Origin of the sequence: Carnimonas nigrificans ATCC BAA-78 (genome assembly GCF_000526695.1) — a bacterium.
Classification (GTDB): Bacteria; Pseudomonadota; Gammaproteobacteria; order Pseudomonadales; family Halomonadaceae; genus Carnimonas; species Carnimonas nigrificans.
Genome location: NZ_JAGO01000011.1, coordinates 57,672 through 115,342, shown reverse-complemented (window position 1 = coordinate 115,342; position 57,671 = coordinate 57,672). Strand labels below are relative to the sequence as shown.

Here is a 57,671-nt window from a genome sequence, read left to right as displayed (position 1 = left end):
GAAGCGTGCCGCGGCGCAGCCCTGGAAGCACTTACCGATTTGCAAAAACGCGCCAACGATATCGGTGCCAATGCGGTTACCCACATTTCAAGCTACTACAGCAAACAGCTACGCAGCGATGACAGTCTTGATTGCCATGTAGGCATGTTCACCGTTGAGGTGACGTTGAAAGGCAAACTTGCCATCATCAGCGGTTAATCCCCCTTCCTGCCTTGGAGCCATAATGAGTACACGCTGGAGCCTGATCTTTGACGCCGACGGCACGCTGGTCGATAGCGAGCCGCTTCTAGCCAAAGAGATTGCCATCACCCTGAATAAACTGGGGCTTCCATTCGAGCCAGAAGATTACATGACCCGTTTTCGCGGAGTTGCGTTTCCGTTTGTACTCGAAGCGCTGGAATCCGAGCATGGTCGCAAGGTAGATGACGACGACACACGCAAGCAGCTCGAACAGGAGATGCGCAGCAACCTGGAAAAGCGCATGGAACAGGAACTTGGCCCGATTGATGGCATCAAAGAAGCATTGGATGCGCTGGCTGACTATCCTCGCTGTGTTGCCTCCAATGGCCCATTGCGGAAAATCAGACTGTCGATGCGGCTCAGCGGGTTAGCTCCCTATTTCGGAGAACATCTTTATTCCGCTTATGAAATTGGGGTGTGGAAACCGGACCCGGGGCTATTTCTGCATGCGGCGAAGGCACTTGATACCGCGCCCGAGCACTGCATCGTCATCGACGACGCCTCGGTGGGGCTATCCTCAGGGTTGACAGCAGGAATGCATGTGATTCACATCAACCGCTTCAGTGAACGCGAGCACTCCCCTGATGGCGCCTACGAAATTCACACGATGGCCGAGTTGCCGGCAGTGGTTGAAAAAATCATCGCCGCCCATAGCTAGACTACTTTCACCGCCCAGATGTCGGCTGTTGCCGCTCCAGCGGTTCCCGTATGGTTCTTTCAAGAGGTCACGCCCATGTCTTCCACAGATGACTCTCAGTTGATCAATGGCCTTTTCGATCGCTTGCAGCAGGCTGAGCAGCAAAGCGGCGAGCGCGATCAAGGCGCCGCGCAGCGTATTGAGGAGCGCGTTAAGCAACAGCCTGCGGCTCCCTACTACATGGCGCAGACCATTCTGATCCAGGAGGCTGCCCTCAAACGGCTGAACGAGCGCGTCGAGCGTTTGGAAAAGCAGCTCTCGGAAGCGCAGCAGCAGCGCTCTAGCGGTGGTTTCCTGTCGGGTCTGTTTGGCGGCAACAGTGGTTCGGCAGGTGCGCCGACTCGCCCGGCTCCCCGCAACGCACAGCCGCAAAGCGCGCCCTCTGCGCCACAGCCCGGCTGGGGGGCCAATAATGCGCAGCCTCAGGCCAGTGGCGGCGGTCGCAGCTTTTTGTCAGGTGCCCTGCAAACGGCTACTGGCGTGGCTGGCGGGGTAATGCTTGGCAATATGCTGACCCATATGTTCTCAGGTCACAGCGGTGAAGAGATCGTCAACGACGATGCCAGCAACTTCTCGGAGCAGAGCTACGACGAAGGCTATGACCAGGCCATGCAGGATGGCGCAGGCTATGATGATATGGCCTATCAGGATCAGCCCCCGGCCGATGGCGACCAGGGTTTCGACTCACAAAACGGCTTTGATGATGGCGGAAGCTTCGACGATTTCGGCAGCGATGATTTTGTCTAACCGCTAGCGCTCTCGTCCGCTGCGCCGTCTTCCTTCACAAGGGAAGGCGGCGCTTTTTCACTTCTTTCAATCGACGAACGATAGCTGACACCGTGGCGTACCCGAGGCGGCTTGTCACCACTGTGCTGAGTCATCAGCGCATCGAGAATCGCCTTGTCACCAATGGTCATGCGATCCTGCATACGCAGGTACTGTAGCCAGTTCCCCACCGCAAATACTTCCTGCCACAGCTCCGGCTCCTGGGTATCGCGATACAGCGACCAGCGCTCGGCCCCGTTACGCATTCTCAGCTTGCGCACCCGCCGCGCCGCCCGTACAAAGTCTCGCGTGCGCTCCAGCGGAATGTGGTAGTCGATACTGACCTGCACCGAACCTCGCTTGGGATTGAATTCAAACAGCGGCGAGTCCATTGGCGTGGAAGGAATCTGAGCGCTTCCCTCACTGTTCAGCTCCGGCAAGCGTGATACCCAGAAGATGCCCACCGATACCAGCAGCAACAATCCTGCGCCGATCAGCGCGCCACCTACTCCCAGCGTCTCAGCAAGGTGCCCCCACAGAAAGGAGCCTAGTGCCAGCCCTGCATATAGCGCCGTTTGATACAGCGCCAACGCGCGAGCTTTTACCCAATCGGGCACCAATAGCTGTACCGAGGTGTTATAGGTCGCCAGCGCAGCGATCCAACAGCTTCCAATCAGCATGAGCGCTACAAACAGCACCCAAAGCGTTGAAAGCGTGCCTACGACCATCATCATCAGCGCCAGCAATGCCGCCGCCAGGCTAATCGAACGACTGCTTCCGAAACGCTTTCTAAAGCGGCCTACCTGGGTACTGCCCACAATCGCCCCCACTCCCAGCGCCCCCAGCAGCAGGCCATAAAGAGAGGCGCTACCGCGAGGGTTCTGATGAGCCACCAGGGGCAAGAGTGCCCATACCGCACTGGCTGAAATGCCAAACGCAAACGAGCGGGCCATCACCAGCCGCGTAACGCTTGAGTATTGGGTGAAGTGCAGCGCTGCCACGACACCCTCAAACAACCGCTCGGGTGGCAACTGACGCTTCGGTCTATCGCGCCGCCAGCGCCAAATGGCCCAGATCAGCAGGCAGTAGCAGGCACAGTTGAAGAGGAATACCCATGAAGGCCCGACCAGCCCCAGCAGCAAGCCCCCCAGTGCTGGCCCTAAAGCACGCGCCACGTTGAAGTTAACGCTATTGAGCAGCACCGCACTGCCCACCATGCGTTTCGGCACCTGTTCATTGACCGCCGCCTGCCAGGCCGGAATCGTAATGGCCGCCCCGATGGATATCCACAGAATGGAGAGAATCAGTACCGCAGGGGTTAGGTAACCGGCAAAACCGCACAGCGTAACGAAAAAGCCCCCGGACGTTTCCAACGATATGCCCACCAGCATGATGCGCCGACGGTCGTAGTTATCCGCGACCACTCCAGACACTATCGACAGCACCACCAACGGGGCCGCTGCCGCCACCTGAATCATCGCCACCATCAGCGGGCTTGCCTGCGCCGAGGTAACTACCCAGGCAGCCGCTACCGATTGCGCCCATACCCCAAGGTTCGCGAACAGGTTAGCGATCCAGATAATACGGAATGCCGGTATCGACAGTGGAGCCAGCGTACCGTGACGCTGCTTGCTGTCAGCGGCTTGTGCGCCGTCAGGATCAAGGGGTAAATCATTACGAGGAGAAACCGGCTGAAGCATAATGCCCTCAATATTTTCCGTTGCATTCAACAGATAATGCTTAAAACCACTGTCAATAATCACCGCATAATGACATCGCGACAATACTCCCTTTTACGCAATAAACTGTGGCAAATGAATACTCCCATCGTTATCTGCGATATAAATTATCTCGCTATGCCTTGAGGCATTCCCCCCTATTCTCTATTCTTCGCTCTTCCCATACACCTTCATTTATAAAAAAGGACCCACAGTGAAGCCTATTAGCTTCAGAACGCCATCGCTATTTGCCCTGGGATTTTCCATGGCTACCGCCGCTACTCCTGCGCTGGCCGATATCACCGATTTCACCGTGCTGGACAACCCCTCCAGTGCTCAAACGCCCTTCAAGGGGCAGGCAGAAGCAGGTTATACCGGTCACTCAGGCAATAGTGATGATTCGAGCCTGAATGCTGCACTGACGGGCACCTGGTTCAACGATCCCTGGTCGTATAGCCTGTGGGGAAATGCCAACAACGCCTCGTCGAATGGCGATCAGACCGCAGAGAAATATAGCGTTGGGGGAAGGAACCGCTACAACCTGAACGAAGATGACTACCTGTTTGGGCAGTTGTCGTGGGAAAACAACCGCTATGCCGGTTATGACAGCCGCGTCAACTTCAACCTCGGTTATGGTCGTCAGCTACTTGATACCGAGCATCAGTCGCTCATGCTCGAAGCGGGTCCTGGCTTCCGCTACGACAAGTTCCACGACGGCGGCAGCTCCAGCAAACTGGTGGGTTATGCGTCGGCTACCTATAATTACAAGATTTCGGACACCGCTTCGTTCTCGCAAAAACTGGCAACGCTAGCCGCCTCTGACAACACCACCAGCACCTCGATTACGTCACTTAACGTCGCGATTAACTCTCACTTTACGCTGGCGCTTTCCTACGCGATCGAAAACAACAGTAATCCGCCGAACTCGGTTGACCACAAAACCGACACCACCACTAATGTGTCGCTGGTCTACGGTTTCTAGGCAATTTCGCACGTTTCTACCTAGCACCTCTACTCAGCGAAATATTCCGCCAGGCATGGCTTCCACAGCCATTTCTGGCGGAAAGCGCCTTTCTTTCAAGCGCCTTGTCCAGTAACCAGCTCCGCACGCCTCCTCTGATTGAAAGCACCCTCCGATTAAAAGCGCCTTCCCGTTGATTTCTCTCAATGATGAAGTACGCGCCATGCCGGTCACCACGACCATTACCATTACTGCTCCCTTTCAACATCGACTTGGCCGCTTTCCTCCTCAGGGCTATCGCGATATCACTTCCAGACGACACGAAAGCGTGCATTTACAGCGCAGAATGGCTCCAGGCATTGGCTGATGCCTGCGACAAGCGGTATGATGATTTTCTATCGCGTTACGACCCACAAGGTCCGTCGCCCCTTTTGGGCTCACCACCCCAGCATTACAAGGGCAAGTGCCGCCCGTCGTTGATGGCATCATGCGTCGACCCGCCTTTTGTACCCCCCCTCAAGGCCCCCTCGACCCATCGCTACCGCCAGGCGTAAGTGCACCCCTTGCGATGGGACGTCGCTATCTAGCGATTGGCAACGTTTACCTGCAGCAACAGGACTCCTCAGCCACTCTGGCAAGAGCCGTCAGCAAGTACGTTATTTTTTCATTTAGCTTTTAGCCAACTGGATATCACGAATGAGCAGTGCAACTATTGATTGGAACACGCTGGGCTTCAATTACATCAAGACAGACCTGCGCTATATCTCCCATTGGGAGAATGGCGAGTGGGACAATGGCACCCTCACAGAAGACAATGTGCTGCACATCAGCGAAGGTTCCACCGCTCTCCACTATGGTCAGCAGTGTTTTGAAGGGCTCAAGGCGTACCGTTGCAAGGATGGCACTATCAACCTGTTTCGCCCTGACCAGAACGCGGCACGCATGCAGCGCAGCTGCGCACGTCTGATGATGCCTGCCATTTCCAATGAAAAGTTCATCGACGCCTGCAAGCAGGTGGTCAAGGCCAACGAACATTTCATTCCGCCTTACGGCAGCGGCGGTTCACTCTACCTGCGTCCCTTTATTATCGGTGTTGGCGACAACATCGGCGTTCACCCCGCGCCCGAGTTCATCTTTTCGGTCTTCTGCACGCCGGTCGGCCCCTACTTCAAAGGCGGCATGAAGCCGGTCAACTTCATGGTTTCCAGCTATGACCGCGCCGCGCCCCATGGCACTGGCGCAGCCAAGGTCGGTGGCAACTATGCTGCCAGCCTGCTGCCAGGACGCGAAGCCAATGATCGCAACTTTGCTGACTGCATCTATCTTGATCCGGAAACTCACACCAAGATCGAAGAAGCAGGCGGTTCCAACTTCTTCGGTATCACCCGCGACAACCGCTTTATTACGCCCAAGTCGCCCTCTATTCTGCCCAGCATCACCAAATATTCGCTGCTGGAGCTAGCAAAACGTCAAGGTCTTGAGGTCGAAGAAGGCGACATCTTCATCGACAAGCTCGATGGTTTCGCCGAAGCCGGTGCCTGCGGCACTGCTGCGGTTATCACCCCGATCGGTGGCATTCAAAACGGCGACCACTTCCATACCTTCTACAGTGAAAGCGATGTTGGCCCCGTTACCAAGGCACTTTACGACGAACTGGTCGGCATTCAGTACGGTGATCGTGAAGGCCCCGAAGGCTGGGTGGTTAAAGTAGAAGAGTAACCAGTGAGCGCCTGAACAGCGCTATATACAAATAGCTTCACGTCAACGGCCCCCGAACGTCGGATACCTATCCAATGTTCGGGGGCCGTTTGCGATGCCATGATGCCTTTATCGGTCGCTATTGCCCTGCACGTTTACGTCTTTCAGTGAGCGCAGCGTGCCCAGGTGGCTTCCAGAGAGTGGTCAGGCATTGCCTGTGCCCGCAGTGCCGATAGGGTATTGTGCAAATAGTCGCGGCTGCTTCCGCAGCGTCCGCTCGCCTGGCGAATGACCTGCCGCACCACCGAATCAGGCTGGGTTCCTGCGTAGTTGGGACGTTCTGCTTCCAGCACAAAAGCCAGCGCTTCAATATGGCGGCCATCAGCCAGTTGGCACTCAAGCCACTCGGGGCGATAGGAGTCATCAGGCATTTCACGCTGCCACAGCGCCTTGAGGTGTTGTTCAAGATTGTGATCAGGAAGACGATGCACTACCCCTTGGCAGCTCCCGCCTTGGTCAAGCCCCAGCACCAGGCCGGGGCGCTCTGGCGTACCACGGTGAATACGTGACCATAGATTGAGGCCGCGGTGATAGCCCTGAATGCGGGCATTCGCACGCTCCGCCGAGGGGCCTTCCGGTTTCCAGATCAGCGAGCCATAGGCAAACAGCCAGATATCCTTCTCCTTGCGACGTGCCAGCGTCTGCGCAATCGAGGCTTCCAACTGCTCATCGCTATTGAGGCATGCCTGCTCCAGTCTAGGTGGGTAGCACGCCATCAGCCCCGCTGACTCATCCAGGGATAAGTTTGAATCAAGGGTATAGGCGTTGAGATTGTCCATTAGCGCATCCATCTAGAAAGCTGGCGAGGAGAGAGTGATCATAGGCGCCCGCAGAGATCTTAAAAAGAAATTTAAAATGATTTTTTTATAGCTTTTTGTCATTAAAGCGCCTGGAGATGCCCGCCATCGCTCTCATAGCCTTGCCAAATCACATGTATTCAACCAATCAATTATACTGATAACGCAAGGTTTTATACTGTTTACTCACAGTCACTCTCAAGCACGAGGTAGCACGTTATATGTCTCTTCTGAATACTGAAATCAAACCATTTACTGCAACCGCGTACCACCAGGGCGAATTCGTTGAAGTCAGCGAAGAAACACTGAAAGGCAAATGGGCGGTAGTTTTCTTCTATCCCGCTGATTTCACCTTCGTGTGCCCGACCGAGCTGGAAGATCTGGCTGACATCTATGACCAGTTCCAGGCGCTGGACGTTGAAATCTACGGTGTTTCTACCGACAAGCATTTCACGCACAAGGCATGGCACGACACTTCTGCGGCCATCAGCAAAATCAACTATCCGATGATTGGCGATCCGACTGCGCAGATTTCTCGCAACTTCGACGTTTACATCGAAGAAGCTGGCGTGGCCGAGCGTGGCACCTTCCTGATCAACCCGGAAGGCGTTATCAAGGCTGTTGAGATCAGCGATGAAGGCGTTGGCCGTAAAGCTGCCGAGCTGCTCAAGAAAGTCAAAGGTGCTCAGTACATCGCTGCTCACCCCGGTGAAGTATGCCCAGCCAAATGGGAAGAAGGCGCAGAAACCCTGTCTCCTTCACTTGACCTGGTTGGCAAAATCTAACAAGCCCTGCCCTTGCGGCACCGCTTGCTAGACCCTCGGCGCCCGCGTGAATCATTGCGCGGGCGTTGTCGTCACAGCGGCTCTGCCTTCTTTCTCTTCCCCCTTTCCCTTTCATCTGACCGAGGTTTCATCAATGTTGGACGACAATCTTAAGACACAGCTGAAGGCCTATCTGGCCAAAGCGACCCGCCCCATCGAGATCGTGGCATCGCTGGATGATGGTGATAAATCGCGTGAAATGCGCAACCTTCTGACAGATATCGAAAGCCTGTCAGACAAGGTCACCCTGAGCACCGAAGGCACCAATGAGCGTCGCCCTTCGTTTTCTCTGGGAACACCGGGAGAAGAGATCGGCATTACCTTTGCAGGGCTGCCGATGGGACACGAATTTACCTCGCTGGTACTAGCGCTGCTTCAGGTAGGCGGCCATCCTTCCAAAGCCAGTCAGGAAGTCATTGATCAGGTCAAATCCCTTGACGGTGAATTCAACTTCGAAACCTACATCTCGCTGTCGTGCCAGAACTGCCCTGACATCGTGCAGGCGCTCAACCTGATGTCGGTGCTGAATCCCAATATTCGCCACACCATGATTGAAGGCGGCGCATTCCGCGAAGAGGTCGAACGCAAGGAGATCCTCTCGGTTCCCACCATCTATCTGAACGGCGAGCACTTCGGCCAGGGCCGCATGACGCTGGAAGAGATCGTGGGCAAGATCGACACTGGCTCGGCGCAGCGTGAAGCTGACAAGCTCAACGCCAAGGAGCCTTTCGATGTGCTGATCATTGGCGGTGGCCCTGCTGGTGCAGCCGCAGCCATTTACGCCGCACGTAAAGGCGTGCGCACTGGGCTTGTCGCTGATCGTTTTGGCGGTCAGGTTCAGGATACGGCTGCGATTGAAAACTTCATTTCAGTCACCGCTCATGAAGGCCCGCGTTTGGTGAGCGAGCTTGAGGAGCACGTCAAGGATTACGATATTGACGTAATGAAGCTGCAGCGTGCTTCCCGATTGATTCCTGCGGCCCAGGAAGGCGATGATCATCAGGTAGAGTTTGAAAGCGGTGCGATCCTGAAAGCCAAGTCCATCATCGTGGCAACCGGTGCCAACTGGCGCAAGATGGGTGTGCCTGGTGAAGCCGAGTACAACACCCGTGGCGTGGCCTATTGCCCGCACTGCGATGGCCCGCTGTTCAAAGGCAAGCCCGTTGCGGTAATTGGTGGCGGCAACTCTGGCGTCGAAGCGGCCATCGACCTGGCCGGTATCGTCAAGAATGTCACCCTGCTGGAGTTCCAGGATACCCTGCGTGCCGATGCGGTATTGCAGCGCAAGCTCGAGAGCCTGCCCAATGTCAACGTGATCAAGAGCGCCCAGACCACTGAAGTGCAAGGTGATGGCAAGAAAGTGACTGCGCTTGCCTACAAGGATCGCACCACCGACACTGAGCATACTCTCGACCTTGACGGCGTATTCGTGCAGATCGGTCTGGTTCCGAATGCCAGCTGGCTGAAAGGTACTGTTGAACTCACGCCTCATGGCGAGATCAAGATTGACGAGCGCGGCGCGACTTCGATTCCGGGCATCTTTGCTGCCGGCGATGTGACCACCGTTCCCTACAAGCAGATCGTGATTGCCGTCGGTGAAGGTGCCAAGGCATCGCTGTCGGCTTTCGATCACCTGATCCGCGTTACTGCGCCGAAAGAGTCAGCGGTTGAAGAAGCTGTTGTGTAGCAGCTCACTCATGCTGCTCTCACCGTATTGACGGCTCTTAAAGGAACGCCGCCCGAAGAGATTCGAGCGGCGGTTTTTATCTTTCAGCGTATTCATCAGCACATCAACGAGAAGAGCGATCGCCTTCACGCTGCCCCAGTGAGCCGATGCCCTGTATCAGATCCTGCCCCGCTGGTGTCTGGAAGATGCGAATCCTGAAATGTGACGCCACGGCATACACATATTCGGTCACCTTTGCCTGCACCCGCTCGTAATCGGCGAAATTGGGATAGATCGAGAAACAGTAAAGCTCCATCGGCACCCCTTCCGAGGTGGGTTCAAGATAGCGCACCACCACAAACATATCGTGATGAATATCCTGATTGGAGCGCAAATAGTGCAGGATATGAGCGCGCAGCAGCCCCATATTGGTGATTGCCGCCTCACGCAACTGCTGGCTATTCATGGCAAACAGCTCCGCCGGTGAGATGTCATCCCCGGTTTCAATTTCCTTATAATGAATAAAGGTATCGCGCAGGTGGGCGAGCAGCTCTTCATCCGCAAATTCAATGCTGTTTTGATCAATATGAAAGCTGCGCTTGATGCGCCTGCCGCGCCCATCATTGAACACCGGCTGCCAATTGATCCATGGCTCGGTGATGAAATTACGGATGGGTACGCGCGCCATGGTGTTATCCCAGTTACGCACCCTGACCGTATGCAGCGCGATATCCATCACCTCCCCATCGACCATCCCCCCTGGCATCTTGATCCAGTCCTGGATATTGATAGCCCGCGCCGCCGAAATCTGGATATTGGCGATAAACGATAGCAGCGTGTGCTGAAAAACAAATATCAGCACAGCAGCAGCAGCACCAAAACTCGAAATAATGATTGCCGGAGGCCGCCCTGTCAGCGACGCAATAATCAGGATCAGCGCCAGGGCACTCACGACCAGCTTACTGATCTGAAGGTAGCCTTTGATCGACTGCGACGTGGCTTTGCTCTTTTTCAGCCAAAACATGTTGACCGTATCGAGCATTTCCATCAGTAGTAGTGCCACGCTGACAATCCACAGAATCGAGCTGATAATCGTCAGGGCTTTATCCAGCGATTGAGGCAGGCCGTTGATAACGCCCAGGATACTGGAAAAGGCCAGCACAGCGAGCACCAGCGCCACTCGGCGCGTTACCATGATGTCTTTCGACAGCACATTTTTATGGCGAAGAATAAAGCGCCTGACGCTGGTGCGCAGGAAGATGCACGCCAGCCAATAAACCAGTAAAGGAATAACCAAAAGCACCGCAACAGCCACAACGGGATAGACAATTTCTTGCTGCTGTAACCAATGTCCCAGCTGATGAAGGTAATGCATCAAGAGTCACGTTCTCAAAGTAGTTGAAAATCAATAATAAGCGCGCAACGCTGCCTTATTGGGCAGAAAGCGGCCAGCAGCAGACTAGCGTAACGTCAGTTTCTTGCAAGTTATCGCACGCATTTTCTGCATAAAAATATAGGCCGCAGTTACTTGATTACCGTTATCTTCAGCACATTTAGCTACCTTTGGCCGCATTTTAGGCAGATACCGAGTAGTGAATTCACTTGGTCTCTCTCGTATCTTGACCACATGAAAAATTCAGCGCATGCAACAGGCTTATTCCTGTAGGGTGTAGGGGGAGACGGTATCAAGCCCCTCAGCGCCACTTATTAAAATCCGGCATAAAGTGAAGGGGCGTAACGAGGTAACATAAGAAGTATCAGATTCAGGCGGGCTGTTGCAGCGCAGACTTACGATGAGAACCAAAAAAAAGCGCCCGCCGGAAAGCGAGCGCTCAGCCTCCTCACAACGGAAGCACTTACTCTTTCACATCCATGTATTCACGCGCCCAGATACGATACTCCTCAAGGGTGGAATACTTGGAGGACAGTTCGGAAGCCGACAGATCAGACGCCTTGATACCGCGCTGTTCCCGAAGCATATCGTAGGTCGCCTTGATCGAGGCGAAGTAAGCCGCGTGACCATTCACGACAATACGCACACCCAGCGACGCGAGAAGTTCAAGATCACGCAATTTCGGATTGCCATAGGCGATCAGCATGATCGGCAGTTTTACTTCAGCCGTCACACGCTCAAGATGCTCAACATCGCGAATACCGACGATGCAAATGCCATCGGCTCCTGCTGCCTGATAGTGCTTGATGCGCTCGATAAGCTGTTCGTCATTCAGCACATTCGCATTGGTACGCGCAAAGATGGAGAACGCAGGATCAATGCGCGCTTCAATGGCCGCTCGCAGCTTGCCAACCATTTCATCAGTGCCGATCAGGTCGGTTGACTTGTGGCTATACTGCGCAGGAAGCAGCGTATCTTCCAGCGTCATCATGGAGATACCGGAGCGCTCAAGCTCGGTCACCGTGCGCATAACGTTGAGCGCATTACCATAGCCATGATCGGCATCGGCAATAACCGGCAGCTGCGCCACGCGACCAATACGTGTTGCCTGCTCGACAAATTCGCTCATGGTCACCAGCGCAAAGTCAGGTGCCGCAAGCACTTGCAGCGCCGCAACGGAGCCACCCAGGATGCCCACTTCAAACCCCAGGTCGCCAGCGATGCGCGCCGACATGGGATCAAATACCGAACCTGCATCGAAGCAGGTAGTGCCTTTCATCAAATCACGAAACTGAACTCGCAGCTGATGCTGAGATTGAATGCTCATGGAGCAACTCCTGGTGGTTGTGTGAGCCCACGCCCTGGCACCTCATCAGCCAGAGCGGGCCGCCTGTTCCTATACATCACCGCTACGCGGAGAGCATTCACGCTATGGTGTGTCTGCGGAAGCAGCGGGGTTAACGGATACCCCATTGGCGGCCAATCGTAAAACGGCGGCGCCAGATGAATGATGTGTGGCGGGCCCTGGTGAGGGTGTCGTCAATAATGGCGGCGAGTATAATACTAAAGCCAGAAGAGGTAAATAAATCACTTGCTAACACATGTTTGATGTTCAGCCTCATGCTGTTTTTATTATTTATGAACATTAATAGCCATGTTTTTCCTGAATTTATTCACGGTAATAACATGGTTCGCTTTACTCAAAAGGGAGACAAGTAAACGCTATTGCACGTTCCCCATGTCTCCCCTTGCACGTCTTTCCACTCAGTTGATTATCAACCTTTTTTCCAGTCCGGCTGCGACAGGTACGCATTGGTTTCACGCGCGACCAGCCCCGTGAGCACCAATAGCCCTACCAGGTTAGGCAGCGCCATCAGACCATTGGCAATATCCGAAAATGTCCATACAGCTTCCAGCTGGGTAATAGAGCCGATAAATACAATAAATGAAAACACGATCCGGTAAGACAACGACAAACGCGTGCTATTGGATAACTGCTGTAGCGAACGCTCGCCGTAATAACTCCAGCCGAGGATGGTGGTCAGTGCAAAAAACAGCGCAGCCACCGCCAGCGTACCCCCCGCCACAGGACCGAAGACTGTTTCCAGTGCAAATCCGGTAATGCTGGCGCCTTCAAGCCCCTCTACCTTGTACGCCCCAGTAACCACAATCATCAGGGCGGTGAGTGACACCATGATGATGGTATCAATAAAGGTTTGGGTCATCGACACCATCGCCTGCCGCACCGGGTGAGAGGATTGTGCCGCCGCAGCAGCAAAGGCACCTGAGCCAAGTCCCGATTCATTCGAGAAGATACCGCGCGCTACCCCATACTGAATGGCCATCATCACCGTTGCGCCGGTGAAGCCGCCAGCCGCCGCCGAGCCGCTAAAGGCATCCTCGATAATCGTATGAAAGGCACCGCCCAGCTCCTGCCAGTAATATCCCAGCACCACAAGATTCGACAGCATATAAAGAAGTACCATGATCGGCACCACCAGAGATGCAAAGGAGGCAATCTTCTTGATACCGCCAATGATCACGAACATGACCACCAGCGCCATCACGATTCCGGAGAGCCACAGCGGAATACTGAACTGCTCCTCCAGAGAATGGCTTACGGTATGCGCCTGGGTCATGTTGCCAATGCCGAAACTCGCCACTACCGCAAAGAGACAGAAGGCAACCGAGAGAATAGCGCCCAGTTTGCCGCCTACCCCATCACGCAAATAATAGGCAGCACTTCCCGAGTATTCACCATTTTGGTCCTGACGGCGGAAATGGTTGCCAAGAAAGGCTTCGGCATACTTTGTTGCCATCCCCAACAGGCCCATCACCCACATCCAGAAGATGGCCCCCGGCCCACCCATCGAGATGGCAGTGGCAACGCCTGTGATATTACCGATACCGATCGTGGCCGCCATGGCGGTCATCAGCGCACCGAAGTGACTGACATCGCCCGCTTCCTTGCCGGTACCGTCACGCCGTTTGATTAATGCCAGCCACAGCGCATGTCCCAACAGCCGAAACTGCACGCCTCCCAGCCGGATAGTCAAATAAACGCCGGTCGCCATCAGCAGCGGAATCAGCAGGAAAGGACCCCAAATAACGCCACTGATGGCGTTGAGAATGTCGTTGATTTCAGGCATCGGATATTTTCCCATAAGTGATTTTATTAAACTTATAAGCAGTCATATTGCTATAACTGCCCACACAGGTTCCACCAGCTCAGATGCCATAACGGCTCTATTTCCGATTTAACCTTTATCCCACTTCCTTTGTTACGCCTCTGACGCATCTCGCAGCAGCGGTTCCCAGCGTTGCGGAAGCGGTTCACGGGTGAAGCGCTTGGCCAGCCAACCAGCAGCAGGCCCCAGTCCACGCTGACGATGCCAGCCAATTTCCAGCTCAACGTGATGCTCTATGCCCGGCGCCTCCGGCGTTACCAGCCATGGCCGCGCTGGCGATGAGGCAATAACGTGATCGGACATCAGCGCCCAGCCCACCCCATGCTTGACCAGTTCGAGCATGGCGTAATGACTCTCGACCCACCAGGCATCCGCGGATACCCGCATGCTCTGACGGGAAATGCGCCGGCCACGCGTCGCGACAATCAACTGCCGATAATGCACCAGACGCTGATACGTGATCGGCTGCTGTGCCAGCGGATGATTCCTGGCGCAGACCAGACGCAGAGGCACGCGCCCTACTGGCCGTGCTTCTATTTCACTATCGGGCGCCAGAGTACGACACAGAATGCCAAGATCCGCCTCATTTTGCTCGATCATCTGGCTCACGTCGTCCAGCAGCGGGAAGTGCAGCTCCACTTCAACACTGGGAAATTGTTCGGCAAAATCGCTCAGCACACCACCAATCAACCGCTCAGGGTAAAACTCATCCAGTGCGAGCCGAATCCGCGCTTCTACCCCTTCATCCAGACGCTGCGCCACCCCCATCAGATGCGCGCTTTGCGCCAGCAGCTGCCGTGCTTCTATCAAGACGCGCCTGCCATTGTCAGTCAACTGCGGCATCCGCTCGCTGCGATCAAACAAGGGAAAGCCCAGCGTGATCTCCAGATGGGCAATTTGCGTGCTGACATGGGACTGTGCCCGCGAGAGCTGACGCGCTGCCGCTGAAAACGAGCCGCAATCGGCTGCCGTCACAAAGGCATTGAGCTGTTCGAGTGTCGGCATCATAGCGCGCTCACCTATCTTGATTAGCGATGGATTCCAACTTTTATTATCACTCAAAAAAAGAGAAGGTACGCCCACATTATTCTCGCCTGCTGTATCGGGCGGTCTATCGCGGAACGCGAGGCACCTTCATCGCCTCGCTTGAGCAGTAAATGGGAGAAAGCACATGCGTACCTTCTGGGATCGCGTTCGTCATACGCTCGCCTTCGAGATTATCGGGCTACTGATTGTGCTGCCGCTGGGCAGCTGGCTGTTTGGAATATCCCTTGAACACATGGGTGGCGTTGCCGTCATCAGCGCTGTCGTCGCTACCCTCTGGAATTATCTTTATAACCTCGGTTTTGATATCACCTTGAAGCGCCTTTACGGGCAGGTCGCCAAGACAGTACCGCAGCGCTTCCTCCATGCATTTTTGTTCGAAGCGGGCCTGCTGTTGATATTGCAGCCACTTATCATGCTCTATCTGGGCAGCGGTGCGCTGGATACTCTTGGCATGACGGTAACATTGGCGATCTTTTATATGTGCTATGCCTTCGTCTATAACCTGGCCTATGACTGGCTGTTCCCTCTGCCGGAATCGCCCGTTTCCTGGCAACCGACGCACCAGGAATGAAGGTTGTTATCGCACAACGCCACTCGCCGGAGGAAATCTGCTCCGGCGCGGGTGATGCTCCTTAACTGACACGCGCCCCAAATGTGCTTTCTCTCCTTCCGGCACCTTCGCCAGAAAACGGCACTTCCATGGGAGCAACCAGAGCGCGGTGCCCTTCTGCCCAGCGTCATCGGCCAGCCATGAAAAAGGACGCCGAAGCGCCCTCTCTGCATGAAACCAGGTTATGCGATTACCGAGACAGGCTGGCCTGTTAGCACGCCAGCCTCCTCGCGAACATGGCTAAACGTCCAGATAATCCAGAATGCCTTCGGCGGCCTTGCGACCTTCATAAACAGCCGTTACCACCAGATCGGAACCGCGCACCATATCGCCACCGGCAAAGATCTTCTCGTTGCTGGTCTGGAAGGCGAAATGCAATTCGCGTTTCAAATCCTGCTCGGCGGCTACTACTCGCCCGCGTCCGTCGATTTCCACGCTGTGATCGTTAAACCAGTCGATTTCACTTGGTTCAAAACCAAAGGCCACTACCACTGCATCGGCGTCAATGACCTCTTCTGAGCCGGGCACTACTTCAGCACGACGACGCCCGTTGCTATCCGGCTCGCCCATTTGGGTAGCTGCCAGTTTCACACCACGTACCCGCCCCTGCTCATCGCCAATCACTTCGATAGGCTGACGGTTAAACAGGAACTCAACGCCTTCCTCACGCGCGTTTTTCACTTCGCGCCGCGAGCCGGGCATATTGGCTTCATCACGCCGATAGGCACACATGACGCTACGCGCGCCCTGACGAATGGCGGTGCGGTTGCAATCCATCGCTGTATCACCGCCTCCCAGCACCACCACTCGCTTACCCTGCATCGAGATATAGCCCTCTTCCGCTGTCTCGAACTCAAGGTTGTGGTTGATATTGGAGATCAGATAATCGAGCGCTTTATGCACGCCGTGAAGCTGCTCACCGGGGAAGCCACCTTCCATATACTTGTAGGTGCCCATACCCATGAAGACCGCATCGTATTCAGCGAGCAGCTCGCTCATTTGGATATCGCGGCCAATCTCGGTATTGAGGCGAAATTCAACGCCCATCTCTTCGAGCACCTTGCGACGCCGACGAATCACCTGCTTTTCAAGCTTGAATTCAGGAATACCGAAGGTCAGCAGGCCGCCAATTTCCGGATAGCGATCAAACACTACCGGCGATACGCCGTTGCGCACCAGCACATCAGCACACCCGATACCCGCCGGGCCTGCGCCAATTACCGCTACTCGCTTACCGGTCGGTACTACCTTCGACATATCAGGGCGCCAGCCCAGTGCAAAAGCGGTGTCGGTGATGTATTTCTCTACCGAGCCGATGGTCACTGCGCCGAAGCCATCGTTCAGGGTGCAATCCCCTTCACACAGGCGGTCCTGCGGACAGACGCGCCCGCACACTTCAGGCAGCGAGTTGGTCTGATGCGACAGCTCGGCCGCTTCCAGAATCTGCCCTTCCGATACCAGCTTCAGCCAGTCAGGAATATAGTTGTGAACCGGGCACTTCCACTCACAGTAAGGATTGCCACACGCCAGACAGCGATGCGCCTGAGAAGCCGCTTCATGGGCGCGAAAAGGTTCGTAAATCTCGCTGAATTCACGCGCACGGGTGCGGGCATCCTTCTTCTCGGGATCGCGCCGCCCGACATCAAGAAATTGAAAATTGTTCGCTAAACGTTGTTGCGCCATGGGATGTTTCTCCCTTGCTGATCTGCCCCTGGCGGGCAGACCTCACCAAACCAGTTGGGCGCGCAAAGCCGCGCCCGTGATGTATTGTTGCGCTACTCGGCGCTACGGCTAGGAAGCCTTAACAGCGACTTGAGACTGGCAGCCTTAGGCTTGACCAACCAGAAGTTACGCAGGAAGTCATTGAACTCGGCGAGAATATGCTGCCCCCAGGCAGAACCGGTTTCCTCGACATATTCCTGAATCACTTCGCGCAGATGGCGACGGTGCGCTTCCATCTCTTCGGTATTGATGCGGCAGATTTCGACCAGCTCGTGGTTGTAACGATCAACGAAGCAACGATCCTCGTCGAGCACATAGGCGAAGCCACCGGTCATGCCTGCGCCAAAGTTCACGCCAGTACGACCCAGCACGCACACTACGCCGCCCGTCATGTATTCACAGCCGTGATCGCCTACCCCTTCGACTACCGCATGGGCACCGGAGTTACGCACGGCAAAGCGTTCGCCCGCCTGACCCACTGCGAAGAGCTTGCCGCCGGTCGCACCATAGAGACAGGTGTTGCCGATGATGGCGCTTTCCTGGGTGACGCAGCGGCTTCCTGCGGCGGGCTTGATGACCAGCTTGCCGCCGTTCATGCCTTTACCGACATAGTCGTTGGCGTCGCCCTGGAGATACATCTCAAGGCCAACGGCGTTCCATACGCCGAAGCTCTGCCCGGCGATACCGTCCAGATGCACCTTGAGCGGCTGTGCAAGACCTTGCTCGCCATAGCGAGAGGCGATTTCACCAGAGATGCGCGCACCCACCGAGCGATCACAGTTATTGACGCTGAAATGGAATTCGCCGCCTTCCCCGCTCTCGATGGCAGCACGCATCGCATTCAGCATCTCTTCGTTCTTGGCACCAGGATCGTGCGGCTGGTTGCGATGCTGGGTGCAGTACTGAGGCGCATCGGCGGGCACATGGTCGTTGTGCAGCAAGCGGCTTAGATCAAGCTGCCCGTGAGCGCGTGTTTCACCTTCGATTTGCTCAAGCAGGTCGGTGCGGCCAATCAGTTCGGCCAGCGTGCGCACGCCCAGTGAGGCCAGCAGCTCGCGCACTTCTTCGGCAATAAAGCGGAAGTAGTGTTTGACCATCTCGACGGTGCCACGGAAGTGCTCTTCACGCAGACGCTCATCCTGGGTCGCGACACCGGTGGCGCAGTTATTGAGGTGGCAGATTTTCAGGTATTTACAGCCCAGCGCCACCATTGGCGCCGTACCGAAACCGAAGCTCTCGGCACCCAGAATGGCCGCCTTGACCACATCCAGCCCGGTTTTCAGGCCACCATCGGTCTGTACCCTGATCTTGTGGCGCAAACCGTTGATGCGCAGCGACTGGTGCACTTCGGGAAGACCCAGCTCCCACGGCGACCCTGCGTGCCTGATCGACGTGATCGGGCTTGCGGCTGTACCGCCATCGTAGCCCGACACGGTAATCAGATCGGCATACGCCTTGCCGACACCTGCGGCGATCGTGCCGATACCGGGTTCGGAAACCAGCTTCACGGATACCTGAGCAGACGGATTGACCTGCTTCAGATCGAAAATCAGCTGAGCCAGATCCTCGATCGAATAGATATCGTGGTGCGGCGGTGGCGAGATCAGCGTAACCCCAGGTACGGCGTAGCGCAGTCGCGCTATCAGGCCGTTGACCTTGGTACCTGGAAGCTGCCCGCCTTCACCGGGCTTGGCCCCCTGAGCCACCTTGATCTGAATCACCTCGGCGCTGGCCAGATAAGCGGGCGTTACGCCGAAGCGTCCTGACGCTACCTGCTTGATTTTTGAATTCTGAATCGAGCCGTAGCGCTGCGGATCTTCGCCACCTTCACCAGAGTTGGAGCGACCGCCGGTTTCATTCATTGCCTGCGCAAGGCTGGCATGAGCTTCCGGTGACAGAGCCCCAAGTGACATGCCGGCACTGTCAAAACGCGGCAGCAGCGCCTCAATCGGCTCTACTTCTTCAAGCGCAATGGGCTGGCAATCCTTTTTCAGCGTCAGCAGGTCACGAATAGTGGCAACCGGACGCTCGTTAACCAGCCGTGCAAACGCTTTCCACTGCTGGTAATCGCCGTTTTGTACGGCCAATTGGAGCGTTTTCACCACGTCAGGGTTATAGGCGTGGTATTCAGCCCCGTGCACGTACTTGAGCAATCCGCCGTGGCGAATGCCTTTACGTTTGATGTGCGCTTCGCGGCTAAGTAGCTGCTGCTGCAACTGTAGCTCTGCAAAACCGATGCCGCCGACGCGCGACGCCATGGCCGGGAAGCACAGGTCGATCACTTCATCGCCCAGACCGACGCCTTCAAACAGCAGCGAACCACGGTAGGAGGCGATATGGGAGATGCCCATCTTGGAGATGATCTTGAGCAGCCCTTTTTGCAGCCCTTTACGGAAATTCTCGCGCAGTTCGGCGGGGCTACCCTGCAAATCACCGTTCTGATGCATTTCGTGCATCACCTGATACGACAGCCACGGATACACAGCCGTTGCGCCTGCACCAAACAGCACCGCCATTTGATGGGAATCGCGCGCGAAGCCGGTAGCTACAATCAGGTTGACGTTGGGGCGCAGAGCCAGCTTGCCGAGATGCGCGTGAACCGCGCCTACCGCCAGTGCAGCGTGAATAGGCAGCTGGCCTTCACCCAGATCGGCATCGCTCAATACCAGAATAACCTTGCCGTTACGCGCCGCGTCTTCAGCCTGCTGACATAGCGCTTCGATGGCACCGCGCAGTCCCGTCTGTTCGGGGTCATAACTCATCGACAGCGAGGCGCTGGCAAAGGCGGGGTCTTCCAGTGAAGTCAGTGCGCTGAACTTGCGTGGTGACAGGATCGGCGTGGTCAGAATCAAGCGGTGAGCGTGATCGGGTGTTGCGGTAAACAGGTTGCGCTCGGCACCCAGACACGTCTCCAGCGACATCACGATCGACTCGCGCAGCGGGTCGATAGGCGGATTGGTCACCTGGGCAAATTTCTGCCGGAAGTAGTCGGTGAGCAGCCGTGGCTGGCGCGACAGCACCGCCATCGGGGTATCGTCGCCCATCGAACCGACCGCTTCCTGCCCAAATTCGGCCAGCGGTTTGAGGGTCTGATCGCGCTCTTCATAGCTCACCAGAAAGGTTTTCTGATAGGCCAGCAGCTCTTCGCGAGGAATCGCCTCAAATTGCGCCAGTTCGGTCAGGGCAGATTCAAGATAGTGAGCGTTATCACGCAGCCAGCGCTTGAACGGCCACTCGGACTTCAGCCGATTGCTGACATCATCGGTGTGCAGCACTTCACCGGTGTGAGTGTCCACTGCCAGAATCTGGCCAGGCCCTACTCGCCCTTTGGCGACTACCAGTTCAGGAGCAACCGGATTCACTCCGACTTCTGAGGCCAGCGTAATAAAGCCGCGCTCGTCGATCACCCAGCGCGCGGGGCGCAAGCCGTTGCGGTCAAGCGTACAGATAGCGTGACGTCCATCGGTAATCACGATACCGGCAGGGCCATCCCACGCTTCCATGTGCATCGAATTGAATTCATAGAACGCACGCAGATCGGCGTCCATGGTCTGCATGTTCTGCCAGGCAGGCGGCACCATCAGGCGGATGGCACGGTGCAGCTCCATACCGCCGGTCAGCAGCACTTCCAGCATGTTATCCATGCTCGACGAGTCGGAGCCTTGAGTGCTGACAATTTGCTCAAGCTCACCCAGCTCAGGCAATAGCTCGCTTTGAAAGCGCTTGCGGCGCGCATTTGCCCAGCTACGGTTCGCTTCAATGGTGTTGATTTCGCCATTATGGGCGAGGAAACGGAACGGTTGGGCCAGCTCCCAGCGCGGCGCTGTATTGGTTGAGAAGCGCTGGTGAAAAACGCAGATGGAAGCCTGCATGCGCTCGTCATTGAGATCGCGGTAGAAGGTCGGCAGATCCGCCGGCATCATCAACCCTTTATAGGAGATCACCCGGGGCGATAGCGAGCACACATAAAACTGCTCGTCATCGACCAGTTTCTGCTCTGCCAGGCGACGCGCCATAAACAGGTCAACCGCAAACAGCTGATCGCTTTCGCGCCCTTTGGCGGGGCCAACAAACAGATGGCGAATGCGCGGCAGACATGCCAGCGCAATAGGGCCGCACACGCTGGCATCAATATCGACATCCCGCCAGCCATGAAGAGTCAAGCCGCGCCGGGCAAGCTCGGTTTCAAGCACCTCGCGGGCATGCGCTTCGCGGGCATCGTCATCGCTGAAAAACAGACTGCCCACGGCAAACTGCTCGCCCAGCTCGACACCCAGCGTATCACGGGCGATGTCGCGCATGAACGTTTTTGGCATAGAAAATAACAGGCCGCATCCATCGCCGGTTTTACCGTCCGAGTTGATGCCGCCACGGTGCGTCATACATGCCAGCGAGCCAATTGCTGCCTGCAACAGATCGAAACTTTGCTGCCCTTCCATATGGGCAATCAAGCCAAAGCCACAGTTGTCACGGAAATCACTGGGCTGATATAAACCCTCGTTCATGAAACGCCTCTCGAGATACTTGTCACCGAAAACAAACGAGAGTATTTTTATTGGTTTTCTCTCAAAACCGTGAGAACGGTGACAGCATTCTCTAGCGCCACCCTTTCAGCGGGTGGAAGAGAATAGCGGTGATGTTCACTGCTGCGCAATAACCTTATGGTTCTCTAAAGCAGCCCCTGCTCCAACCCTGCTCTTCTCTCTGGCATTAACTGTTTTAAAAAATCTCTATTTTTCAATGAGATATTGATAAAAAAAGCCCCTTCCCCTGCGCTTCCTCAGCACTCATTGACTGCCAATTTAGTTATGCAAATTTTGCATACCCTATGCAAATAATAGACTCAGAGCCGCATCGAAAAAATCTGCACCACGCGCACCAACCTTTTCTCGACCTGATTTTCAAGCAGCTCCTCAAGAGGGAGAGAAGTTGGCAAATGGGAGGCGCAGGTGGAGCCATGTGGCAAAGAAGGAGGCGGCTGCAACAATAAAAAAGCCTCGCTTTTAAACGAGGCCCATGGGAATTCAGTGTCAGCAAGTTAGGGACAATTCGCGGTGCCGCGTTCTATTTCGGCAAGTCTGCACGCGGATATTCACTAATCATCTGCGCAAGCGCCTTTTCATCTACCTGATCTTCTACCCGTGCCTTGCCAAGAGACTCCAGCAGCACCAGCCTGATACCGCCATCCAGCACTTTCTTGTCGTGTTTCATCAGCTCGATAAAGCGTTCAGCGCTCATATTAGTCGGCGCCTTGATCGGCAGGTGAGCGGCGCCAAGTACCCGCTCAACGCGCTGTGCATCATCCTCACTAATATCACCGCATTGCTGCGACCATCTGGCCGCCATCGCCATGCCTGTACTAATAGCCTCACCATGCAGCCAGTTGCCATACCCCTGGTGGGTTTCAATGGCGTGCCCAAAGGTGTGCCCCAGATTAAGCAGCGCGCGAACGTTCTGCTCGGTTTCATCCTCGGCGACAATCTCAGCCTTGATACGACAGCTAGTGATAATGGCGTGATCAAGTGCCGCGATATCCAGCGCCAGAAGTTCATCCATATGACTTTCCAGCCATGTCAGAAAGTCACTGTCACGAATAAAGCCATATTTGATGACCTCAGCCAGACCCGCCGAAAGCTGCCGCTGATCGAGCGTAGTGAGGGTATCTGTATCAATGATCACGGCACGGGGCTGCCAGAAGGCACCGATCATGTTTTTGCCGCGCGGGTGATTCACCCCGGTTTTCCCACCCACAGACGAATCCACCTGCGACAGCAGCGTGGTAGGCATCTGAATAAAGCCGATGCCGCGCTGATAGCTGGCCGCAGCAAAGCCGGCCATATCCCCCACCACACCGCCGCCAAGCGCAATAATGGTGGCCCGCCGGTTGAATCCAGCGGCCATCAGGGCATCCCAGATTTTTTCGAGGTACTCGATGGATTTGTACTGTTCTCCGTCAGGCAGTATCACTTCCGCCACCTGATAATCACCCAACTGCGCCTTGAGCCGATCAAGATAGAGCGATGCAATGGTTTCGTTGGTAACGATCATTACCTGACGACCGGCGAAGTGCCGAGTATAAAGCTCAGGCGCTTCAATCAGACCCGCGCCTGCATGAATGGGATAACTACGTGAACCAAGCTCGACCGTCAGGGTTTGCATTCCATAACCTCTAGTGTGAAACGAATTTTATAGCGCTGGAGCCTTCAACAATACAAACGCACATGGGAGGAGCAGCGCTAGACCAGTGAGCGTTCGCGCTGCCCCATTTGACGCTTGATTTCGGTTACCACGCCCCGTGGCCCGCGGCGCTCGGTATTGATAATCACATGAGCCGCCTCTCTATATAGCGGTTCGCGCTCGGTCATGAGCTGGCGCAGCCTGGCCGCTGGATCAGCACACTGAAGAAGCGGACGATTGCGATCCTTGGCGGTACGCTTGATCTGGTGAGCCACCGAGGTTTTCAGGAAGATCACCAGCCCGCGCTGGTGCAACAATTCACGACTTCGCGGATGCGTCACCGCGCCTCCGCCTGTCGCCAGTACAATACCTGGCTGACGGGTAAGTTCGTCGATAACCGCTGCTTCGCGCTGGCGAAAGCCGCTCTCTCCTTCCAGATCAAATATCCATGGAATATTGCAGCCACAGCGTCGCTCTATTTCATGATCGCTATCAAAGAAGGGTCGCCCCAACTCGGCGGCCAACAGGCGGCCTATCGTACTTTTACCGGTGCCCATCGGGCCGACCAGAAATATATTGGGTGCCTCTTGCATGACATCACTACTCATTAGGGAGAATCTCCAGGCCGCGCGCAACGTCACCAGTTCGCACCTCAGTGCTATTGTGCTTCGCCCACTTCCTGCAAGGAATCCCTCTCTTGTTCGATGATACTGGGCGTAATAAATACCAGTAGTTCGACCTGCTCCTGAGCACGTCCTGCCGACGTAAAAAGCTTGCCGACGCCTGGAATATCACCAAGCCAGGGAATTTTGCTCAGGTTGCGGGCCTGTTCTTTGGTCAGGATACCGCCAAGTACTACTGTTTCGCCATTCTCGACCATGACTCGCGTGGCGATACGACTCGTATTGATTGCAGGAAGCCCGTTGAAGCGGTCGGCAGCGACGCTGTCATTTTGTACATCCACCGCCATTACCACGCTATTTTCCGAGGTGATATAAGGCGTGACGTTAAGCGCCAGCACCGCATCACGAAAAGAAGTGCTGGTCGATCCATACGAGCCTGCCTCCTGATACGGTACCTCCTGCCCCTGGCGGATGGATGCCTGCTCGCGATCAAGCGTCATGATACGCGGCTGCGACAGGGTATGACTGATGCCCTCCTGCTCCAGCGCGGTCAGTTCAAGCCCCAGCAATGTGTTTTTATCGAGAAAGCCCACTCCTGCCGTGCCTCCACGCGAGCCGCTGCCCCCCAGGTCGATGCCAATACCAAGGAAGGGGCCGTGACCATTATGCTCACCGCTACTGCCCGCGCGTGGCGTGCTGATAGCAGCACTGCCGCTGCCTCCTGCGCCGCCCCAGCGAATACCAAGCTGACGTGTTAATTGCTCACGGGCAATCACTATTTTCGCTTCTATCTGTACCTGACGCAGCGGATGATCCAATTGGGCAATAAGAGGTTCAATCTGTGCCAACCTGGCTTCGGTATCGCGCAGTACCAGCTGATTGGAGCGCTTGTCGAAGGTGATGCTGCCGCGTGACGACAGAAGTGCTCCGCCCTCCTTGCCTTTCAACACCTCAATGATGTCACTGCCATTGGCGTAGTTCAGCTTGACCACCTCGATAACCAGAGGATCGCGCTCATCTTCTGCAGGAACTTCAGCATTGCGCCTGGTGATTACCAGAGATTTTCCTACCTGATGGGCGGCAAGTGCATGGCTACGTAGCACCATATCCAGACCGTCGCGCCAGTAGGCATTTTCAAGATGTAGCGTAACGTCACCACTCAATTGTTCTTCAACAATCAGATCGACACCTCCCGCCGCCGCCAGCTCCAGCAAGGCTGCATGGGTAGGAAGCCGCTGAAAGTCAACGCTAACCCGCCCTTTCGCAACGTTCCCGCTCTTATCAAGGCGCGCTGTATCAGGCACCGGTTTGGCCTCGATACGTTGTACGGTTTCGCTACTGTTTTTCGGCGCGTCATCCACGATGGGCGTAAGCAGCACCTTCGCATGTAAGCCGTCACGTTTTATCTGCGCAAAATGAGGCACCGCCAGCCGTGCTACCACTTGAGCACCGCCCGGCACCGCTCCAGCCGATAGCTGCTTAAGCCCCCCTTGCCCTTCCTGCGTGAAATCAAGCTCCGTTCGCGCGCCGTTCATCCGTAGCAACATGCGCGTTGGCTGCCCCAGGGAGATCGCTTCAATCGCATCGGGAGGTGCATCAAAGGCAAGCGCGATCTCCAGCGCCCCGTCATGCTGCTGCCAGCGAACCTCTTCAAGGGTGGCACCGCGAGCACTTTCCATTCCCCCCAGAAACAACAGGAGAGCCACGATCAAAGCTTTCATGGCAGGCGCTCCCGAGACGCGGGCGCAAGCAGAAGCTGCTCGCGGTGTTGATCAGAAGTGCCCAGTTCCAGCCTTACCCCCTGAGGAGATATCGCTACGACCCTGGCAGCTTCTATACCTATCCGCTCACCAACCTGCACGCGATAGACATAGCCGCTGGCAGATTCGACAAGCGCAAAGTCACCTTTCACACCACGCCACCGCCCCCGAAATTGCAGGCTTCCTACAGGCTCAGCGGCCAGATCCCCACCCGCTTTTAGCGGAATCTCTTCCGGTGCGGCAGCCCCCTGCGTATCGCTTGCCAACTGGTGGACGAGTGCCGCGATGCGCACTTGCTGGGATTCAGCGCGGGCGACCAGTGCATCGTTATCAGCGGCGCTACCGGTAGCGGGCAGATCCCAGCGCAGGGTGAGCAAGAGCAGGTAACGCCCTTGCTGCCGGGCCTCAAGGCGATAGTCCGTGGAGTACCAGGCCCCTAGTTCACTGGATTCAAGCAGCAGTTGCACCAGTGCCGGCAGCTCGCCTTCCAGCGTCGTGGTTAAATAGCGAGTGCCGTTTTCATCAAACATCTCGGCCTGACGTATGTGTACCGCATGGGCGCGCGCCCGTTCCGCCAGCACATCGAGAGGCTGGGCAGGCATTGTAAGAGTGGGATCAAAAACCAGCTCGTCGCCCAAGGCCGCCTGTTTCAATGCAAGGTAGTGCTGATACAAGCGCTGCTGGGCATCGTGACGCTGAGTGGCAAGCTGTTCTGACTGAAAGACTGCGCGCCATACCGGAAGCTGCCGTGAGACGAGTAGCACCGAAGAGGCCAGCACCACCATCACGGCAGGCATCAGCACAAGGGCACCTTTCAGCCCTCGCGGCCATGACAATGGATCACGCCACTCCCACGCATGATCGACAAAAAGGCATCTAATCTGTCGGATTACTGCGCACTCTGATAGCCGCGCCGAAAGCCGTGATCGCCGCCCTACAAGCGTGCCGCTCATGGCTGCGACATCCGCGCAGATTCCGTGGCATCAGTGCCCTTACGGCGACTCAGGCGAATTCGCGTAAAGCCGCCGTCTTCCGCGCGATGATCGAGCACTTCGATAGCGGCGGAAGGTGACTGCTGCTGCCACTGATGGGCAATGGCGGATGCTTCGGCAAGCTCCATTCCCAGAGAAATTTCCCAGCCACCTTCGGCAAAGCGGATTTGTTTGAGGGCACTCAGCGCATTCATCTGCGTGGCGAGCGTAGACCACAGCAACAACTGGTTGTCCCGATAATCCACCCAGTGACCATAACGGATCGCATCCGCTTGCTGCTTGTGCTGTCGGGTTTCAAGGCGGCCCAGCTCTTCTCGCCACACAGCGTCGCCAAGCGTTGGCGCTTGCGCCTTATGAAGAGCCTCCTGGCGATACTCTCCAAACCAGGCAAGCATTGACGAGAGCACCACCATGACCAAACCGGCAGCAATAGCCATCAATGTTGCGCGCTTCACCAGGGTCATCACCACACGACGGCGAGCGCTGGAGCGCCACGCCAGCAAATTGACCTGCCGCACGTTCATTGCGCTGCCCCGATCATAAGGGAAGGCACCGAGACCGCATCGTTGGCAAGCGCAAACGGCACCACGAAGGAGTCATCCAGTGCAGCACATCGTGTCGCCATGCCCAGCGTGCGCGTCATAGCCAAGGGAGCAAAGCGCTGACCTGTTACCTGCGACAAGTGTGGCAAAGAGCAGCGCAGAGGTTCTCCTGCCAGTCGAATGACGCGCTCACTCTCTACCGCCCCCGCCTGATGCAAGAGTGCCGCAATAGAGAGCTGTTCCTGCTCAGCGCTATCGTCTCTCGCAGTAATAAAGAAGCTTTCGGTAGCGCGATCTGTGATCAGTTCATGACAACGCCCCCGCCGCCAGCACAGCCAGTCGTGTTCAAGGTAGAGCGCCATAGAAGCCAGCGCGACACTTTCAGGCACGACACGCAGCGCCGCTGAAGTAACACGAGATACTGCTGACGCCATGACACTTAGGCTGTTGCGGCGGCATACAATCAGGACACCACGTTTAAGATGGGCAGAAGCATCATCAGCGAGCAGATAAAAGTCATGGCAGACCTCAACGCCCAATTGATGCCCCAGCTGTTCAGCGCGGCTCGCTGCAAAGCGCTCCACATGCCTCGCCGAAACACCCGCAGGCACATCAAAGGGTTCACGCAATACGCGAGTACCGGCAATCGCGACCGTCACGCTATTCAAGGGGGCGCGCTGCTCATATTCGGCCAGCATTCCTGATAATTGCACAAGCTGCTGCATTTCATCATTTTCAGCCGTTACGCGGTCAGCTAGGCTAGAGAGGATTGAGCCGCCCCGGCAAGTGAGCAGCACCACGCTCATTTGGCGCTCCTCCAGCGCTACACCAAGATCACGGCGCAGGGAACCGGCACGCTTGAAACGGTGTCTGATGCTTTTGGTTAAAGAGCCGCCAAACGCTTGGTAACTATTACGCAACATGCTGACATGCTTTATCACTGGCTCCTCCACGGCACGCTACTTATAATGCGCGACTGTTTTCAGACTTTTTGCATCGACTCAACATCTCAGGCGATGGCGCCCGAGATGCGAATTACCTTACGTAACGCCCGCCCAGGTTGGGTTTGGCGGCGTTTCCCACCAGCGATGGGCTGTTTTGAATGAAGTTGATTAAACGCAGCATCTTTCACCTGTTCTGGCTGTGCGTATCCATTACGGCAGCCGTACTGCTGGCTGTTGTCGCAGTCAGTATCTACTTTTCGCCGAGCCTTCCTGACGTCAACGGATTGCAGCACTATCAATTGGCGACACCTCTGCGCATCTATACCGAGGATCACAAGCTGATCGGTGAGTATGGCGAGCAGCGGCGCAAGATCGTCAAATATGACCAGATTCCTTCTACGCTGGTGGACGCCTTCGTTTCCGCTGAAGACCAGGAGTTCTTCCATCACAACGGCATCGACCCCAAAGGGCTGGCGCGTGCCGCTGTCGAACTGGCTGGAAGCGGCGAAATACGCTCGGGCGGTAGTACCATCACCATGCAGGTGGCACGTAACTACCTGCTGACGCTCGACCAGACCTTCGCGCGCAAGATCAGGGAAATTCTGCTCGCGCTACAGATGGAGAGGATTCTGAGCAAACAGCAGATCTTCGAGCTGTATGTGAACAAGATTTACCTGGGCCAGGGCGCGTATGGCGCTGCCACTGCCGCCGAGGTCTATTTCGGCAAGTCACTCGACAAATTGACCCTGCCGGAAGCAGCTACCATTGCGGGGCTGCCCAAGGCACCTTCTACGCTGAACCCGATTGCCAACCCTGAGCGCTCACTGATCCGTCGTAACTGGATCCTCCTGCGCATGCGTGATCTCGGCTACATTGATGAAAATCAGTACAAGGAAGCGATCCAGGCACCCATCCATGTCCGCTCAGCGCACCGCCGCAATGAAGTAGAAGCACGCTATGTGGCTGAAATGGCACGTCAGTACGCGGTGTCCCGTTTTGGTCACAAGGCGTACACCGACGGCTATTCGATCACTACAACGCTGTCGAGCAAAGATCAGGAAAAAGCGCACACAGCACTGGTCGATGGATTGATCGCTTATGACGAGCGCCATGGCTGGCGTGGGGTTGAGCAGAAAAATATCGCGCCAACGCTGACACAGGCGAAGGGCGATACCAACCACCGTGGGCTGGAAGAAGAGCTTTCAGCATCGCCGGAAGTGGCTGAAACGGCCCATCAGGCGGCGGAGCGCAGTTCAACCCGTATTGAAGGCATTGATGAAGATGTTTCCAACTGGGTCAACGTATTGCGTGGCACGCCAGCACTTGGCCCTCTCGAACCCGCTATCGTGGTAAGCAGCCAGGGTCAGCAGATGCGTGTACTAAGACGCAACGGCGAGCTGGCCACCATTGCCTGGAGCGATCTGCGCTGGGCAGCACGCGGCAGCAGCTCGGCTTCGCGCATTGCGTCACGCGGCGACATGGTGCGCATCATGCAGCGCGGTTCCGGTGACAACACGCGCTGGCGTTTGGCGCAGGTACCTACGGCTGAAGCGGCCATCGTGGTGCTTGACCCCAATAATGGCGCGATTCGTGCACTTCAGGGCGGCTTTAGCTTCTCGAAATCAAGCTTTAACCGTGCCACTCAGGCACGCCGCCAGCCCGGCTCCACATTCAAGCCGTTCATCTATCTGTCAGCGCTGGAAAATGGCGGCATGACGCCTGCAACCGTGGTCAACGACGCACCTATCGTGCAGGCGCAGGCAGGCGGCAAGAACTGGCGCCCCGAAAACGACAACATGAGCTTCAATGGCCCCACTCGTTTGCGGGTTGGCCTATACCGTTCGCGTAACCTGGTCACCATTCGTGCCTTGAACTCGACCGGTATCAATAAAACGCTCGATATGCTGGTCAATATGGGCTTCTCTCGCAGCCAGCTGCCCGACGGGCTATCGCTGGCGCTGGGTAGCGCCTCGCTGACGCCGCTTGAGATGGCGCGTGGCTACGCCGAGATTGCCAATGGCGGTTTCAAGGTGGTGCCGTGGTATATCAGCAAGATCACTCAGGGTGATAATACCCGCGACAATATTCTGAATGAGCCGACCCCGCCGGTCGCCTGCCGCGATTGCGATGAAGGTACTACCAGTGTTGAGATTGATGGCCGCACCTACCCCGTTGCCGAACGCATCGCCGATCCTGCCTCTATCTACCAGATTCAGGACATGATGAAAGATGTTATTCGCCGAGGTACTGGCCGTCGCGCCCTTCAGCTTGGCCGTGATGACCTGGCCGGCAAGACAGGTACTTCCAACGACCGTCGTGATGCCTGGTTCTCGGGCTTCAACTCAGGTCTGGTATCGACCGTGTGGGTGGGTAACGACAACAACACCAGCGTGCGTGAATTTGGTGCTCAGGCCGCCCTGCCCATTTGGATGCAGTTCATGGGGCAAGCGTTGCAAGGTGTGCCTAGCCAGAATCCACCGCAGCCCAGCAATATCGTGACGCGCCGCATTGATCCTCAATCAGGGTTACTGCTCCGCGATGGCTCTCCGGGCGGTATTCCCGAGATATTCCGCAGCGATAACCTGCCGGGGTATCAGCAGCCATCGGTCAGTCCTGACCTTGAGGACAGATCAGGTTCTCAGGGAACCGGATCCTATGACTCGATCTTCTGATCACGCCACTAAAGCGCCGGGGCCTTCAAGGTGCCGGCGCTCTGCTTTTCGCGCCCGTCTTGCTCCCGGGCTACTGCTGCTATTGTCAGGAAGCCTTCATAGCGAGGCGTGGGGCGATATCATCAGGGATTACGACATCCCTACCGGCAGTGGTGCCAATAGCGGCACCTACAACGGCAACTACTCGCCCATCGCCGACTTCTCCACCTTTGTACCGCCCCAAAACAGCGACGAGCTGTTCAAGGGGAGCGTGCAGTTTGGCCTAACGGCGGCCAGCGGTAATGACACCACCCACACTCTCAATGGCCGTGCCGATCTGAATTGGTACAATCGCCCGTGGTCATACAATCTTTATGCTTACGCCTACAACTCGGCCAACAAGAATGAAACCACCGCCGAGCACTACGTAGGTGCGGCGCGCACGCGCTATGACCTCAACGATGACAGCTATCTGTTCAGTCAGCTTCGTCTTACCGTTGACCGTTTCAGCGGTTATTCCAATCAGCTTGCGCTAGCGGGGGGTTATGGACGTCAGCTACTGAAGAGCGAGCACCAGAACCTGTCCATCGACATGGGGCCAGGAATACGCCGCGATGTGCTGAGATACGGCCCGACCAAATACCGCGCCCTGGGCTATCTGGGCTTTGATTACACTTACGCCTTCACTGAGACCGCAAGCTTCGAGCAGCGTGCTTCTGCGGAAGCGGCAGGCAATGGTGTCACCATGCGCACCGAATCATCGCTCAAGCTGGGAATGAGCGAAAAGCTCAACCTGCGCCTGGCCTATCTGATCAACTACACCACTAACCCGCCCCCCAACGCGCAATACACCACCGATACCACTACCCTGATCAATCTGGAATACGCGCTCTAGGTGCTTGGCTGCCTACCCTCGACTCATAGCGAGAGACTGGATGCACGCTGTGTCTCAATGCAGGGATCAGTGAGTTCGGTACCGAAATACAAAGGAGTTGGAGAGAGTAAACCGGCAGGATGAGCCGTCTATGGCGGTGACCACATTTTCTTCAGGCAAATAAAAAGCTCCGCACAGGGCGGAGCTTTGAGTACAGCCGCTCGGAAGACCCGAGCGCAGTAATCAGGAACGCTTCATCGCAGCGCCGAAACGCTTGTTGAAACGTTCTACACGACCACCAGTGGTCGCCTGTTTCTGCTTGCCAGTGTAGAACGGGTGGCAGTTGGAACATACGTCCAGGTTGAAGTCTTCGTTGGACGTAGTGTGAACGTCAAACTTGGCACCGCAAGAGCAGCTAGCGGAAACAGTGTTGTATTCGGGATGGATCGACGCTTTCATGAGAAACCTCGCAAAGCATGCCGCTGCCTGATCAAGTTGAATGCGCGGAATGATCGTCGCGCCTTGCCAGGTACCGCATACAGAATAGAAGATAGAGATACTCTGCACCGGCGGTGATCATGCAATGGCTTGCCACCGGACGAGAGCCGCATATTCTAGCAGCACATTTGTATCGAGGCCAATTCTTGTCATACGCCCCTTCAGCGACGCCCTCCGGCAGCTTCTCCAGCACTCCGCCCATCCTGCGCGTCGCCGTGTCTTCACCGCTCAGAAAGCTATTTGACTATGTGCCCGGCCAGGAAGCGCCCGAAGGGGGCTGGGTAGCCGGCGTCAGAGTGCGGGTGCCCTTCGGTAAACGCGAAGTAGTGGGCATCGTTGCAGAAGTGGCCTCTGACAGCGAGTGGCAGCGCGACAAGCTCAAGCAGGTCGTGGAGCTGATTGATCGCACGCCGCTGCCCGCACAGTGGCTATGGCTGTGCCAATTCACGGCGCGCTACTACCAGCATTCGCTGGGCGACACCTTCGCTCAAGCGATGCCAGTACTGCTACGCCAGGGGCGTCCATTGGAGGCACGCACTCGCGAGCGCTGGCGCTGTACCGACAAGGGCCGCGTCATTACCGATGCTGAAATGGGGCGTGCGCGCAAGCAGGCGGAGCTACTGGAAGTTCTTCGCCAGCACCCCGGCGGCGTGGTCACCTCAGCTATTCTGGCCCACGGTTTTAGCCGAGATCAGCTTGATCGCTTAACCAGCAAGGGCCTGATTACGGCGACTTCAGAACCTCTCACCTGCGCTGAACCTGGCACGGGGCCAGTGCTGGCGGAGCCTTCTCTTACGCTTAATCGCGAGCAAGGAAGTGCGCTGGCGGCACTAAGCCAACAGCTCGGCACCTTTGCCCCCGCCCTGCTGCATGGAGTTACCGGCAGCGGCAAAACCGAAATTTACCTGCAACTGATCGAAGCGGTGCTTGCGCGCGGCCAGCAGGCGCTGGTGCTGGTGCCTGAAATTGGTCTGACGCCGCAAACTCTACAGCGCTTCAAGCGACGCTTTAACGTACCGGTTGCGATGCTGCATTCAGGGGTGAGCGATGGCGATCGGCTCGATGCCTGGGAAGCGGCTCGTGCGGGGCGTGCACGCGTCGTGATTGGCACCCGTTCTGCCATCTTCACGCCGATGGCGAAGCTGGGAGCCATCATTATTGATGAAGAGCACGACACCTCCTTCAAGCAGCAGGACAGCCTGCGCTATCACGCCCGTGATCTGGCGCTGGTGCGCGCCCATCGCGAGCAGGTACCGGTAGTGCTGGGTAGTGCTACCCCTTCTCTGGAAACACTGGCGCACGCCTTGGAGGGGCGCTATCTGCACCTGAAACTGATCCAGCGTGCAGCCAATGCCAGCTTTGCCAACCTGGAGCTTACCGATATTCGCGTCAAACAGCGGCGCGGTGGCCTGGGGGAAGATGCCATGCAGGCCATTGAGCAACATCTGGCGCAACAGCATCAGGTACTGGTATTTATCAACCGGCGAGGGTTTGCTCCCACCCTTTCCTGCCATCAGTGCGGCCATATCTTCGATTGTCCCAACTGCGATGCCCATATGACCCTGCATCGCTCCCCTCCCCAGCTGGTATGCCACCACTGCGAGCACGTAACGCCGCTGCCCGACGCCTGCCCTAGCTGTGCCAGCGGCGATCTGCGCCCATTGGGCAGCGGCACCGAGCGTACTGAAGAGACGCTTGCCGCGCGCTTCAGCACTACGCGCATTCTGCGTATCGACCGCGACAGCACGCGGCGCAAGGGCGCCATGGACGATGCGCTGGCCGATATCAGAAGCGGCGAACCCTGTATTTTGGTAGGCACCCAAATGCTGGCCAAGGGGCACCACTTCCCCCACGTAACGCTGGTGGTCGTCGTCAATGCCGATGGCGGTCTTTACGGCAGTGACTTCAGAGCCCTTGAGCAGAGCGCCCAGCTACTCACCCAGGTGGCCGGACGTGCCGGACGTGGTGCTCGCCCCGGGCGTGCGCTGATTCAAACCATGCACCCCGATGACCCTAACCTGCGACTGCTTGCCAACGAAGGCTACGACGCACTGGCGCTACAGCTACTTGAAGAGCGCCGCAGCGCACGGCTGCCACCCTACCGTTTTCTCGCCTTGCTGCGCGCAGAAGGTGCCCAGCAGACAGTGGTCGAAACCCTGCTCTCAGAAGCCAGCCAGCAACTTCGCCAGTGGCTGGGGCATCAATCCCTCGCCGTGGATTGTCTGGGGCCGGTGCCAGCCCCCATGGAGCGCCGCCAGAATCGCTATCACGCGCAACTGATGCTGCAAAGCGACAAACGCAGTTTGCTCCACACCGCCACCGACTGGCTGATCCAGTGGCTTGAAAGTGCCCCCGACGCCCGTCGCGTCAGGTGGTCAATCGACATTGACCCCATCACTCTGGGCTAATCCCGTCAGGACTTGAGAGCACCGCAGCGCTGGCCCATAATAGCCAGCTTCATAGCATTTCCACCTCTTGTCGCGCCCTTCCGGTATAGCGGTTCGGCAGCGCACTCAGCCCAATAATGGTTTTTCTCTCATGAAAGAAACGCTCCTTGAGCTACTGAATCACGCCCTCGCAACGCTCAAGAGTGAGGGGCTGCTACCTGCCGACCATGCAGTAGATATCCGCATTGATGCTACGCGCGACAAGTCCCACGGCGACTACGCAACCAACCTTGCGCTGGTGCTGGCGAAACCTGCCGGCAAGCCGCCCCGCGAGATTGCCGAAGCCCTGGTCAAGGCGCTGCCAGACTCTGCCGCCGTCGAGAAGGTAGAGATCAAAGGCCCTGGCTTTATCAACTTTTTCGCGGCCACCTCGGCAGCGGCTGAAATCATCAAGCGAGTGCTGAGCGAAGGGGAAACCTTTGGCCGCAGCCACCACGGTCAGGGCGAAAAGGTACAGATCGAATTTGTTTCGGCCAATCCCACCGGCCCGCTGCACGTAGGCCATGGGCGTGGCGCCGTAGTGGGCGACTGTATTGCACGCTTGCTGGACGCCACCGGCTATCAGGTTACCAAAGAGTTCTACTACAACGATGCCGGTGCCCAGATCGTCAATCTGGAGCGTTCGGTCTCGGCGCGCATCAAGGGCCTTGAACCCTCCGATCCGGCATGGCCTGAAGATGGCTACCGCGGTGAATACATCAAGGAGATCGCGCGCGACTACATGCAGGGCGTTACCGTTCGCGCCGATGATCGCGAAGTAACTGCCAAGGCAGATCCTGACGATAGCAAGGCGGTCAGCGACTTCGCCGTGGCCTATTTGCGCCGCGAGCAGGATCTCGACCTGAAAGCGTTCGACGTTAAATTCGATGTCTATTTCCTTGAATCATCGCTCTACAGCGAAGGCAAGGTAGAAAAAACGGTAGAACGTCTGGTCGCCAACGGTCACACCTATGAAGCCGACGGCGCACTATGGCTGCGCACCACCGATTTCGGTGATGACAAGGATCGCGTCATGAGAAAGCGCGATGGCTTCTACACCTACTTCCTGCCCGATGTTGCGTACCATCTGGACAAATGGCAGCGCGGCTTCACCACCGTTATTGATGAACAGGGCGCCGATCACCACTCCACCGTGACGCGGGTACGTGCAGGGCTACAGGCTCTGGATGCGGGCATTCCCAAGGGCTGGCCTGAATATGTGCTGCACCAGATGGCGATGGTGGTGCGCGATGGCAAGGAGGTCAAACTCTCCAAGCGTGCCGGTAGCTACGTTACCCTGCGTGATCTGATCGACGAAGTGGGTCGTGACGCTACCCGCTACTTCCTGGTGGCGCGCAAGGTGGATTCACAGCTCACCTTCGATATCGACCTGGCGCTGGCACAGTCCAACGACAACCCGGTGTACTACCTTCAGTATGCTCACGCACGGCTATGCAGCGTGCTAAAACGGGCCGCTGAAAACGAGGTACCGTTTGATGAACAGATCGGCCTTGCTCATCTCGACCAGCTCACCGAGGAGCGCGAAAAGGATCTGCTCAACCGTCTTGCGGCCTACCCTGAACAGCTGGCACGCGCGGCGAGTGCCCGCGAGCCGCACCAGATTGCGCAATACCTGCAAGAACTTGCGTCGGACTTCCACTCCTTCTATAACGCTGTCAAGGTAATGACAGACGACGAGTTTCAGCGTAATGCGCGCCTGGCGCTCTGCCTGGCGGTGCGTCAGGTCTTGTTCAACGGTTTGAATCTGCTGGGCCTGGGTGCTCCGGAGGAGATGTAATGCCACCACGCCAATCCAATCAGGGGCGTCGTCCCAGTCAGGCACAGCAGCAGCGCCGTGCCAATGGTGGAAATCAGCGCAATGGCGCGCACCGTGGTGCTTCTCAGCGCTCCGGTAGCGGCTGGCGTATTCCGGGCTGGGCGTGGATCATCATTGGATTGGCGGTCGGTGTGATCGCCACTAAAGTGCTGATGGGCGGCTCTAACTCCAGCGATCATAGCGATGATGCCGCCATCGTGACGCGCCCCACGCCTCCGGCAGAACAGCAGCAGTCACAGGCCAGCGGCAGTTCCGCCAATGCGCAGGGCGACTCTGACAGCGATGAGCAGCAGGACGATGACCAGAACAGTACCAACGCTCCGCAGCAGGAAGCAGAGAAGGATCGTATGCCTTCTTTCGAATTCTATACGCTGCTGCCGAAATCTGAGGTGATTGCCCCCTCCGATCCTCAAGGCGATGACACCACCATCAGTACCCCGCCGCCAGCACCGGCCAAAAAGCGCGCGAATAGCGACCAGGCCGCTAATGCCAATAACAGCAGCACCCGCCAGCAGCCTGCGGAAACCAGCAGTAGCAGTAACAATAGCCAGCAGCAGCCATCCTCCGATCTTGGCGGCGCTCGCTATCTGCTCCAGGCCGCGTCCTACCGCAGTCGCTCTGATGCCGACACCATGGCGGGCAAGTTCCGCGATCTCGGGCTGGTGACGCAAGTATCACAGGTCAAAACCGGTGATGGCACCACCTGGTATCGGGTACAGGCCGGGCCTTACAGCACCTCCGCCGAACTGTCACGCGCTCGTGATCTGATGAAAACCCGCGGCATTGAGCCGCTCACCCTGCGCCAACGCTAATGGGCAGCCGCTATGCCGGAGAGCGATACATTTCGTAAAAGCGATCAAAACGCACCTCCAGCCCTGTTCGCCACAGAAGCGGCCGGGCTTGAGTGGCTGGCCGCAGCGCAAGGGGCGCGGGTTGCCCGTGTCATTGCGCATAACGCGACATCGCTTGAGATAGAACGCATCACTTCAGGGAATGCCGATCGTGCCAAAGCCAGCGCCTTCGGCACAGCGCTGGCAGCCACCCATGCTGCCGGTGCTCCAAACTTTGGCGCCAAACCTCCCCATGCACCCGGGCCACACGGCTTTATCGGCCCCACTGGCTCGCCTCTTCCCATGGCTTACGGTGAATGGTCATGCTGGGGCGACTTTTTTGCTGAAGCACGCCTCCTTCCCTACCTGCGCATGGCGCGCGATCATGGATCAATCACCGCTGCTGACAGCCAGACCATCGAACGAGTGGCGGCGCGGCTTACAGCCGGTGATTTCAATGATGATCTGACACCCGCGCGCATTCATGGTGATCTATGGAGCGGCAATCTACTGTGGAGTCGTGACGAGGCTGTATTGATTGATCCTGCTGCCCACGGCGGTCATCCGCTGGATGATCTGGCGATGCTCGGGGTGTTTTCAGCTCCCTTTATCGAGGATATCTACACGGGGTACGAGCAGCATCGCGCTCTCCCCGACGAGTGGCGTCAGCGGCTTCCGCTCCATCAGCTCTACCCGTTGCTGGTACATGCAGTGCTGTTTGGCGACAGCTACGGCACCGCCGCCGCACGCATAGCGCGACGCTTTATTTAGCGCCCTTGTGCATCACCATCTGGCGGCATCATCCCCTTCTTCCCGCATGTCCCTCTCTTGATTTCCCACTTCGCTGCCCACACCTAGCTTCAAGTAACGCATTGCAGAAGCAGCATGCTTCGCAACTGCACGGCCCTATCGCAGCTTATCGCACGTCATCGCAGGCGGTAGTGCCAAATCATTCACCCCTTTGCTGGCTCAGCCCCTGGCGTGCCACCAAAGCAGATGAGAGAACCGCATGACCACGATTGTATCGGTGCGCCGTAATGGCCAGGTCGCGCTGGCCGGAGATGGCCAGGTATCGTTAGGCAATACTGTAATGAAGGGCAACGCGGCCAAGATTCGCCGCTTCCACAAGGGGCAGGTACTGGCGGGATTTGCAGGTGGTACCGCTGACGCCTTCACCCTCTTTGAACGTTTCGAAGCGCAGCTCGACAAGAATTCCGGCAACCTTACTCGCGCAGCTGTCGAACTGGCCAAGGAGTGGCGTACCGATCGCGCGCTGCGCAAGCTCGAAGCGATGCTCGTAGTGGCAGACAAGACAGCTTCACTAATCATCACCGGCACCGGCGATGTACTGGAGCCAGAGCACGGCATTGCCACCATCGGTTCAGGCGGCCAGTTCGCGCTGGCAGCGGCGCGCGGCATGCTTGAGAACACCGAGCTATCAGCGGCAGAGATTACCGAGAAGAGTCTGAGTATCGCGGCTGATATCTGCGTATTCACCAACCACAACATCAAACTGGAAGCGCTGGACTGATCCTATGGCACAAATGACCCCTCGCGAAATCGTAAACGCTCTCGATCAGCACATCGTCGGCCAGGCAGAAGCCAAACGTGCCGTTGCCATTGCGCTGCGTAACCGCTGGCGGCGCATGCAGCTGGATGATGATCTGCGCGGTGAAGTTACCCCGAAAAACATCCTGATGATCGGCCCGACCGGGGTAGGTAAAACCGAGATTGCCCGCCGTTTGGCAAAACTGGCAGGCGCGCCCTTCCTCAAGGTCGAAGCGACCAAGTTCACCGAAGTGGGCTACGTGGGCCGCGATGTTGAGTCGATCATCCGTGACCTGGTTGAGATGGCTATCAAACTGGTACGCGATCAGGCCAAGGATGAGGTAAAAAACAAGGCCGAAGATCAGGCCGAAGAGCGCATTCTCGACGCGCTACTGCGCCCCGCACGCGGCTCTGAATACGACAGCGGCAGCAGCAAGGACAACTCCACTCGCCAGGTATTTCGCAAAAAGCTGCGTGAAGGCGAGCTGGACGACAAAGAGATCGAAATCGACGTGACTCCTGCTGGGCAGAACATGGAAATCATGACCCCGCCCGGCATGGAAGAGATGGCCAGCCAGCTGCAAAACATGTTCTCCAACATGAACAAGCAGCAGACCGAGTCGCGCAAACTGACCGTCAAGGAAGCACGCAAGCTGCTGATTGATGAAGAAGCCGGCAAGCTGGTCAGCGAGGATGATCTCAAAAGCCGCGCTATCGAGGCCGTTGAGCAAAACGGTATCGTCTTCCTCGACGAGATCGACAAGGTAGCCAAGGGCGGTAATAACGCCAGCGGCGGAGATGTTTCGCGGGAAGGCGTACAGCGTGACCTGCTGCCGCTGATCGAGGGTTCCACCGTATCGACCAAATACGGCATGGTGAAGACCGATCACATCCTCTTCATCGCCTCCGGTGCTTTCCATCTGTCGAAGCCGTCGGACCTGATCCCTGAGTTGCAGGGCCGTTTGCCCATCCGTGTTGAACTGAATGCGTTAACGCCGGAAGACTTCGAGCGTATTCTCAAGGAGCCTTCGGCATCGCTGACCAAGCAGTACATCTCTCTGCTGGGCACCGATGGGCTGAAAATCAGCTTCACTGATGATGGTATCAAGCGCATCGCCGAGATTGCCTATCAGGTGAATGAAGGCACTGAAAATATCGGTGCTCGCCGCCTGCATACGGTCATGGAACGCCTGCTTGAACAGGCACTGTTCGAAGGCGGTGAAATGGAAGAGCAAACCATTGACGCAGCCTATGTGGACGAGCGTCTTGGCGAGCTTGCCCGTGATGAAGACCTTTCGCGCTTTATTCTCTAAGCCGAAACACTTCTGTCACATCAAACGCCCTGACAATGGTCAGGGCGTTTTCGTAGGCAACCGTTATTCTCTGCCAACATCCTGCGCCCTTGTTTCATTCGCGGCGGCGGACGTACCATAAACTCCCTGAAATTCACCGAAAGGATCACTTTGCATGGGCAAGAAACATCGTAAATCCCAACATGTAGTGAACGACAACGCACTCAAGGCGGCGTTGAGAACACCGTTATTCAAACAGCGCATCGTCAAGCCGAAAAAAGGCAAGGGTGCCTACTCTCGCAAAGGAAGGGCGCCATCGCTAGTCGTTCTGCATATTGCTCTGGCTGCCTAACGATGGCGTCTTCCCTTTTCAACGATATCCATGCAAGGAACACCCGGTAATGTCTGATCCTCGCGAACGCTTCGACAGCGCCCCCCAGCAGCCTGCACCTGTACCAACACACGTTCATTACCACCGCGAACAGCGCCAGCTTGAGCTTGTCTACCACGCCGACGTGTTAGCCGAACATGGCGCCAGCGACGCCTTGGCAAGTGCCACTCGCGACGATCAGGAGCATGCGTATTTCACACTGCCCGTCGAGTTGCTGCGCGTTTTCTCACCTTCCGCCGAAGTGCGCGGCCATAGCCCTGACCAGGCAGTGCTGCAAACGGGCAAGCGTGATGTCACGCTGTTGAATATCGAGCCGGTGGGCAACTATGCGCTCAAGCTGTTTTTCGATGATGGGCACAACAGCGGCATCTATAGCTGGGCCTTCCTGTTTGAGCTGGCCATTCATCGCCATGACTGGTGGCAGCATTATCTGAAGGAGCTGGAAACCGCAGGCGCCTCGCGCGCGCCACTGGGTATTCAAATCAAGCAGCTCTGAGATCGTCTGGCGGCGGACATGGTGCAAGGAGCATCCTTCCGGCGACAACGTGCTGCTCGCTCCCCCTCTCTGGCAGCAGAATAACGCCATGGTTAGCGCTACCTTCATGCAGCTCAGTCATGCCATGACCGCCATTCCAGCCAATGCACGCAAAGAAACCTGTATAGACCAAAGACAAGAGCGTCTTGCAGCGCTAAACTGCCAGCTCTCGTGGCTGCCTTTATGTAGCTGCTCCCGAATTCATACGCCACTTGACCACCTTAGGGTGCGCCAGGTGGTCATGGGCCTTTCGTCTGCGGTCCCCCATCAGGCACCGCCGCAGGCTTTTGGCCCTGCTGGCAATCCATAGGAAAACGGCATGGACAAACGAACCACTCATTTCGGCTTCCAGGATGTACCGGTCGAGGAAAAGGCAGGCCGTGTGGCTGACGTCTTTCATTCGGTCGCCAAGCGCTACGATGTGATGAACGACCTGATGTCGTTTGGCGTTCACCGCCTTTGGAAACGCATTACGCTGGAACGTTCCGGCGTGCGCAAGGGCAATACCGTCCTCGATATCGCTGGTGGTACTGGCGATCTTACCCGTCAGTTTGCCAAGCGTGTTGGCCCGACGGGGCGTGTGGTGCTGGCCGATATCAACGCTTCAATGCTCAATGTCGGTCGCGACAAGCTCATTGATGCGGGTGTCGGGCATGAAGTGGAATACGTTCAGGCAAACGCTGAAGAGCTTCCCTTCGACGACAACACCTTCGACTGCATCACCATCGCCTTTGGTCTGCGTAACGTGACCGACAAGGACAAGGCGCTGCGCTCGATGGCGCGCGTACTCAAGCCGGGCGGCCGCCTGCTGGTACTGGAATTCTCCAAGCCGACCAACGTACTGTTCGAAAAGGTGTACGACCAGTACTCCTTCCACGTACTGCCGCGCGTGGGTCAGCTGGTTGCCAACGATGCTGACTCCTACCGTTATCTGGCAGAGTCGATTCGCATGCACCCTGACCAGGCGACCTTGAAGAGCATGATGGAAGCAGCCGGTCTTGAGCGTGTCGAATACACCAACATGACCGGTGGCGTGGTGGCGCTCCATCGCGGAGTCAAGCTTTGAGCCGTGATGACACCGGCTTCTCCATGGATTATGTCGAAGAGTCACCGATGATGCTGTTTGCCCCGCTGGCGTTGGCCTGCATCGAAACCACCCTGAATCGGGTTATTGCGCGCGATCCGGCTGCTCCCGGGCGGCTTGAGCGTCTGTCCGACAAGCGCATTATCGTCAGGCTTGAACATCCCGATATCTGCTGCATGGCGCTGTTTCGAGCCGATGGCATCAATCTGTCGCGCGTGGATGAACCGAACGAAGGTGATGCGGATGCGACGATTGAACTGTCCGCCGAGACCCTTGCCGAGCTGATTACCGGCAAGCCGTCGCGCCAGCTGATGTTTGATGGCAGCCTCGCGGTGCGGGGCGATATTCATGTCCTTGAGCAAGTGCAGACGTTATTGATGGATCTGGACATCGACTGGGAAGGCGCGCTTGCCAGCAAGCTGGGAGATAGCCCGGCCCATGCACTGGCGACCGGCATTCGTCGTCTGACCAGCTTTGGCGTGCGCAGCAGCCAGCAATTGCGCGCAGATCTTCACGAATATACGTTCGAACAGGGACGGTGGCTGGCGGGTCAGGATCAGTTGGAGCGCGCGCGCCATCATCTTACCCAGCTCGAAATCTCGACGGATCGACTTGAGGCGCGTTTTGAGCGTATCAAGCGGCACCTTACCGATCGGCTGGGAGGGCAGTACGTGTGATCAAGCTGTGGCGACTGATACGTATCCTGTGGGTCATCGCACGCTTCCGTCTTGATGTGCTGGTGCCTGTCAAGCGCCTGCCAGCACTGGCGCGGCCGTTGTTTCGCCTGTTTCCCATCTGGCTGTTCCCGCGTGGCGACAAACCGCGCGGTGAGCGACTCAGGCTGGCGCTAGAAGCATTAGGCCCGATTTACGTTAAATTCGGCCAGATGCTTTCGACCCGCCGGGATCTGCTGCCCTCGGATATCGCCAAGGAACTCAAGCAGCTTCAGGATCGCGTCCCGCCCTTCTCGGCAGATCAAGCCAAAAGGATCATTGAGGAGGAGCTTGGCGCCGACGTTGCGACGCTGTTCGCTGAATTCGACTCAACGCCACTAGGCTCTGCCTCCATCGCTCAGGTGCATGCCGCGCGCCTGCATGATGGCAGCGAAGTCGTCGTCAAGATCATTCGCCCCGGCATCGACAAGGTGCTGCGCAGCGACATGGCGCTAATGCGCGCCATTGCCCGTTACCTGTCGCTGATTCCCGACCTGCGCAGATTGCGTCCGCTGGAAGTGGTCGATGACTATCAGGCGACCCTTTTCGACGAGCTGGACCTGAACAAGGAAGCGGCCAACACCTCGCAGTTGAAGCGCAATTTCAGTCACTCACCGCTGCTTTATGTGCCAGCGATCCATTGGCCGCTGACACGCAGGCGCGTCATGGTACAGGAGCGCATCTACGGCATTCCCGTCGCCGATGTCGATGCACTGCGCGACGCAGGCGTCAATTTGCAGAAACTGGCCGAGCGCGGCGTTGAGATCTTCTTCACCCAGGTATTTCGCGACAACTTCTTTCATGCCGATATGCACCCCGGCAATATCTTTGTCTCCACCGAGACGCCGGAAGAGCCACGCTATATCGCTATCGACTGCGGCATCGTGGGCAGTCTGACACGCGAGGATCAGGACTATTTGGCGCGCAATATCCTCGCCTTCTTCCATCAGGACTATTATGAAGTGGCGACCCTGCACATCGAGTCAGGCTGGGTCGGAGAAGGCACGCGCGCCAATGAATTTGCGGCAGCGGTACGCTCGGTATGCGAGCCGCTGCTTGAAAAGCCGCTCAAGGATATCTCCTTCGGTCAGGCGCTGCTGGGGCTTTTCCAAACGGCGCAGCGTTTTCATATGGAAGTGCAGCCGCAGTTGGTGCTGCTGCAAAAAACGTTGCTGAATATCGAAGGACTTGGGCGTACTCTCTACCCTGATCTTGATCTATGGCACACTGCCAAGCCTTATCTTGAAAAGTGGATGAAAGAGCGCGCTGGCCCCAAGGGTTTGTGGGAGTCGATCAAGCGCCAGGCGCCCGATCTTGTCTATCGGATGCCTGAGCTGCCGGTACTGGCCCATCAGGTGATGCGCCAGAACGAAATAGAAGTACGCCAGCGGCACGATAATAGCCAGGCCATGCACAGCATTCGCACGGGGCTTAAGCAGACGCGACGCCGCTCTCGGCTGCTTCGCTATGGGGGCATATTGCTGGTAGCTGGATTATTCTGGCAGCCACTCACCCATTGGGCAGAGCAGCAGCCATGGCCAGCACTGGCCGCCTGTGTTTTGGGCATTGTGCTGATTTTGTGGCGCTAGGAACCTGTTCAACGTCTCGTGAGCTAGCGCTATGTACGGCAAAAACAGGCGAGGAAGGACGCAGAGTTTACGCGTTGCAAATGAGCAGTCCGAGCCTGTTTTTAACGCAGTGGAGCCGATGCGCAGCAGATCTTGAACAGGCTCCAAGTGTGTCCACCCTCGTTGCTGCGTTAGACTAGCGGCATCGCGGGAACAGCACGCGCATGCCATCCTGCACCAACACGATCCGCCAAGAGCCTTATGAACGATACGCTTGAACGTCTTGTCAGCACCCTTCAAACGCGCCGCTACGCCGACCCTGATACGTCCTATGTAGCGAAGCTTCACCATAAAGGGCTGAACAAGATTCTTGAAAAGATAGGTGAGGAATCCACTGAAATGATCCTCGCCGCCAAGGATGCCGAGCGAGCGCCCAACGATGCAGCAAAACGTCTGGAGCTGGTGAAGGAAACCGCTGACCTGCTGTTTCATTCACTGGTGGCGCTTTCGCATCTCGATGTACCGTTTGATGACGTCCTCGCAGAGCTTGAACGCCGCGAGGGCACCTCTGGGCTGGTTGAAAAGGCGTCACGCTCTGAAAGGCACTGACGTCACCACTATTTTAGTTTGCCGCCAAGGCAACAGGAGATCCTCATGATCGCAGGCATTAGTATCTGGAAGCTTCTCGTTATTCTCGGCATCATTGTGCTGATTTTCGGAACCAAAAAGCTCCGCAATATCGGTGGTGATCTCGGCGGAGCCGTCAAGGGCTTCAAGAGCGCCATGGATGACGAAGGCAAAGAGAAGGATGCGCCTCAGGCACGGGTTGAGCACGAGACCAAGCCGTCCCCCACTACCCACGACGATCACCCCGAACACAGCGAGCAGCACGACTCGCGGAAGTAACGCACTATGTTCAATTTCAGCTTTGGCGAGCTGCTGCTGATTGGCACCATCGCTCTGGTGATTCTCGGGCCAGACAAACTGCCCTCTGCAGCGCGCACGGCGGGTAGCTGGATCGGCAAGATCAAGCGTACTGTCAGCGACCTGCAACATGAAGTCACTTCCCAGTTTGAAGCGGAAGAGCTTCGCCGTGAGCTGCACGAAACACAAAGCAAGGTAGATCGCGGACTGTCCCGGCTGCGCCAAAGCATCCAAAGCACCGATCGGGAAGTACGTGAGGCGCTTGATACCAGCGGCAACAAGGTGCGCTCGCAACCCACGGAGACCGAGCCTTCCAGCCAGGCTGGATCACCGGCAACTCAGGTGCCCCCCGCGCCTGCTCAGGTACGAGAAGCGCCAGCGCCGCCCTCTTCCGGCAAACGTCCGCTGATTGCCAGCGGCGCCCTGAACGATTCGCTGGATTCGCTTAAGCCAGACTCTGCACAACACGGCGCTCAGCCGCAGCACCAACAGCCGAACGTTTCAGCGTCGGCACAGGAACAATAAACGTGTCCGATCACCATCAACAGGAAGAACAGCCGCAGGCACCATTGATCGAACATCTGGTCGAGCTGCGCTCCCGACTCATTCGAGCACTGGTGGCCATTCTGGTGGTTTTCCTGTGCCTGTATCCGTTTTCCAATCGGCTATATGTCTTTATCGCTGAGCCGCTCATGTCGATGTTGCCAGCTCATTCACAGATGATTGCCACTGAGGTGACATCGCCCTTTCTGGCACCTCTCAAGCTGACCCTGATACTGGCGCTGTTTGTTGCTATTCCTTACGTGCTCTATCAGGTGTGGGCCTTCGTAGCACCCGGCCTGTATAGCTCGGAAAAGAAGCTGGCGCTGCCGGTACTCGCCTCAAGCGTAGTGCTGTTTTATGCCGGAGCCGCCTTTGCCTACTTCGTGGTCTTCCCGCTGATCTTCAAGTTCTTCACCCACACTGCCCCTACGGGCGTGCAGGTAATGACCGATATCAGCGCTTATCTGTCGTTTGTACTGAAGCTCTTCATCGCCTTCGGGGTGGCCTTTGAAATCCCAATAGCGACGTTCCTGCTGATACTCACCGGCACGGTCTCGGTAAAAACCCTGGCCTCAAAGCGTGGTTATGTCATCGTAGGCTGCTTTGTTGTAGGAATGCTGCTGACGCCCCCTGATGTCATGTCGCAAACGCTGCTCGCAGTGCCCATGTGGGCGCTATTCGAAGTAGGCTTGCTGGCAGGCCGCCTGGTCAAACGTCAGCGCGGCGGTCGTGGTGCGGCAGAAGCAGAAACGACAGAGGTCGATACAACACAGGAAGGTGATACCTGATAAGCACCTTCTCTGGTCACCCTTTAACTCTTGTCACGCAAAAGCGGCCTCATCATGAGGCCGCTTTTGCGTTAGAAAATGACTGACGGGCGCCTATTGACCGGCAGTTTACGGACTACCCCGCCAACCCTCGGCTGACCAGCGCGCGTGGCAGTGACTTCAACACACCAAGCCACGGCACCTTGCGCGGATTATCCTGCTCGCAGTTCATCCCCACCAGTTGCTCAAAAGGCCCTGACATCTGCATCAGCGTCCGACGCGCCTGCAAGGAGATGGGATCAGTGCGCTTGAACAGTCGGCATATCTCGTTGGTCGCCAGATAAAGCGGCTTGGCTGTGGCATGAGCGCGGCGCGCGTGGCGTTTCAGCACATGAGGTTCATCAAACGCCTCGCCTCTGCTGCGTGCGGCCAGCAGTTCTGCAATAAAGGAGCGCGCGCCGATCAGCCCCAGATTCAGGCCATGAGCGGTAATCGGCAGCATGCCTACCGCCGCGTCCCCCAGCAGTACGGCACGCTCTGCAACAAAACGGTCGGCATAGTGGCTGCCCAATGGCACGCTGAAGCGCTGGGAAGCCAGAGAGAGCCTCCCCAAATTATTGCCAATACGTTGATTCAGCCACTGCTCGAAATGGGCATCATCAAGGCGCGTTACCTGCGCGGCTTCATTTGCTGACACCATCAGCGCCAGCGAGCTGACATGATCCGACAACGGCAGGATCGCCATACAGCCATCATCAACAAAGCGCTGCGATGTCCAGCCATCACCCGCCAGTTCATGCTCGACACGGCAACACAGCATATGCGTGCCGAAATCCTGCATTGATGCGCCAATTCCTAACATGCCTCGCAGCGGTGAACGACGCCCATCGACGGCTGCCACCAGGCGAGTACACACCTCTTGCCCATCCTCAAGCGTGAGCGCCACCGCATCACGACAGTAATCGAGCGCGGCTACCCGGGTTTCCAGCAGGAAGCGGCAATTGGACTGCTTCTCAAGTTCAGTGAAGGCCAACTGGCGCAGCCGGTACTCAGGCACAAAGGCGCCAATATCCTGCTCGCCCGCTGCCGGGCCAAAGGAGACCTTTTTATCCACCACGTCATCAATAACATGCGCCCCACGAATGGGTGAACGCTGCCCCGCGTCCAACTGGCAGGTAACGCCCAGCGTATCGAGCCACCGTAGGCTTGCATTGGAGATAGCCACATCACGACCATCGAAATCGCCGCCGCTCAACTGCTGCGCCGATTGAGGATCAATGACGGCCACTTCCAGCCCTGCCTGGGCGGCAGCCAGAGCGGTAGCAAGCCCGACACTGCCAAGCCCCACTACCGTCAGGTCAATACGGTCTTTATTCATGGCGTGCTACCTCCTGGATGCGCTAGAGAAGTGAAGTGCCAGACAATCGCCGGCACTTCACGGAAATGCTGCCTCGTTTTACCAGCTACCGCTGTTTTCCATGGATACCCATGGCTCCTGCGGCGGCTGTGCCTCACCTGCCTGCAATAGCTCGAAGGAGATACCGTCAGGGGATTTCACAAACGCCATATGACCGTCGCGCGGCGGGCGATTGATGGTGACGCCATTATCCATGAGCTTCTGACACAGCGCATAAATATCATCAACGCGATACGCTAGATGACCAAAATTGCGGCCGCCATCATACTCTTCAGGGTCCCAGTTCCAGGTCAGCTCAAGTTCTGGTGCCTGCACCTGCTGAGAGCTTTCGGTATCTTCGGGAGCGGCAAGGAAAATCAAGGTGAAGCGCCCTTTTTCATTCTCCTTGCGACGTACTTCCTTCAGCCCCAGCAGATCGCAATAGAAGTGCAGCGACTCATCAATGTCCTTGATACGTACCATGCTGTGCAAATAACGCATAATAACCCCTTGTTCATTCAACGGAAGGTAGCTTCACGGACGGTGTACGCACGACCGACGCACTGTCATGATACCCTACGTATCAGGTATAACTTAAGGATCATACGTGACCTCCTACTGCGATTCAGCGCCCGATCACCCTTGGCACGGCCCTTATCACGATCATGAGTATGGTTTTCCGGTACAGGATGACGACATACTCTTCGAACGGCTGATACTTGAAATCAACCAGGCGGGGCTTTCGTGGCTCACGGTGCTGAAAAAGCGTGATGCCTTCCAGCGCGCCTTTGATCGGTTTTCTATCGAGAAGGTGGCTCGCTACGGGGATCAGGAACGCGAACGGTTGCTCAATGACGCAAGCATTATTCGCAATCGCCTGAAGGTGAATGCCGCCATTCACAATGCCGGCGTCATTCTCGACCTCAAGAAGGAGTACGGCACCTTCAAGGCGTGGCTGGATGCCCACCACCCCCGCTCGCTAAGCGAATGGACCGCGCTGTTCAAACGTACCTTCCGCTTTACCGGGCCTGAAATTGTCAATGAATTCCTGATGAGTACCGGCTATCTGTCTGGCGCTCACCGCGAGGAGTGCCCGGTCTATCGGCAAGTGCTGGAACAGTCGCCGCCGTGGTACAAGCGCTAGCCATCGGCCATTTTTCGGGAAGGCCAGCAGCGGAGTTCTGTTCCTTCTATATTGATAACCGGCTTGCCGAACGTCCACCGGGCCTCTACTGTTAACAATCCTCACGCCACTGCCAAAAATACGATGCTTGAACTTCGCCACCTTCGCACACTGGTGGCCCTGCGCGATTCAGGGTCATTGGTGGAGGCCGCTGAACGCGTGCACCTCACCCAATCTGCGCTGTCGCATCAGCTCAAAGAGCTGGAGAGCCGGCTGGGCGATTCGCTGTTTGTACGCAAGACGCGCCCGCTGCAATTTACCGCCAGTGGTCAACGTCTGCTGGCGCTTGCCGAGCAGGTGCTGCCGCAGATTCGTCTGGCTGAGCGCGATATTCTGCGGTTGGCGGCGCGTCGCAGCGCGCGTTTACATATCGCCATTGAGTGCCATAGCTGCTTTCAGTGGCTTATGCCGACCCTCGATGAATTCCGCCATCATGCGCCCGATGTGGAAATTGATATCCTTGGCAGCAACGTTTTCGAGCCACTCGCCAGCCTGACCCGCGAGGAGCTTGATCTGGTCATTACCTCTGACCCGTTGCCCCTTGAAGGCATTCATTATGAGCCATTGTTTGGCTATCAAAGCCTGCTCGCTGTCGCCCCCGAGCATCCATTGGCAGCACAGCCATACGTGACACCTCAACAGATTCGTGACCAAACGCTGATCACCTATCCTGTCGAGCAAAGCCGTCTGGATGTCTTCAATCAGTTTCTAACCCCCGCAGGGGTATATCCGCAGGAAGTACGCACTGCCGAACTCACCATGATGATGATGCAGCTGGTTGCCAGTGGACGTGGTGTTTCAGCACTGCCCAATTGGGCACTGGCGGAATATCTGGAGCGTCACTATGTGGCGGCGGTAAGTCTGGGGGAACAGGGGGTATGGGGCACGCTTTACGCGGCAGTGCGGCGCGAACAGCTTGAACTCGACTGGATGAATACTTTTCTCAGCACCGCTCGAACCATAACGGCCCGCGTATTGACGGGCATCACCGAGCCGTTTGGTCACTGATTCAAGCAGGAAGAATGGAAAGCTGCCTCGGCATATGACTAACGAAGCGCGCGTTCATCGTCATCTGATATCAGTAACGTAAAGCGCGCCCCTCCCAGGGTAGGCGAAGTCGATACCGAGACTCGCCCCCCGTGCCACAGCACGATACGCTCAACGATCGCCAGCCCCATGCCAAACCCGCCCCCTGTAAAGCGGCCATCGGAAGGCCGGGCACGGCTGGCATCAACGCGCGTAAAGGGCTTGAGAATGCGCTGGTACTCGCCCTGCGGCACCCCTTCCCCGTTATCTTCAATAATCACCGCGCAAACATGACCAAACCTGCGGAGCGTGATATTCACCGTATCCGCCGTATGCTGCACCGCGTTTTCAATCACGTTTTGCAGGGCGCGCTTGAGCATATGGGCATCGCCCTGCACGCGACACTCCTCGCTCCCGCTCAACGTAAAGGTCACTTCCTGCGCAATACGCTCGACCTGATGAACGATGACCTCGGTCATGGAGCGCAGATCGACCGATTCGGAGAAGCTGCCAAGCCCACCTCGTGTAGCGCTATCGAGACGGGCGTAAGTGAGAATATCGTCGATGAGCTTATCCAATGAGCCGATATCGTCATCCACGTCCTGCAACTGGCGCTGGATCGCCTCCGAGCCGCTGACATCCCCAATCATCTGTAGCGCGAAGCGAATTCTCGACAGAGGGGTACGGAACTCATGGGATACCGCCTGAATAAGCTCTTGCTGGGAATTGAGTGCGGCCTGAACCTGATAGGCCATAACGTTCATGCGGCGCGCCATTGGCCTGAACCGCACACTCACGTCATCCGCTGGCAGGGAGTCGGTGCTGCCTTGAAAGAAAAGCTCGGCATTGGTCGCCAGACGGCGCATGGAGCGGTTGTCGCGCCAAAAAAGCGCCCGTGTCACCAGCGTTGCGCCTAAACCGCCCAGCGCCAACAGCAGCAGTACCATGGGCAGAGAAACGCCCTCTTCAAACGCGACAGGCCCGATTTTTATCCAGCGTTGATCGTTGAGCAGAATGAAGAAGCTGGCATGTGCATGACCATCAACCACCACAACAGGGTCGCCCGCCGACAGCCTTTCAATTTGCACGGAGGAAAGCCCGGTTGGTCTACCGCTGCCGATGGTCATTGGCAGTCCACTGGCCGCCACCAGGCGCGAAATGCGCGCTTCCCTGGCAACCGGTGGCACATTTTCCACCCAGCCGCGCAGCAATCTCAGGATGTGATTGGGAAAATCGCTTGAAGAGGAAACGGAAGAGAGTACGAGTACCGCAGAGTCGTTATTGATCGTTCGGTAAAATGACCAGTGGGAACCGTTGAAAGCGGCGGAGACTCCCGTCCAGCGCAGCAGCATGCGCTCGCGAAAGCCAAGATTGGTCGCCTCGGGTGCCAATACCGAAAGCCCTACTCCCAGCCGCTCTTCATTGACGTAGAGCCAGCCTGCCCGGTCAGAAGGCGCCTGATCGTCAAGCAGGTAGGAGACCACCGCAGTGGGCAGCCCCGCAAGCTGTTCGCGATACTGAAGGTCACGTACGACCTGATAGACCCACAGCAGCAGAACACAAACAGCCACCACGACCATTTGCCAGGCGAAAATGGTCAGCAGTTGATGGGCGGAGCGGCGCTGATGCTGATCGGGCATCACAGTTCTCTAACGAAAAGATAGCCTTTGCTGCGAACTGTCTTGATACGCTGAGGATGATTGGGATCATCGCCGATTTTTGGCCGAATGCGCGAGACACGCACATCAATCGAGCGATCCTGACCGTCGTACTTGATTCCTCTCAGCGCCGAGAATATCTCTTCCCGTGACAGTACACGGCCCGCGTTGGAGGCCAAAAACCACAGCAGATCGAATTCAGCGCTGGTCAGGTCAATGCGCTCTGCATTAAGCCACGCCTCGCGGGTTCCCGAGTCGATAACCAGATCCTTGAACTCAAGACGACCTTCCGAAGCGCCGCCTTCCAGCCCTTCCGAGCGACGCATCAGCGCTCTCATGCGGGCCAGCAGTACGCGTGGCGGTACAGGCTTGGGCACGTAATCATCGGCGCCCATCTCCAGCCCGAGCACCTGATCCATGTCATCAGTACGAGCGGTAAGCATCAGGATGGGGCCGCTGTATTGAGGGCGCACGCGCCGACAAATCGACAGGCCGTCTTCTCCCGGCAGCATAAGGTCCAGAATAACAAGGTCCGGGCGCAGCGCTAGAATCTGCTCGGCGCCCTTTGCACCATCCTGTTCCACACTCACCTGAAAGCCATTGCCTTCAAGATATTCGCGCGTGAGCGCCGCCAGACGATCATCATCTTCAATGATCAGAATGTGGTCTTGGTGATTCTCCAAAACATGCTCCCAAACAATTACGTACTATTGATCGCTGCGCTTCTCTGACTGCCTGGAAAGCGCAGGCGCACTGCCAGCGATGTTGAATGGCGCCTCGTCAGCCTACCTTTGATAGCCCTTCGGCATCACCGCTACCGAGGAATTGCCCTCAATGATTCGGCATTGAGAGCCAACAAGGATACCGGTGAACTACAGGTATGAGCACCTGAAGCCCATTGAATTCCCGTCTGATGACAAAAAAAGATCCATCGAAAATTTTTTAGCACCACGACCACGTTGACTTACGGGCCTTGTCAGGTCTATACACCAAATTACACAAGTTAGTCACAACTTATCCACTTGTGGGCGTAGCAGAAGGCCACTATCGTAAGGCTAAAGCGTGTGCCGCGTACAGCTACAATACAGCAACCGACAGACAAGCATTTTTACGGCACGCTTGCCCCTTGCAGGGGGCGTTAAAGCGACGACAGAAGGTTGCTATCAGGCAGGCCATATTCTATACATCAATGCTGATTGCCTCTATCACTCCGGCAGTCGCAAGAGGATCGACATCATGCGATCGAACATCCAGAAGTGACAGTGCCATAAACGAGAAACGCCCGGTGTTGCAGCACCGGGCGTTTCCAACAGCTTCGAGGGTTGCAGCCTTCGAAGCAAAATGCAGGCAGGTATCCGACCTTCCCACTTCATGTTTTTGATAGTGGTCGGATTTCCTGTTCACGTCAACCTCGTGCTTGAAAATAGTATGAATTGAATGAAACAAGAGGCTCGACCATGGAACGCTACATCGTTGTGTGTGACATCCCTGCCGACACCGAACGGTTCGAAAAGGTAAACGCAGCACTTGAAAAAAGTGGCCCATGCACCGCTGTAACCGACGGCACCTGGCTGATTGCTACATCCCTTGGCCCGCGAGAGCTGTTCCTGCGCTTACGCATACATAGCCTTGCACAGGACACTCTTTATCTACTGAATTTCAAGGATGCTCCTGAAGGCTTCGGGCCACACCGTATCAATCAATGGCTCGATACCACCGAGCCCACTCGCTTGCATGTAGTGGGCGGTACCGATCACCGTTGATTCCACGCCAATTAAGCGCCTGCATAATGAAAAACGCTGCTCTTCCTTAAAGCAGCGTTTTTTTGTGCTGTCACCTAAGCCAATGCAGCAGAAATTTATTGCGGTCGTCGCATCTCGAAACGTGCGGCCTCGCTGATCGTGAAGTAATCACCGGGGCCGCCTCCCCGCGTTAATGGCTTCGCGGCAACGGTATCGAACATATCGTCAACGATCAGGCGTTGATCTATGTGAATACCTACAACTTCCCCGAGTACCAGCCAACTCTCGATCTCAACACCATGGCTGTCGTTAAGCTGCACTATCTGGCTCAGGCGGCACTCAAAGGCGACCGGCGCTGCCGCCACCCTCGGCACGGCTATCTCACTGCTTGCCGCTGGCGCCAGCCCTGCCAATGCAAATTCATCGACTTCCAGCGCTACGGCACTACAGGAAAGGTTCATCTGTTCGGCCAACGCTTCGCTGGCCAGATTCCAGACAAATTCACCGGTCGCCTCAATATTCGTCAGACTATCCTTACGCCCAACACTGCTGAATCCAATAATGGGCGGCACATAGTTAAAAGCGTTGAAGAAGCTATAAGGCGCAAGATTCAGCGTGCCGTCACTATCCTTCGAAGAGATCCAACCGATGGGGCGCGGGGCGATAATGGCATTGAAGGGATCGTGAGCGAGACCATGGCCCTCTTTCGGTCTGTAAAAGTACATGCCACCGCCTCCTTATAGCGCGCCTTGATAAAAGTGTTATGGAATGTGATCAGCACTTTCGGGAATGGCTGGATGCAGCCACATAAGTTAGCGCAGCACTCGCGTCGGGCGAATATCCAGCAGCGGCGTATCCTTCACCTCTTCCATTACCGCAAAGGTACGTGTTTCGCGCACGCCCGGCATGTCCCATAACACCCGACCGGCAAACTCGCGATACCCCTCCATGCTGCGGTGGCGCGTCTTGAGCAGATAATCGAATCCGCCTGCCACCATGTGGCATTCAAGAATTTCAGGGCGATCCTTGATGGCATATTTGAAGTCGTTGAAGACGTTGGAGACCGTGCGGTCGAGGAATACCTCAACAAATATCAGCAGAGCGGCATCCAGCTTGTTGGGATTCAAACGCGCTTCATAACCAAGGATAAATCCCTCACGGGTCAAACGCTGAACCCGCGCCAGCACAGCGCTTGGCGACAGGTTAACCAGCTCGGCCAGACGCGTATTGGCAATACGCCCATCACGCTGCAATTCATTGAGAATCTGGACGTCCTTGCGATCGAGTTGATACTCCTGCGCATCGCCCACGAACTTTTCTCCAAAAAAATAGTAAATTTTAGTGAATAATTCAGCGCATATTGCTTGAACATAGGCAAATAAGCAAAGAAACGCCGACCATTCATCCTATATCCGTGAGTTCGCGCAATGTCCGTCTCCAATCAGCTTCACAATGGTACCGATACGCTCGCCGCTAATGGCGACTATCAGCCCTTTGCGCACATAACGCCGCTTCCGCAGCGCTCTCCGCTGCGTCAGGCAATTACTCGCGCCTGGCATCTTCCCGAGACCGAAGCGATTCCCATGCTGCTCGAATCGGTGCATCTCCCTGAAGAGCAAACCGGGCGCATTCATGATCTTGCCTACAAGATTGCCGAAGGCTTGCGCAACAGCGACTCTGCCCGCGGTAAAGAGGGGCTGATTCAGGGGCTACTGCAAGAGTTTTCACTCTCTTCGCAGGAAGGCATCGCCTTGATGTGTCTGGCTGAAGCACTGCTGCGTGTCCCTGATGCGGCTACGCGGAATGCGCTTATTCGCGACAAGCTTTATGAAGGTGACTGGAAGTCGCATCTGGGCAAAAACAGCTCGACCTTTGTCAACGCTGCCGCCTGGGGTCTGATGATTACCGGTAAGCTGGTGACCCCTTCCAGCGACAAGACCCTCGGCGCTAGTCTTACCCGCGCATTGGGCAAGTTCGGTGAACCGCTGATTCGCAAGGGCATGGATATGGCCATGCGCATGATGGGCGAGCAGTTCGTGACGGGCGAAACCATCGAAAAGGCGGTCGGTAACGCCAAGCGTCTTGAGCAGCAAGGCTTCCGTTACTCCTACGATATGCTGGGCGAAGCGGCGATGACCGATGCCGATGCACAGCGCTATATCAAGGATTACGAAACAGCCATCGAAGCGATTGGCAAGGATTCGGCTGGCAAGGGCGTTTACGAAGGCCCGGGTATTTCGATCAAGCTGTCGGCGATCCACCCCCGCTACTTCCGCGCTCAGCACGACCGCGTTCATCAAGAGCTGTATCCGGTGCTGCTGCGCCTCGCCAAACTCGCCAGACAGCACAACATCGGTCTTAACATTGATGCAGAAGAAGTCGAGCGTCTGGAACTATCGCTCGATCTGCTTGAGCGCCTCTGTTTCGAACCTGAGCTTCAGGGCTGGGAAGGCATTGGCTTCGTTGTGCAGGGGTATCAGAAGCGCTGCTTCTATGTCATCGACTATATTGTTGATCTCGCGAAGCGCAGTAACCACCGCCTGATGATTCGTCTGGTGAAAGGTGCCTACTGGGATACCGAGATCAAGCGCACTCAGGTAGAAGGTCTTGAGGACTTTCCGGTCTTTACCCGCAAGCCTTACACCGATATCTCTTATGTTGCGTGCGCGCGCAAGCTGCTCGATGCGCAGAAATACATCTACCCCCAGTTTGCCACTCACAACGCGCGCACTGTCGCCACCATTTACGAGATGGCCGACCCTTCCACCTACTACCGCGGCCAGTACGAATTCCAATGCCTGCACGGCATGGGCGAGCCGCTTTACGGCCAGATCGTCAGCAGCGACAAGCTCAACCGCCCGTGCCGTATCTATGCGCCGGTAGGCAGCCATGAAACGCTGCTGGCCTATCTGGTGCGTCGTTTGCTTGAAAACGGCGCCAATACCTCATTCGTGAACCAGGTCGCTGATCCTAACCTGCCGCTCGAATCGCTGATTCTCGATCCCGTGGCACAGGCACAGAGCTGGGCAGAAAAGGAAGGTCAGTTAGGCAAGTCACACCCCCACATCCCCACGGCGGGCACCTTGTATGGTCAGGTGCGCTCCAATTCGCGTGGTATGGAGCTGACCTGCGACGACCAGTTGGAAGCACTGGAAAAAGGTCTGATCGAAGGTGCTTCGGGCCAGATTGAAGGCGGCCCGATTGTTGCGGCGGCGCTTCAGTCCGTCGAAGGTGAGAGCGTTGAGGTAATTAACCCGGCCAATCACACCGACAGGGTAGGCAGTGTGCGTCAAATCGCACCGGCTGATGTCGAACGCGCCGTTCAGACAGCCGCCGACTTCGCACCGGAGTGGGCAGCCTATACGCCTGAGAAACGCGCCGAGATTCTTGACCGCGTGGCGGCACTGATTGAAGAGAGACGTGCCGAGTTGATGGGCATTGTGGTGCGTGAAGCGGGAAAAACCTACTCCAACGCGCTGGCAGAAATTCGCGAAGCGGTCGATTTCCTCTATTACTACGCGCAGCAGGTACGCAGTGCCTTTCAGAACGCCTCGCACCTGCCGCTTGGCCCGGTTACCTGCATTAGCCCGTGGAACTTCCCGCTGGCAATCTTCACCGGACAGGTAGCCGCGGCGCTGGCAGCCGGCAATACGGTACTCGCCAAGCCCGCCGAGCAGACCACCCTGATCGCCATCCGAGCCGTGGAGCTGTTTATCGAAGCTGGCGTGCCCCGCGAAGCGTTGCAGTTGATTCCCGGTGAA

At 56.6% G+C, this 57,671-nt stretch carries 51 protein-coding genes (2 of these 51 cut by a window edge); 30 read left to right on the top strand and 21 right to left on the bottom strand.

Annotation, left to right across the window (positions count from 1 at the left end; all coding sequences use genetic code 11):
• The 3 genes from L881_RS12815 to L881_RS0104195 form a co-directional block, all read left to right on the top strand.
• Positions 1-198 carry the end of a hypothetical protein gene (locus tag L881_RS12815; RefSeq protein ID WP_025732467.1) on the top strand. 255 nt of this gene lie to the left of the window's left edge, so 198 of the gene's 453 nt are visible here — the last part of the coding sequence; its start codon lies off the left edge, out of view; its stop codon occupies positions 196-198.
• 25 nt (positions 199-223) lie between these two features.
• Positions 224-898: an HAD family hydrolase gene (locus L881_RS0104200; protein ID WP_025732466.1), complete on the top strand. Its 675-nt coding sequence runs from the start codon at positions 224-226 to the stop codon at positions 896-898.
• Between the two features lie 75 nt (positions 899-973).
• Entirely contained in the window at positions 974-1,684 is a 711-nt protein-coding gene (locus tag L881_RS0104195) for a DUF2076 domain-containing protein (protein WP_025732465.1), read from the top strand.
• Here L881_RS0104195 and L881_RS0104190 read toward each other — a convergent pair.
• Positions 1,681-3,402, bottom strand: coding sequence for an MFS transporter (locus L881_RS0104190; RefSeq protein ID WP_025732464.1), 1,722 nt, complete (start codon positions 3,400-3,402; stop codon positions 1,681-1,683). The genes L881_RS0104195 and L881_RS0104190 overlap by 4 nt on opposite strands.
• 283 nt (positions 3,403-3,685) lie before the next feature.
• Between L881_RS0104190 and L881_RS0104185 the strand changes: the two genes are divergently transcribed.
• From L881_RS0104185 to L881_RS0104175, 3 genes are all read left to right on the top strand, one after another.
• Positions 3,686-4,402 (top strand): DUF481 domain-containing protein, encoded by a 717-nt coding sequence (locus L881_RS0104185; protein WP_051464786.1) that lies wholly within the window; start codon positions 3,686-3,688, stop codon positions 4,400-4,402.
• 172 nt (positions 4,403-4,574) lie between these two features.
• On the top strand, positions 4,575-4,748 hold the full coding sequence (locus L881_RS13730) for a hypothetical protein (RefSeq protein WP_156926495.1): 174 nt from the start codon (positions 4,575-4,577) through the stop codon (positions 4,746-4,748).
• Between the two features lie 329 nt (positions 4,749-5,077).
• Entirely contained in the window at positions 5,078-6,100 is a 1,023-nt protein-coding gene (locus tag L881_RS0104175) for a branched-chain amino acid aminotransferase (RefSeq protein ID WP_025732461.1), read from the top strand.
• A gap of 143 nt (positions 6,101-6,243) precedes the next feature.
• Here the strand turns inward: L881_RS0104175 and L881_RS0104170 are convergent, their stop codons facing one another.
• A complete protein-coding gene (locus L881_RS0104170; RefSeq protein ID WP_025732460.1) occupies positions 6,244-6,918 on the bottom strand; it encodes a gamma-glutamylcyclotransferase in 675 nt (224 codons plus the stop codon).
• Positions 6,919-7,157: 239 nt separating this feature from the next.
• Here L881_RS0104170 and ahpC point away from each other — a divergent pair, with 239 nt between their 5' ends.
• Both ahpC and ahpF read left to right on the top strand, forming a co-directional pair.
• Positions 7,158-7,721: an alkyl hydroperoxide reductase subunit C gene (gene ahpC / locus L881_RS0104165; RefSeq protein ID WP_025732459.1), complete on the top strand. Its 564-nt coding sequence runs from the start codon at positions 7,158-7,160 to the stop codon at positions 7,719-7,721.
• Positions 7,722-7,854: 133 nt separating this feature from the next.
• Positions 7,855-9,447: an alkyl hydroperoxide reductase subunit F gene (gene ahpF / locus L881_RS0104160; protein ID WP_025732458.1), complete on the top strand. Its 1,593-nt coding sequence runs from the start codon at positions 7,855-7,857 to the stop codon at positions 9,445-9,447.
• 103 nt (positions 9,448-9,550) lie between these two features.
• On the opposite strand, the gene L881_RS0104155 is transcribed toward ahpF, so the two are convergent.
• From L881_RS0104155 to L881_RS0104135, 4 genes are all read right to left on the bottom strand, one after another.
• Positions 9,551-10,801, bottom strand: coding sequence for a mechanosensitive ion channel family protein (locus tag L881_RS0104155; RefSeq protein ID WP_025732457.1), 1,251 nt, complete (start codon positions 10,799-10,801; stop codon positions 9,551-9,553).
• 481 nt (positions 10,802-11,282) lie between these two features.
• Complete coding sequence (locus L881_RS0104150) at positions 11,283-12,146, bottom strand: isocitrate lyase/PEP mutase family protein (RefSeq protein ID WP_025732456.1); 864 nt, start codon at positions 12,144-12,146, stop codon at positions 11,283-11,285.
• 448 nt (positions 12,147-12,594) lie between these two features.
• A complete protein-coding gene (locus L881_RS0104140; RefSeq protein WP_025732454.1) occupies positions 12,595-13,968 on the bottom strand; it encodes an alanine/glycine:cation symporter family protein in 1,374 nt (457 codons plus the stop codon).
• Between the two features lie 132 nt (positions 13,969-14,100).
• Entirely contained in the window at positions 14,101-15,015 is a 915-nt protein-coding gene (locus L881_RS0104135; RefSeq protein ID WP_025732453.1) for a LysR family transcriptional regulator, read from the bottom strand.
• Positions 15,016-15,178: 163 nt separating this feature from the next.
• Between L881_RS0104135 and L881_RS0104125 the strand changes: the two genes are divergently transcribed.
• Positions 15,179-15,625, top strand: a complete 447-nt coding sequence (locus L881_RS0104125) for a PACE efflux transporter (RefSeq protein ID WP_025732452.1) — start codon at positions 15,179-15,181, stop codon at positions 15,623-15,625.
• Positions 15,626-15,904: 279 nt separating this feature from the next.
• Here the strand turns inward: L881_RS0104125 and L881_RS0104120 are convergent, their stop codons facing one another.
• The 8 genes from L881_RS0104120 to L881_RS0104085 form a co-directional block, all read right to left on the bottom strand.
• Complete coding sequence (locus L881_RS0104120) at positions 15,905-17,347, bottom strand: FAD-dependent oxidoreductase (protein WP_025732451.1); 1,443 nt, start codon at positions 17,345-17,347, stop codon at positions 15,905-15,907.
• 92 nt (positions 17,348-17,439) lie between these two features.
• Entirely contained in the window at positions 17,440-21,891 is a 4,452-nt protein-coding gene (gene gltB / locus L881_RS0104115; RefSeq protein ID WP_025732450.1) for a glutamate synthase large subunit, read from the bottom strand.
• 559 nt (positions 21,892-22,450) lie between these two features.
• A complete protein-coding gene (gene aroB / locus L881_RS0104110; protein WP_025732449.1) occupies positions 22,451-23,545 on the bottom strand; it encodes a 3-dehydroquinate synthase in 1,095 nt (364 codons plus the stop codon).
• Positions 23,546-23,622: 77 nt separating this feature from the next.
• A complete protein-coding gene (gene aroK, locus L881_RS0104105; RefSeq protein ID WP_025732448.1) occupies positions 23,623-24,156 on the bottom strand; it encodes a shikimate kinase AroK in 534 nt (177 codons plus the stop codon).
• Between the two features lie 65 nt (positions 24,157-24,221).
• Positions 24,222-25,907: a type IV pilus secretin PilQ gene (pilQ, locus tag L881_RS12810; protein ID WP_025732447.1), complete on the bottom strand. Its 1,686-nt coding sequence runs from the start codon at positions 25,905-25,907 to the stop codon at positions 24,222-24,224.
• A complete protein-coding gene (locus L881_RS0104095; RefSeq protein WP_245587932.1) occupies positions 25,904-26,743 on the bottom strand; it encodes a pilus assembly protein PilP in 840 nt (279 codons plus the stop codon). Before L881_RS0104095 ends, pilQ begins: the two co-directional genes overlap by 4 nt.
• A 152-nt stretch (positions 26,744-26,895) precedes the next feature.
• Positions 26,896-27,462, bottom strand: coding sequence for a hypothetical protein (locus L881_RS0104090; protein ID WP_025732445.1), 567 nt, complete (start codon positions 27,460-27,462; stop codon positions 26,896-26,898).
• Complete coding sequence (locus tag L881_RS0104085) at positions 27,459-28,403, bottom strand: hypothetical protein (protein WP_025732444.1); 945 nt, start codon at positions 28,401-28,403, stop codon at positions 27,459-27,461. Before L881_RS0104085 ends, L881_RS0104090 begins: the two co-directional genes overlap by 4 nt.
• A gap of 179 nt (positions 28,404-28,582) precedes the next feature.
• On the opposite strand from L881_RS0104085, the gene L881_RS0104080 reads away from it, so the two are divergent.
• Both L881_RS0104080 and L881_RS0104075 read left to right on the top strand, forming a co-directional pair.
• On the top strand, positions 28,583-31,096 hold the full coding sequence (locus L881_RS0104080) for a penicillin-binding protein 1A (RefSeq protein ID WP_025732443.1): 2,514 nt from the start codon (positions 28,583-28,585) through the stop codon (positions 31,094-31,096).
• A complete protein-coding gene (locus L881_RS0104075) occupies positions 31,080-31,970 on the top strand; it encodes a DUF481 domain-containing protein (protein WP_025732442.1) in 891 nt (296 codons plus the stop codon). Before L881_RS0104080 ends, L881_RS0104075 begins: the two co-directional genes overlap by 17 nt.
• A gap of 222 nt (positions 31,971-32,192) precedes the next feature.
• Here the strand turns inward: L881_RS0104075 and rpmE are convergent, their stop codons facing one another.
• The gene (rpmE, locus tag L881_RS0104070) at positions 32,193-32,408 is read right to left on the bottom strand and encodes a 50S ribosomal protein L31 (protein WP_025732441.1); all 216 of its coding nucleotides are present in this window, start codon (positions 32,406-32,408) and stop codon (positions 32,193-32,195) included.
• A gap of 119 nt (positions 32,409-32,527) precedes the next feature.
• On the opposite strand from rpmE, the gene L881_RS0104065 reads away from it, so the two are divergent.
• From L881_RS0104065 to tatC, 15 genes are all read left to right on the top strand, one after another.
• A complete protein-coding gene (locus tag L881_RS0104065; RefSeq protein ID WP_025732440.1) occupies positions 32,528-34,855 on the top strand; it encodes a primosomal protein N' in 2,328 nt (775 codons plus the stop codon).
• Between the two features lie 130 nt (positions 34,856-34,985).
• A complete protein-coding gene (argS, locus tag L881_RS0104060; protein ID WP_025732439.1) occupies positions 34,986-36,671 on the top strand; it encodes an arginine--tRNA ligase in 1,686 nt (561 codons plus the stop codon).
• A complete protein-coding gene (locus tag L881_RS13360; RefSeq protein ID WP_025732438.1) occupies positions 36,671-37,522 on the top strand; it encodes an SPOR domain-containing protein in 852 nt (283 codons plus the stop codon). The genes argS and L881_RS13360 overlap by 1 nt, the downstream gene beginning before the upstream one ends.
• Positions 37,523-37,534: 12 nt before the next feature.
• The gene (locus L881_RS0104050; RefSeq protein WP_025732437.1) at positions 37,535-38,311 is read left to right on the top strand and encodes a fructosamine kinase family protein; all 777 of its coding nucleotides are present in this window, start codon (positions 37,535-37,537) and stop codon (positions 38,309-38,311) included.
• 238 nt (positions 38,312-38,549) lie between these two features.
• Positions 38,550-39,071, top strand: a complete 522-nt coding sequence (gene hslV, locus L881_RS0104045) for an ATP-dependent protease subunit HslV (protein ID WP_025732436.1) — start codon at positions 38,550-38,552, stop codon at positions 39,069-39,071.
• 4 nt (positions 39,072-39,075) lie between these two features.
• Positions 39,076-40,401 carry an ATP-dependent protease ATPase subunit HslU gene (hslU, locus tag L881_RS0104040; protein WP_025732435.1) on the top strand — a complete coding sequence of 442 codons (1,326 nt, stop codon included), beginning with the start codon at positions 39,076-39,078 and terminating at the stop codon, positions 40,399-40,401.
• Positions 40,402-40,555: 154 nt separating this feature from the next.
• The gene (gene arfA, locus L881_RS13535) at positions 40,556-40,732 is read left to right on the top strand and encodes an alternative ribosome rescue factor ArfA (RefSeq protein ID WP_084055389.1); all 177 of its coding nucleotides are present in this window, start codon (positions 40,556-40,558) and stop codon (positions 40,730-40,732) included.
• 49 nt (positions 40,733-40,781) lie between these two features.
• On the top strand, positions 40,782-41,267 hold the full coding sequence (locus L881_RS0104030; protein ID WP_025732434.1) for a gamma-butyrobetaine hydroxylase family protein: 486 nt from the start codon (positions 40,782-40,784) through the stop codon (positions 41,265-41,267).
• Between the two features lie 358 nt (positions 41,268-41,625).
• Positions 41,626-42,372, top strand: coding sequence for a bifunctional demethylmenaquinone methyltransferase/2-methoxy-6-polyprenyl-1,4-benzoquinol methylase UbiE (ubiE, locus tag L881_RS0104025; RefSeq protein WP_025732433.1), 747 nt, complete (start codon positions 41,626-41,628; stop codon positions 42,370-42,372).
• Positions 42,369-43,067: a ubiquinone biosynthesis accessory factor UbiJ gene (locus L881_RS0104020; protein WP_342664097.1), complete on the top strand. Its 699-nt coding sequence runs from the start codon at positions 42,369-42,371 to the stop codon at positions 43,065-43,067. Before ubiE ends, L881_RS0104020 begins: the two co-directional genes overlap by 4 nt.
• Positions 43,067-44,692: a ubiquinone biosynthesis regulatory protein kinase UbiB gene (gene ubiB / locus L881_RS0104015; RefSeq protein ID WP_025732431.1), complete on the top strand. Its 1,626-nt coding sequence runs from the start codon at positions 43,067-43,069 to the stop codon at positions 44,690-44,692. The genes L881_RS0104020 and ubiB overlap by 1 nt, the downstream gene beginning before the upstream one ends.
• 240 nt (positions 44,693-44,932) lie before the next feature.
• Entirely contained in the window at positions 44,933-45,280 is a 348-nt protein-coding gene (locus tag L881_RS0104010) for a phosphoribosyl-ATP diphosphatase (protein WP_025732430.1), read from the top strand.
• Between the two features lie 45 nt (positions 45,281-45,325).
• Positions 45,326-45,577 (top strand): Sec-independent protein translocase subunit TatA, encoded by a 252-nt coding sequence (gene tatA / locus L881_RS0104005; RefSeq protein WP_025732429.1) that lies wholly within the window; start codon positions 45,326-45,328, stop codon positions 45,575-45,577.
• A 6-nt stretch (positions 45,578-45,583) separates the two neighbouring features.
• Positions 45,584-46,120 carry a Sec-independent protein translocase protein TatB gene (tatB, locus tag L881_RS12800; protein ID WP_025732428.1) on the top strand — a complete coding sequence of 179 codons (537 nt, stop codon included), beginning with the start codon at positions 45,584-45,586 and terminating at the stop codon, positions 46,118-46,120.
• 2 nt (positions 46,121-46,122) lie between these two features.
• On the top strand, positions 46,123-46,926 hold the full coding sequence (gene tatC, locus L881_RS0103995) for a twin-arginine translocase subunit TatC (RefSeq protein ID WP_156926493.1): 804 nt from the start codon (positions 46,123-46,125) through the stop codon (positions 46,924-46,926).
• A 115-nt stretch (positions 46,927-47,041) separates the two neighbouring features.
• On the opposite strand, the gene L881_RS0103990 is transcribed toward tatC, so the two are convergent.
• Together L881_RS0103990 and L881_RS0103985 are read right to left on the bottom strand one after the other, a co-directional pair.
• Positions 47,042-48,283, bottom strand: coding sequence for an FAD-dependent monooxygenase (locus tag L881_RS0103990; RefSeq protein ID WP_025732426.1), 1,242 nt, complete (start codon positions 48,281-48,283; stop codon positions 47,042-47,044).
• Between the two features lie 78 nt (positions 48,284-48,361).
• Positions 48,362-48,802 (bottom strand): VOC family protein, encoded by a 441-nt coding sequence (locus tag L881_RS0103985; RefSeq protein WP_025732425.1) that lies wholly within the window; start codon positions 48,800-48,802, stop codon positions 48,362-48,364.
• A 106-nt stretch (positions 48,803-48,908) separates the two neighbouring features.
• Here L881_RS0103985 and L881_RS0103980 point away from each other — a divergent pair, with 106 nt between their 5' ends.
• Both L881_RS0103980 and L881_RS0103975 read left to right on the top strand, forming a co-directional pair.
• Positions 48,909-49,445 carry a DNA-3-methyladenine glycosylase I gene (locus L881_RS0103980; protein ID WP_025732423.1) on the top strand — a complete coding sequence of 179 codons (537 nt, stop codon included), beginning with the start codon at positions 48,909-48,911 and terminating at the stop codon, positions 49,443-49,445.
• A 123-nt stretch (positions 49,446-49,568) separates the two neighbouring features.
• Positions 49,569-50,492 carry a LysR family transcriptional regulator gene (locus tag L881_RS0103975; protein WP_025732422.1) on the top strand — a complete coding sequence of 308 codons (924 nt, stop codon included), beginning with the start codon at positions 49,569-49,571 and terminating at the stop codon, positions 50,490-50,492.
• A gap of 38 nt (positions 50,493-50,530) precedes the next feature.
• Here L881_RS0103975 and L881_RS0103970 read toward each other — a convergent pair whose 3' ends face one another.
• Both L881_RS0103970 and L881_RS0103965 read right to left on the bottom strand, forming a co-directional pair.
• A complete protein-coding gene (locus L881_RS0103970) occupies positions 50,531-52,150 on the bottom strand; it encodes an ATP-binding protein (protein ID WP_025732421.1) in 1,620 nt (539 codons plus the stop codon).
• Positions 52,150-52,851 (bottom strand): winged helix-turn-helix domain-containing protein, encoded by a 702-nt coding sequence (locus L881_RS0103965; RefSeq protein ID WP_025732420.1) that lies wholly within the window; start codon positions 52,849-52,851, stop codon positions 52,150-52,152. Before L881_RS0103965 ends, L881_RS0103970 begins: the two co-directional genes overlap by 1 nt.
• A 774-nt stretch (positions 52,852-53,625) precedes the next feature.
• Between L881_RS0103965 and L881_RS0103960 the strand changes: the two genes are divergently transcribed.
• The gene (locus tag L881_RS0103960) at positions 53,626-53,931 is read left to right on the top strand and encodes a hypothetical protein (RefSeq protein ID WP_025732419.1); all 306 of its coding nucleotides are present in this window, start codon (positions 53,626-53,628) and stop codon (positions 53,929-53,931) included.
• 95 nt (positions 53,932-54,026) lie between these two features.
• Here L881_RS0103960 and L881_RS0103955 read toward each other — a convergent pair whose 3' ends face one another.
• Together L881_RS0103955 and L881_RS0103950 are read right to left on the bottom strand one after the other, a co-directional pair.
• Complete coding sequence (locus L881_RS0103955) at positions 54,027-54,635, bottom strand: flavin reductase family protein (RefSeq protein ID WP_025732418.1); 609 nt, start codon at positions 54,633-54,635, stop codon at positions 54,027-54,029.
• Positions 54,636-54,722: 87 nt separating this feature from the next.
• Complete coding sequence (locus L881_RS0103950) at positions 54,723-55,220, bottom strand: Lrp/AsnC ligand binding domain-containing protein (protein ID WP_025732417.1); 498 nt, start codon at positions 55,218-55,220, stop codon at positions 54,723-54,725.
• A 117-nt stretch (positions 55,221-55,337) separates the two neighbouring features.
• On the opposite strand from L881_RS0103950, the gene putA reads away from it, so the two are divergent.
• On the top strand, positions 55,338-57,671 hold the 5' portion of the coding sequence (gene putA / locus L881_RS0103945) for a trifunctional transcriptional regulator/proline dehydrogenase/L-glutamate gamma-semialdehyde dehydrogenase (protein ID WP_025732416.1). Its footprint extends 1,452 nt past the window's final position; only the first 2,334 of its 3,786 coding nucleotides appear in the window; the start codon lies at positions 55,338-55,340; its stop codon lies off the right edge, out of view.

What these genes read in the sequence shown, in the direction of transcription:
- L881_RS0104200 (WP_025732466.1), top strand. Translation starts at nt 224, where the DNA reads ATGAGTACACGCTGGAGCCTGATCTTTGACGCCGACGGCACGCTGGTC.
- L881_RS0104195 (WP_025732465.1), top strand. Translation starts at nt 974, where the DNA reads ATGTCTTCCACAGATGACTCTCAGTTGATCAATGGCCTTTTCGATCGC.
- L881_RS0104190 (WP_025732464.1), bottom strand. Translation starts at nt 3,402, where the DNA reads ATGCTTCAGCCGGTTTCTCCTCGTAATGATTTACCCCTTGATCCTGAC.
- L881_RS0104185 (WP_051464786.1), top strand. Translation starts at nt 3,686, where the DNA reads ATGGCTACCGCCGCTACTCCTGCGCTGGCCGATATCACCGATTTCACC.
- L881_RS0104175 (WP_025732461.1), top strand. Translation starts at nt 5,078, where the DNA reads ATGAGCAGTGCAACTATTGATTGGAACACGCTGGGCTTCAATTACATC.
- L881_RS0104170 (WP_025732460.1), bottom strand. Translation starts at nt 6,918, where the DNA reads ATGGACAATCTCAACGCCTATACCCTTGATTCAAACTTATCCCTGGAT.
- ahpC (WP_025732459.1), top strand. Translation starts at nt 7,158, where the DNA reads ATGTCTCTTCTGAATACTGAAATCAAACCATTTACTGCAACCGCGTAC.
- ahpF (WP_025732458.1), top strand. Translation starts at nt 7,855, where the DNA reads ATGTTGGACGACAATCTTAAGACACAGCTGAAGGCCTATCTGGCCAAA.
- L881_RS0104155 (WP_025732457.1), bottom strand. Translation starts at nt 10,801, where the DNA reads ATGCATTACCTTCATCAGCTGGGACATTGGTTACAGCAGCAAGAAATT.
- L881_RS0104150 (WP_025732456.1), bottom strand. Translation starts at nt 12,146, where the DNA reads ATGAGCATTCAATCTCAGCATCAGCTGCGAGTTCAGTTTCGTGATTTG.
- L881_RS0104140 (WP_025732454.1), bottom strand. Translation starts at nt 13,968, where the DNA reads ATGCCTGAAATCAACGACATTCTCAACGCCATCAGTGGCGTTATTTGG.
- L881_RS0104135 (WP_025732453.1), bottom strand. Translation starts at nt 15,015, where the DNA reads ATGATGCCGACACTCGAACAGCTCAATGCCTTTGTGACGGCAGCCGAT.
- L881_RS0104125 (WP_025732452.1), top strand. Translation starts at nt 15,179, where the DNA reads ATGCGTACCTTCTGGGATCGCGTTCGTCATACGCTCGCCTTCGAGATT.
- L881_RS0104120 (WP_025732451.1), bottom strand. Translation starts at nt 17,347, where the DNA reads ATGGCGCAACAACGTTTAGCGAACAATTTTCAATTTCTTGATGTCGGG.
- gltB (WP_025732450.1), bottom strand. Translation starts at nt 21,891, where the DNA reads ATGAACGAGGGTTTATATCAGCCCAGTGATTTCCGTGACAACTGTGGC.
- aroB (WP_025732449.1), bottom strand. Translation starts at nt 23,545, where the DNA reads ATGCAAACCCTGACGGTCGAGCTTGGTTCACGTAGTTATCCCATTCAT.
- aroK (WP_025732448.1), bottom strand. Translation starts at nt 24,156, where the DNA reads ATGCAAGAGGCACCCAATATATTTCTGGTCGGCCCGATGGGCACCGGT.
- pilQ (WP_025732447.1), bottom strand. Translation starts at nt 25,907, where the DNA reads ATGAAAGCTTTGATCGTGGCTCTCCTGTTGTTTCTGGGGGGAATGGAA.
- L881_RS0104095 (WP_245587932.1), bottom strand. Translation starts at nt 26,743, where the DNA reads ATGCCTGCCGTGATGGTGGTGCTGGCCTCTTCGGTGCTACTCGTCTCA.
- L881_RS0104090 (WP_025732445.1), bottom strand. Translation starts at nt 27,462, where the DNA reads ATGAACGTGCGGCAGGTCAATTTGCTGGCGTGGCGCTCCAGCGCTCGC.
- L881_RS0104085 (WP_025732444.1), bottom strand. Translation starts at nt 28,403, where the DNA reads ATGTTGCGTAATAGTTACCAAGCGTTTGGCGGCTCTTTAACCAAAAGC.
- L881_RS0104080 (WP_025732443.1), top strand. Translation starts at nt 28,583, where the DNA reads ATGAAGTTGATTAAACGCAGCATCTTTCACCTGTTCTGGCTGTGCGTA.
- L881_RS0104075 (WP_025732442.1), top strand. Translation starts at nt 31,080, where the DNA reads ATGACTCGATCTTCTGATCACGCCACTAAAGCGCCGGGGCCTTCAAGG.
- rpmE (WP_025732441.1), bottom strand. Translation starts at nt 32,408, where the DNA reads ATGAAAGCGTCGATCCATCCCGAATACAACACTGTTTCCGCTAGCTGC.
- L881_RS0104065 (WP_025732440.1), top strand. Translation starts at nt 32,528, where the DNA reads ATGCAATGGCTTGCCACCGGACGAGAGCCGCATATTCTAGCAGCACAT.
- argS (WP_025732439.1), top strand. Translation starts at nt 34,986, where the DNA reads ATGAAAGAAACGCTCCTTGAGCTACTGAATCACGCCCTCGCAACGCTC.
- L881_RS13360 (WP_025732438.1), top strand. Translation starts at nt 36,671, where the DNA reads ATGCCACCACGCCAATCCAATCAGGGGCGTCGTCCCAGTCAGGCACAG.
- L881_RS0104050 (WP_025732437.1), top strand. Translation starts at nt 37,535, where the DNA reads ATGCCGGAGAGCGATACATTTCGTAAAAGCGATCAAAACGCACCTCCA.
- hslV (WP_025732436.1), top strand. Translation starts at nt 38,550, where the DNA reads ATGACCACGATTGTATCGGTGCGCCGTAATGGCCAGGTCGCGCTGGCC.
- hslU (WP_025732435.1), top strand. Translation starts at nt 39,076, where the DNA reads ATGGCACAAATGACCCCTCGCGAAATCGTAAACGCTCTCGATCAGCAC.
- arfA (WP_084055389.1), top strand. Translation starts at nt 40,556, where the DNA reads ATGGGCAAGAAACATCGTAAATCCCAACATGTAGTGAACGACAACGCA.
- L881_RS0104030 (WP_025732434.1), top strand. Translation starts at nt 40,782, where the DNA reads ATGTCTGATCCTCGCGAACGCTTCGACAGCGCCCCCCAGCAGCCTGCA.
- ubiE (WP_025732433.1), top strand. Translation starts at nt 41,626, where the DNA reads ATGGACAAACGAACCACTCATTTCGGCTTCCAGGATGTACCGGTCGAG.
- L881_RS0104010 (WP_025732430.1), top strand. Translation starts at nt 44,933, where the DNA reads ATGAACGATACGCTTGAACGTCTTGTCAGCACCCTTCAAACGCGCCGC.
- tatA (WP_025732429.1), top strand. Translation starts at nt 45,326, where the DNA reads ATGATCGCAGGCATTAGTATCTGGAAGCTTCTCGTTATTCTCGGCATC.
- tatB (WP_025732428.1), top strand. Translation starts at nt 45,584, where the DNA reads ATGTTCAATTTCAGCTTTGGCGAGCTGCTGCTGATTGGCACCATCGCT.
- L881_RS0103990 (WP_025732426.1), bottom strand. Translation starts at nt 48,283, where the DNA reads ATGAATAAAGACCGTATTGACCTGACGGTAGTGGGGCTTGGCAGTGTC.
- L881_RS0103985 (WP_025732425.1), bottom strand. Translation starts at nt 48,802, where the DNA reads ATGCGTTATTTGCACAGCATGGTACGTATCAAGGACATTGATGAGTCG.
- L881_RS0103975 (WP_025732422.1), top strand. Translation starts at nt 49,569, where the DNA reads ATGCTTGAACTTCGCCACCTTCGCACACTGGTGGCCCTGCGCGATTCA.
- L881_RS0103970 (WP_025732421.1), bottom strand. Translation starts at nt 52,150, where the DNA reads ATGCCCGATCAGCATCAGCGCCGCTCCGCCCATCAACTGCTGACCATT.
- L881_RS0103960 (WP_025732419.1), top strand. Translation starts at nt 53,626, where the DNA reads ATGGAACGCTACATCGTTGTGTGTGACATCCCTGCCGACACCGAACGG.
- L881_RS0103955 (WP_025732418.1), bottom strand. Translation starts at nt 54,635, where the DNA reads ATGTACTTTTACAGACCGAAAGAGGGCCATGGTCTCGCTCACGATCCC.